The organism is Aquabacterium sp. (genome assembly GCF_016234775.1).
Classification (GTDB): Bacteria; Pseudomonadota; Gammaproteobacteria; order Burkholderiales; family Burkholderiaceae_C; genus Aquabacterium.
Window position 1 is genome coordinate 1 of sequence record NZ_JACRAH010000052.1, and the last position, 43,428, is coordinate 43,428.

At 60.8% G+C, this 43,428-nt stretch carries 38 protein-coding genes, 1 tRNA gene and 1 pseudogene; 28 read left to right on the forward strand and 12 right to left on the reverse strand.

What is annotated here, in order from left to right:
* Positions 1 to 177 precede the first annotated feature (177 nt).
* From HY836_RS16425 to HY836_RS16435, 3 genes are all read right to left on the reverse strand, one after another.
* Positions 178 to 1,938 carry a PhoH family protein gene (locus HY836_RS16425; RefSeq protein WP_290678198.1) on the reverse strand — a complete coding sequence of 587 codons (1,761 nt, stop codon included), beginning with the start codon at positions 1,936 to 1,938 and terminating at the stop codon, positions 178 to 180.
* A 349-nt stretch (positions 1,939 to 2,287) separates the two neighbouring features.
* Positions 2,288 to 2,767: a peroxiredoxin gene (locus HY836_RS16430; protein WP_290678201.1), complete on the reverse strand. Its 480-nt coding sequence runs from the start codon at positions 2,765 to 2,767 to the stop codon at positions 2,288 to 2,290.
* Positions 2,768 to 2,895: 128 nt separating this feature from the next.
* Complete coding sequence (locus HY836_RS16435) at positions 2,896 to 3,270, reverse strand: Mth938-like domain-containing protein (RefSeq protein WP_290678204.1); 375 nt, start codon at positions 3,268 to 3,270, stop codon at positions 2,896 to 2,898.
* A gap of 159 nt (positions 3,271 to 3,429) precedes the next feature.
* On the opposite strand from HY836_RS16435, the gene HY836_RS16440 reads away from it, so the two are divergent.
* The 9 genes from HY836_RS16440 to HY836_RS16480 all read left to right on the forward strand — a co-directional run bounded on the left by HY836_RS16440 (position 3,430) and on the right by HY836_RS16480 (position 14,748).
* Positions 3,430 to 4,653: a pyridoxal phosphate-dependent aminotransferase gene (locus tag HY836_RS16440; RefSeq protein WP_290678207.1), complete on the forward strand. Its 1,224-nt coding sequence runs from the start codon at positions 3,430 to 3,432 to the stop codon at positions 4,651 to 4,653.
* 85 nt (positions 4,654 to 4,738) lie between these two features.
* Positions 4,739 to 6,061, forward strand: coding sequence for a homoserine dehydrogenase (locus HY836_RS16445; RefSeq protein WP_290678297.1), 1,323 nt, complete (start codon positions 4,739 to 4,741; stop codon positions 6,059 to 6,061).
* Positions 6,062 to 6,063: 2 nt separating this feature from the next.
* Entirely contained in the window at positions 6,064 to 7,485 is a 1,422-nt protein-coding gene (gene thrC, locus HY836_RS16450) for a threonine synthase (protein WP_290678210.1), read from the forward strand.
* A gap of 1 nt (position 7,486) precedes the next feature.
* Complete coding sequence (gene glp / locus HY836_RS16455; RefSeq protein ID WP_290678213.1) at positions 7,487 to 8,791, forward strand: gephyrin-like molybdotransferase Glp; 1,305 nt, start codon at positions 7,487 to 7,489, stop codon at positions 8,789 to 8,791.
* Positions 8,792 to 8,813: 22 nt separating this feature from the next.
* Positions 8,814 to 9,074, forward strand: coding sequence for a molybdopterin converting factor subunit 1 (gene moaD, locus HY836_RS16460; protein WP_290678216.1), 261 nt, complete (start codon positions 8,814 to 8,816; stop codon positions 9,072 to 9,074).
* A 1-nt stretch (position 9,075) separates the two neighbouring features.
* Complete coding sequence (locus HY836_RS16465; RefSeq protein ID WP_290678219.1) at positions 9,076 to 9,645, forward strand: molybdenum cofactor biosynthesis protein MoaE; 570 nt, start codon at positions 9,076 to 9,078, stop codon at positions 9,643 to 9,645.
* A gap of 85 nt (positions 9,646 to 9,730) precedes the next feature.
* Positions 9,731 to 10,897, forward strand: a complete 1,167-nt coding sequence (locus HY836_RS16470; protein WP_290678222.1) for a GGDEF domain-containing protein — start codon at positions 9,731 to 9,733, stop codon at positions 10,895 to 10,897.
* 139 nt (positions 10,898 to 11,036) lie between these two features.
* On the forward strand, positions 11,037 to 13,631 hold the full coding sequence (clpB, locus tag HY836_RS16475; protein ID WP_290678225.1) for an ATP-dependent chaperone ClpB: 2,595 nt from the start codon (positions 11,037 to 11,039) through the stop codon (positions 13,629 to 13,631).
* Between the two features lie 178 nt (positions 13,632 to 13,809).
* Positions 13,810 to 14,748: a PEP-CTERM sorting domain-containing protein gene (locus tag HY836_RS16480; protein WP_290678229.1), complete on the forward strand. Its 939-nt coding sequence runs from the start codon at positions 13,810 to 13,812 to the stop codon at positions 14,746 to 14,748.
* A 19-nt stretch (positions 14,749 to 14,767) separates the two neighbouring features.
* Here HY836_RS16480 and HY836_RS16485 read toward each other — a convergent pair whose 3' ends face one another.
* Positions 14,768 to 15,847, reverse strand: coding sequence for an MBL fold metallo-hydrolase (locus HY836_RS16485; RefSeq protein ID WP_290678232.1), 1,080 nt, complete (start codon positions 15,845 to 15,847; stop codon positions 14,768 to 14,770).
* 177 nt (positions 15,848 to 16,024) lie between these two features.
* Here HY836_RS16485 and HY836_RS16490 point away from each other — a divergent pair, with 177 nt between their 5' ends.
* Positions 16,025 to 16,441: a globin domain-containing protein gene (locus HY836_RS16490; RefSeq protein ID WP_290678235.1), complete on the forward strand. Its 417-nt coding sequence runs from the start codon at positions 16,025 to 16,027 to the stop codon at positions 16,439 to 16,441.
* A gap of 111 nt (positions 16,442 to 16,552) precedes the next feature.
* On the opposite strand, the gene HY836_RS16495 is transcribed toward HY836_RS16490, so the two are convergent.
* Together HY836_RS16495 and HY836_RS16500 are read right to left on the reverse strand one after the other, a co-directional pair.
* A complete protein-coding gene (locus HY836_RS16495) occupies positions 16,553 to 18,079 on the reverse strand; it encodes a fumarate hydratase (protein ID WP_290678238.1) in 1,527 nt (508 codons plus the stop codon).
* Between the two features lie 103 nt (positions 18,080 to 18,182).
* Positions 18,183 to 18,785 carry a TIGR00645 family protein gene (locus HY836_RS16500; RefSeq protein WP_290678241.1) on the reverse strand — a complete coding sequence of 201 codons (603 nt, stop codon included), beginning with the start codon at positions 18,783 to 18,785 and terminating at the stop codon, positions 18,183 to 18,185.
* Positions 18,786 to 19,034: 249 nt separating this feature from the next.
* Here HY836_RS16500 and HY836_RS16505 point away from each other — a divergent pair, with 249 nt between their 5' ends.
* From HY836_RS16505 to HY836_RS16515, 3 genes are all read left to right on the forward strand, one after another.
* A complete protein-coding gene (locus tag HY836_RS16505; protein ID WP_290678244.1) occupies positions 19,035 to 20,342 on the forward strand; it encodes an HD domain-containing phosphohydrolase in 1,308 nt (435 codons plus the stop codon).
* Positions 20,343 to 20,574: 232 nt separating this feature from the next.
* Positions 20,575 to 22,557: an acetate--CoA ligase gene (acs, locus tag HY836_RS16510; RefSeq protein WP_290678247.1), complete on the forward strand. Its 1,983-nt coding sequence runs from the start codon at positions 20,575 to 20,577 to the stop codon at positions 22,555 to 22,557.
* Positions 22,558 to 22,773: 216 nt separating this feature from the next.
* The gene (locus tag HY836_RS16515) at positions 22,774 to 24,615 is read left to right on the forward strand and encodes an MFS transporter (protein ID WP_290678250.1); all 1,842 of its coding nucleotides are present in this window, start codon (positions 22,774 to 22,776) and stop codon (positions 24,613 to 24,615) included.
* A 103-nt stretch (positions 24,616 to 24,718) separates the two neighbouring features.
* On the opposite strand, the gene HY836_RS16520 is transcribed toward HY836_RS16515, so the two are convergent.
* The gene (locus tag HY836_RS16520; protein ID WP_290678253.1) at positions 24,719 to 25,030 is read right to left on the reverse strand and encodes a c-type cytochrome; all 312 of its coding nucleotides are present in this window, start codon (positions 25,028 to 25,030) and stop codon (positions 24,719 to 24,721) included.
* Positions 25,031 to 25,152: 122 nt separating this feature from the next.
* Between HY836_RS16520 and HY836_RS16525 the strand changes: the two genes are divergently transcribed.
* Both HY836_RS16525 and ilvD read left to right on the forward strand, forming a co-directional pair.
* Positions 25,153 to 25,413, forward strand: a complete 261-nt coding sequence (locus HY836_RS16525) for a TIGR04438 family Trp-rich protein (RefSeq protein WP_290678256.1) — start codon at positions 25,153 to 25,155, stop codon at positions 25,411 to 25,413.
* 78 nt (positions 25,414 to 25,491) lie between these two features.
* On the forward strand, positions 25,492 to 27,342 hold the full coding sequence (gene ilvD / locus HY836_RS16530; RefSeq protein ID WP_290678259.1) for a dihydroxy-acid dehydratase: 1,851 nt from the start codon (positions 25,492 to 25,494) through the stop codon (positions 27,340 to 27,342).
* Between the two features lie 81 nt (positions 27,343 to 27,423).
* Here ilvD and HY836_RS16535 read toward each other — a convergent pair whose 3' ends face one another.
* The gene (locus HY836_RS16535; protein ID WP_290678262.1) at positions 27,424 to 28,680 is read right to left on the reverse strand and encodes a putative Na+/H+ antiporter; all 1,257 of its coding nucleotides are present in this window, start codon (positions 28,678 to 28,680) and stop codon (positions 27,424 to 27,426) included.
* Positions 28,681 to 28,758: 78 nt separating this feature from the next.
* Here HY836_RS16535 and lgt point away from each other — a divergent pair, with 78 nt between their 5' ends.
* Complete coding sequence (gene lgt, locus HY836_RS16540; protein ID WP_290678300.1) at positions 28,759 to 29,562, forward strand: prolipoprotein diacylglyceryl transferase; 804 nt, start codon at positions 28,759 to 28,761, stop codon at positions 29,560 to 29,562.
* Between the two features lie 172 nt (positions 29,563 to 29,734).
* On the opposite strand, the gene HY836_RS16545 is transcribed toward lgt, so the two are convergent.
* The 4 genes from HY836_RS16545 to HY836_RS16560 all read right to left on the reverse strand — a co-directional run bounded on the left by HY836_RS16545 (position 29,735) and on the right by HY836_RS16560 (position 33,967).
* Positions 29,735 to 30,535 carry an ABC transporter ATP-binding protein gene (locus tag HY836_RS16545; protein ID WP_290678264.1) on the reverse strand — a complete coding sequence of 267 codons (801 nt, stop codon included), beginning with the start codon at positions 30,533 to 30,535 and terminating at the stop codon, positions 29,735 to 29,737.
* 26 nt (positions 30,536 to 30,561) lie between these two features.
* Complete coding sequence (gene ntrB, locus HY836_RS16550) at positions 30,562 to 31,491, reverse strand: nitrate ABC transporter permease (protein ID WP_290678266.1); 930 nt, start codon at positions 31,489 to 31,491, stop codon at positions 30,562 to 30,564.
* A 275-nt stretch (positions 31,492 to 31,766) separates the two neighbouring features.
* Positions 31,767 to 33,011 (reverse strand): CmpA/NrtA family ABC transporter substrate-binding protein, encoded by a 1,245-nt coding sequence (locus HY836_RS16555; protein WP_290678268.1) that lies wholly within the window; start codon positions 33,009 to 33,011, stop codon positions 31,767 to 31,769.
* A gap of 320 nt (positions 33,012 to 33,331) precedes the next feature.
* Positions 33,332 to 33,967: an ANTAR domain-containing response regulator gene (locus tag HY836_RS16560; protein WP_290678271.1), complete on the reverse strand. Its 636-nt coding sequence runs from the start codon at positions 33,965 to 33,967 to the stop codon at positions 33,332 to 33,334.
* A gap of 76 nt (positions 33,968 to 34,043) precedes the next feature.
* Between HY836_RS16560 and tsaD the strand changes: the two genes are divergently transcribed.
* The 12 genes and pseudogenes from tsaD to HY836_RS16620 all read left to right on the forward strand — a co-directional run.
* Positions 34,044 to 35,111 (forward strand): tRNA (adenosine(37)-N6)-threonylcarbamoyltransferase complex transferase subunit TsaD, encoded by a 1,068-nt coding sequence (tsaD, locus tag HY836_RS16565; protein ID WP_290678274.1) that lies wholly within the window; start codon positions 34,044 to 34,046, stop codon positions 35,109 to 35,111.
* Between the two features lie 172 nt (positions 35,112 to 35,283).
* Positions 35,284 to 35,553, forward strand: a complete 270-nt coding sequence (gene rpsO / locus HY836_RS16570; protein ID WP_290678277.1) for a 30S ribosomal protein S15 — start codon at positions 35,284 to 35,286, stop codon at positions 35,551 to 35,553.
* 215 nt (positions 35,554 to 35,768) lie between these two features.
* Positions 35,769 to 38,069 carry a polyribonucleotide nucleotidyltransferase gene (gene pnp / locus HY836_RS16575; protein WP_290678280.1) on the forward strand — a complete coding sequence of 767 codons (2,301 nt, stop codon included), beginning with the start codon at positions 35,769 to 35,771 and terminating at the stop codon, positions 38,067 to 38,069.
* Positions 38,070 to 38,077: 8 nt separating this feature from the next.
* On the forward strand, positions 38,078 to 38,824 hold the full coding sequence (tpiA, locus tag HY836_RS16580) for a triose-phosphate isomerase (protein WP_290678283.1): 747 nt from the start codon (positions 38,078 to 38,080) through the stop codon (positions 38,822 to 38,824).
* Positions 38,825 to 38,862: 38 nt separating this feature from the next.
* Positions 38,863 to 39,222 carry a preprotein translocase subunit SecG gene (gene secG / locus HY836_RS16585; RefSeq protein ID WP_290678286.1) on the forward strand — a complete coding sequence of 120 codons (360 nt, stop codon included), beginning with the start codon at positions 38,863 to 38,865 and terminating at the stop codon, positions 39,220 to 39,222.
* A 98-nt stretch (positions 39,223 to 39,320) separates the two neighbouring features.
* Positions 39,321 to 39,405: transfer RNA gene (locus tag HY836_RS16590), tRNA-Leu, on the forward strand.
* 245 nt (positions 39,406 to 39,650) lie between these two features.
* Positions 39,651 to 40,010, forward strand: a complete 360-nt coding sequence (locus HY836_RS16595; protein WP_290640108.1) for an NADH-quinone oxidoreductase subunit A — start codon at positions 39,651 to 39,653, stop codon at positions 40,008 to 40,010.
* A gap of 54 nt (positions 40,011 to 40,064) precedes the next feature.
* Entirely contained in the window at positions 40,065 to 40,544 is a 480-nt protein-coding gene (locus tag HY836_RS16600) for an NADH-quinone oxidoreductase subunit B family protein (protein ID WP_290640106.1), read from the forward strand.
* Positions 40,545 to 40,559: 15 nt separating this feature from the next.
* On the forward strand, positions 40,560 to 41,171 hold the full coding sequence (locus HY836_RS16605) for an NADH-quinone oxidoreductase subunit C (protein WP_290678289.1): 612 nt from the start codon (positions 40,560 to 40,562) through the stop codon (positions 41,169 to 41,171).
* 14 nt (positions 41,172 to 41,185) lie between these two features.
* A complete protein-coding gene (locus tag HY836_RS16610; RefSeq protein WP_290678291.1) occupies positions 41,186 to 42,439 on the forward strand; it encodes an NADH-quinone oxidoreductase subunit D in 1,254 nt (417 codons plus the stop codon).
* 26 nt (positions 42,440 to 42,465) lie between these two features.
* Positions 42,466 to 42,951, forward strand: coding sequence for an NADH-quinone oxidoreductase subunit NuoE (nuoE, locus tag HY836_RS16615; protein WP_290678294.1), 486 nt, complete (start codon positions 42,466 to 42,468; stop codon positions 42,949 to 42,951).
* A 12-nt stretch (positions 42,952 to 42,963) separates the two neighbouring features.
* Positions 42,964 to 43,428: pseudogene (locus HY836_RS16620) on the forward strand (NADH-quinone oxidoreductase subunit F); the annotation flags it as partial.

A 43,428-nucleotide genomic window follows, 5' to 3' on the forward strand; every position in this document is an offset into this window, starting at 1 on the left:
ACCCCATCAGCTGGCAAGGTCGCCAACGTCTCATTCAGCGCATCTTGAAGCAAGCCCATGAAATAAAAAGGGAACGTGAAACACGTTCCCTTTTTACAGCCTGTCAGATCACGCGAGGCTTAACTGACTGGCATTGCCCCGAAGGGCCCTTGGCGGTGCTGACGCGTTGTGGCGCGGTCAGAGCACTTCAGAGGCAAAGTCGGCCAGGCGTGAACGCTCGCCACGAGCCAGCGTGACGTGTCCGCTGTGCGGCCAGCCCTTGAACTTGTCCACGGCATACGTCAGGCCCGAGCTGCCCTCAGTCAGATACGGGGTGTCGATCTGCGCCAGGTTACCCAGACAGATGATCTTCGTGCCCGGGCCGGCGCGGGTGATCAAGGTCTTCATCTGCTTGGGCGTCAGATTCTGCGCCTCGTCGATGATCAGGAACTTGTTCAGGAAGGTGCGACCCCGCATGAAGTTCATGCTCTTGATCTTGATCTTGCTGCGCACCAGTTCATTGGTGGCCGCGCGACCCCATTCACCCGCGCTGTTGTCGCCCCGTGCGAGCACTTCGAGGTTGTCGTCCAGCGCACCCATCCAGGGCGACATCTTTTCTTCTTCCGTGCCAGGCAGGAAGCCGATGTCTTCGCCCACCGGCACCGTCACGCGGGTGACGATGATTTCGGTGTAGCGGCGCTCGTCAAGCACTTGGCACAAGGCGGCGGCCAGCGTCATCAATGTCTTGCCGGTGCCGGCCGAGCCCGTCAGCGTCACGAAGTCGCATTCAGGGTCCATCAGCAGGTTCAGGGCAAAGTTCTGTTCGCGATTGCGTGCGGCCACACCCCACACCGAGTGTTTCTGGTTGGCGTAGTCCTTCAAGGTCTTGAGCACGGCCGTCTTGCCCGTGATCTCGATGACCTTGCCGTACCAGGGTGTCACGCCCGGGCTTTCCAGGTACACGAACTGGTTGACCAGGAACACCGGCACCATGGGACCAGCCACACGGTAGTAGGTGATGCCGCCTTGCTGCCAGCTCTCCATGCCCTTGGCGTGGCGCTCCCAGAAATCGCCGGGCAGGGGCAGCACGCCGGTGTAGAGCAGGTCGCCGTCTTCCAGGGTCTTGTCGTTGAAGTAGTCTTCAGCGATCAGGCCCAGGGCACGCGCCTTGATGCGCATGTTGATGTCCTTGGACACCAGCACGACATCGCGGCCCGGATGCTGGCTGCGCAAGGCTTGCACCACACCCAGGATCTGGTTGTCAGCCTTGCCTTGCGGCAGGCCTGCTGGCAGATGCACTTCCATGCCCATGGTCTGGAAGTAAAGCTTGCCTTTGGCCTCGACGTGGCCGGTCTTGGTCAGATCGATACCTGACGCGGGGTCGAGTTGCTGGCGGCTGCTCATGTCGGCGGCCAGAGAGTCCAGATCGCGGCTGACCTGACGGGCGTTGCGCGCCACTTCGGTCATGCCCTTCTTGTGCCCGTCCAGCTCTTCGAGCGTGATCATGGGCAGGTAGACGTCGTGTTCCTCGAAACGGAACAAGGACATCGGATCGTGCAGCAGGACGTTGGTGTCCAGCACGAAGAGCTTGGCTGGCCCACCCACATCGCGGCGGCGACGCGTGGTGCTCGAACCAGGTGAGGGCAGGTTGCGCGCCTTGGCGCTGTCGCCGTTGGACGCTTTGGCGGCCACTGGAGCCGAATCGGATTTGTCCGCCACGATGGGGGCGGCAGCGCGCCCCGTTTTGGTGCTGGCGGGCTTGAGTGCAGTCACTTTTTCTACAACGGCGGCCGCGGGCTTGACCAGTTCCAGCACGGGGGGCTGGACCATGGCAGGCGCTGCTTTGGCCGAGGCGGAGCGGGTGGTGCTCTTGGCTTGCTTGACAGGTTTGGGCTGGGACGTGAAGTCGTCAGCTTTCAGCATGTCAGCGCGTTTGGTGGGCGGCTTGGGCAGAGGCATGATGATGTCCGTCAATAGTGAAGGCACAAACAAAAAGGCCGCACAGGACAATGTGCGGCCTCAGGCTGGTCGATCTCGCAGGCATCGGGTCGATGCTCGGCGGATCGGTGGTCAGACAGTGGACTGAGTTCAAAACAGCTCAGATGCATGAAATTCATTATGCACACTCCGTGCCCGCTGCGGCAGCGTGTTGCGGCAGGTCAACAGGCCGAATGCATCACGCTTTCCCTGACGATGTTTCATGGTCAGGGCAAGTCCTCTCGGTAGCGACCCCCAAAAATAAAGGCGCCCGTGAAGGCGCCTTCTCAGATCCTGTTGGATCAGGTGGATGCTGAGCCTGATGGATGGATCAGGCCGCTTCTTGCTTCAGGTCCTTCACGGCCTTGAGCACGTCATCGACGTGGCCTGCGACCTTGATGCCGCGCCATTCTTCGCGCAGCACGCCGTCAGGGCCGATCAGGAAGGTCGAGCGTTCGATGCCCTTGACCTTCTTGCCGTACATGATCTTGTTCTTGACCACACCGAACATGTGGCAAAGCTTTTCTTCCGTATCGGCAATGAGTTCAAAGGGCAACTCGAGGTTTTCCTTGAACTTGTCGTGGGAGGTGAGGTTGTCTCGCGAGACACCAAACACCACGGCACCAGCCTTGATGAATTCCTTGTGTTTGTCACGGAATTGCATGGCTTCGGTGGTGCATCCAGGTGTATGGTCCTTCGGGTAGAAGTACAGCACCACGGTCTGTCCGACAAAACCTTGAGGCGTGAATTTCACGCCTCCGGTTGCGACAGCTTCAAATTCCGGCAAAGGTTTGTTGAGGGCGGGTGTCATGTTGTAGTGATCAGCAGCCTGCTTGACTAGCCTGCGATTATAAAGTGCTTCTGAGGCTCCCCCTCGGCCAAGGGGTACATCCCCCACAAGGAGGGCCCGCTTTTCTATGCTTTACATGTGTTTTCGCATCATGAATGGATGAGCAGGGCCGCCATGACCTGCCGGCCCTCACCCACCAGAATGTTGTAGGTGCGGCACGCGGCAGGGGTGTCCATGGTCTCGAAACCGATGCGTGCAGCCATCAAGGGGCGCAACAGGGCTGGTGGTGGAAAACGCAACTGGCGGCCGCTACCGAAGATCACCAGCTCCGGGCGAGCCTGGAGGATCTGCTCGAAGTGAGCCTCGGTCAGCTCGGACAAGGAAGTCACCGGCCAGGGGATCATGGGCCCCGTGGGCGGCACCAGGATGCTGCTCGTGTAGGCCTCACCGTTCACCGATATCGAGTCCGGGGTGCAGGCATTGATGATGTTCACGCCTTCGGCGCGGTCGGGTTGGAGTTTCATGTGGTGCAAGGCGGGACCAGCCTGTGGGGCGCGCGCTGGTCGTATCAGTGTGGTTAAATTCTAGCTTTCCCTCATGTCGCCCGCGATTGGCCTTCCCGGACAGCCGCCAGGGTTTTGAGGCACTGTCAGTTCCCGCTACGCCCGTCATCGGAGACCGTTTTGAAGCCCATCGCCAAGTCCAGCAAACTCGCCAACGTCTGTTATGACATCCGTGGGCCCGTGCTGGAGAAGGCGCGGCAGATGGAAGAGGACGGGCACAAGATCATCAAGCTGAACATCGGCAACCTGGCTGTGTTTGGCCTGGAGCCGCCTGACGAGATCGTGCAGGACATGATCCGCAATCTGTCGGGCGCCGCCGGCTACACCGACTCCAAGGGCTTGTTCGCGCCGCGCAAGTCGGTGGTGCACTACTGCCAGGAAAAGGGCATCCAGGGCGTGACGGTTGATGACGTCTACCTGGGTAATGGCGCATCCGAGTTGATCGTGATGGCGCTCAATGCCTTGCTCAATGTGGATGACGAAGTCCTGCTGCCGGCGCCTGACTATCCCCTGTACACGGCCGCCGTAGCCCTGTCGGGTGGTCGCCCAGTGCATTACATCTGTGACGAGCAGGCTGACTGGTATCCCGACATCGCCGACATCCGCGCCAAGATCACGCCGCGCACCAAGGCCATCGTCGTCATCAACCCCAACAACCCCACGGGTGCGCTCTACCCCGAGAGCCTGTTGAAGGAAATCATCCAGGTCGCACGCGAGCATCAACTCATCGTGATGGCCGATGAAATCTACGACAAGACCTTGTACGACGGCGCCACGCACACCTCCATGGCCTCGCTGGCCGATGACGTGCTGTTCCTGACCTTCAACGGCCTGAGCAAGAACTACCGCTCCTGCGGCTACCGCGCCGGCTGGATGGTGGTGTCGGGTGAGAAGCGCCATGCCAAGGACTACATTGAAGGCCTCAACATGCTGGCCTCGATGCGGCTGTGCGCCAACACGCCTGGCCAGTTGGCCATTCAAACGGCCTTGGGTGGCTATCAAAGCATCAAGGATCTGGTGGCGCCAACAGGCCGCCTGTGCAAGCAGCGCGATCTGGCTTACGAGATGCTCAACCAGATCCCTGGCGTGAGCGTGGTCAAGCCCAAGGGGGCCTTGTACATGTTCCCCAAGCTGGATCCCAAGATGTACCCGATCGCCGACGATCAGCAGTTTGCCTATGAACTGCTGGCGGAAGAAAAGGTGCTGATCGTGCAAGGCACGGGCTTCAACTGGACTCATCCGGATCACTTCCGTCTGGTGTTCTTGCCCAACAGCGACGACCTGGCCGAGGCCATCAACCGCATCGCGCGCTTCCTGGAAAGCTATCGCAAGCGCCACGCCTGATCACAGACTTCCTTTATCCCTGCGTGGCGCCGATCGGTCGCCCGCCTATGTTTTCAAGAGAGATTCGAGAATGAGCCAACAACAACTGCGACCCGTGAAGGTCGGCCTGCTGGGAATCGGTACCGTCGGTGGCGGCACGTTCACCGTGTTGAAGCGCAACCAGGAAGAGATCCGTCGTCGCGCAGGTCGCGGCATCGAGATCGCCATGGTGGCCGACCTGAACACCGAGCTGGCCAAGAAGGTTGTGGGTGATTCTGCGCAGATCGTGTCAGACGCTCGTGCGGTGATCGCCAATCCCGAGATCGACGTGGTCGTCGAGTTGATCGGTGGCTATGGCATTGCCAAGGCCCTGGTGCTGGAAGCCATCGCGGCCGGCAAGCACGTGGTGACGGCCAACAAGGCTCTGCTGGCCGTGCATGGCACCGAGATCTTCGCTGCAGCCCGTGAAAAGGGTGTGATGGTGGCCTTTGAAGCCGCGGTGGCCGGTGGCATCCCCATCATCAAGGCGCTGCGTGAGGGCCTGACGGCCAACCAGATCCAGTGGGTGGCCGGCATCATCAACGGCACGACGAACTTCATCCTGTCCGAGATGCGTGACAAGGGCCTGGACTTCGACGTGGTGCTGAAAGAAGCGCAGCGCCTGGGTTACGCCGAAGCCGATCCGACGTTCGACATTGAAGGTGTGGATGCCGCCCACAAGGCGACGATCATGAGCGCCATCGCCTTTGGCGTGCCCGTTCAGTTCGACAAGGCACATGTGGAAGGCATCACGCAACTGTCGGCCACGGACATCAAGTACGCCGAACAACTGGGTTATCGCATCAAGCTGTTGGGTATTGCGCGCCGCCAGGCCAATGGCATCGAGCTGCGCACCCACCCGACCCTGGTGCCGATGCGTCGTCTGATCGCCAACGTCGAGGGCGCGATGAATGCCGTGATGGTGCAAGGTGATGCCGTTGGCACGACCATGTACTACGGCAAGGGTGCAGGTGCTGAGCCCACCGCATCCGCTGTCGTGGCCGATCTGGTGGACATCGCCCGCCTGATCGATGCCGCACCGGCCGCACGCGTGCCGTATCTGGCCTTCCAGCCTGATTCGATGTCGTCGCTGCCCATCCTGCCTATCGAGGAGGTCGTCACGTCCTTCTACATTCGCCTGCGTGTGGCCGATCAGACAGGTGTGCTGGCCAAGATCACCGGCATCCTGGCCGAACAGGGCATCTCGATTGACGCCGTCATCCAGCGTGAAGCCGATGAAGTCAGCGGTGAAGGCGGCAACCAGACCGACCTGATCATCCTGACCCACGATACCAAGGAAGGCCGCATGAACACGGCCCTGGCCGCCATGCAGGCTCTACCGACCGTGCTGGCCCCCATCGTGCGTCTGCGCAAGGAAGAGCTCGCCTGATCATGAAATACATCAGCACACGTGGCGACAAGACCGAGCGCGGTTTTTCCGAGATCCTGCTCGAAGGCCTGGCCCCCGATGGTGGCCTGTACCTGCCCACCTCCTACCCCAAGATCGACGACGCGACGCTGACCAAGTGGCGTGGCCTGAGCTACGCCGAACTGGCTGGCGAGATCCTGTCGCTCTACATCGACGACATCCCGCAGGTTGACATCAAGGCGCTGGCCGCCAAGACCTACACCAAGGCGGTGTACGGTTTTGACGAGATCACGCCCCTGAAGCCGCTCGAACCTGGTCTGGCGCTTCAAGCGCTGTCCAACGGCCCTACGCTGGCTTTCAAGGACATGGCCATGCAGCTGTTGGGCAATCTGTTCGAGTACGAACTGGCCCGCCGTGGCGAGTCGCTCAACATCCTGGGTGCCACCTCGGGAGACACCGGCAGCGCGGCTGAATACGCCATGCGCGGCAAGAAGGGGGTGCGTGTGTTCATGCTCTCGCCCAACGGCCGCATGAGCCCCTTCCAGCAGGCTCAGATGTTCAGCCTGCAGGATCCCAACATCCATAACCTCGCGGTGGAAGGCGTGTTCGACGACTGCCAGGACATCGTCAAGGCCGTCTCCAACGACCTGGAATTCAAGCGCAAGTACAAGATCGGCACGGTCAACTCGATCAACTGGGCCCGACTGCTGGCTCAGGTCGTGTACTACTTCGCCGGTTACTTCTACGCCACCAGGTCGAATGCCGAGAAGGTCAGCTTCACCGTGCCTTCGGGCAACTTCGGCAACGTGTGCGCCGGCCATGTGGCCCGCATGATGGGCTTGCCCATCGACACCCTGGTTGTGGCCACCAACGAGAACAACGTGCTCGACGAGTTCTTCCGCACCGGCAGCTACCGCGTGCGCGGCAGTGCCGAAACGTACGAGACCTCATCGCCTTCGATGGACATCTCCAAGGCCTCGAACTTTGAACGCTTCGTGTTTGATCTGTTGGGTCGTGACGGCGCACGTGTGAAGGCCTTGTTCAAGGACGAGATCGAACAGCGTGGCGAGTTCCACCTCACCGCTGAAGAGTTCGCCAAGGTGGCCGGCTACGGCTTCACATCTGGCGCCAGCAAGCATGGCGATCGCCTCAACACGATCAAGGACACCTTCGAGCGCTTCGGCGTCATGATCGACACCCACACGGCCGACGGCCTGAAGGTGGCGCGTGAGCACACCAAGCCAGGCGTGACCATGCTGGTGCTGGAAACCGCCTTGCCTGCCAAGTTCGCCTCCACCATCGTGGAAGCCACAGGCCGACAGCCCGAGCGCCCGCACTGGATCGCCGGTCTGGATGGTTTGGAAGACTTGCCCAAGCGTTTCAAGGTGATGCCCAATCAGACGCAGGCCATCAAGGACTACGTCGTCCTGCATTGCAACGACTGATATGGCCACGGCCTTCAAGCCCCTGATGCCTCTGGATGAGGCCTGGTCCGTGCTGCGTGCGGCCGTCGAGCAGCATGTGGCGGGCCCGCAAGGTCAGCGCCAGACGGAGTCGATCAGCAGCTTCGAGGCTTTGGGTCGGGTGCTGGCTGAAACGGTGGTGTCGCCTGTCGATGTGCCGCCACTGGACAACAGCGCCATGGATGGCTATGCCGTGCGCTCGGCTGACCTGGCTCAGGCCGGGCAGGCGGGGGCTGCGCCTGAAGCCATCACCTTGCCGCAGGCCCAGCGCATTGCGGCCGGGCAGGTGGGGGCGGCCTTGCAGGCGGGGCAATGCGCGCGCATCTTCACGGGGGCGCCCGTACCCGTTGGTGCGGATGCTGTGGTGATGCAGGAGCACACCACTGCCGACCCTGGCACCGGTACCGTGCGTTTCAATGAGCCGGTGAAAGCCGGGCAGAACATCCGTCGCCGCGGTGAAGACATCGCCCAAGGGCTGGCCGTGCTGCAAGCCGGTTTGCGCCTGACCGCCGCCGGGCTCGGCGTGGCAGCCTCCGTGGGCAGGGCTGACCTCACCGTGTTCAAGCAACCCCGCGTCGGCATCCTGACGACGGGCAATGAACTGGTGATGCCCGGGCAGCCTTTGCCGCCCGGTGCGATCTACAACAGCAACCGACATACGCTGCGCGGCCTGGTGCAGGCTGCGGGCGGGCGGGCTCAGGATCTGGGCATCGTGCCTGACCAACTGGATGCCACCCGTGCTGCGCTGCGCGAGGCCGCACAACACAATGACCTGGTGATCAGCAGTGGCGGTGTGTCCGTTGGCGAAGAAGATCATCTGCGCAACGCCGTGGTGGCGGAAGGCGGCCTGGATTTCTGGGCCCTGGCCATCAAACCCGGCAAACCGTTTGTGTTTGGCTGGCTCCAGCGTGCCGATGGCAGCCGAGCCCTGTACATGGGCCTGCCTGGCAACCCGGTGGCCAGCTACGTCACCTTCCTGCTGCTGGTGCGCCCGGTACTGGCCGTGCTGGCCGGCGAGGCCTGGGCCTTGCCCCAGTCACTCCAGTTGCAAGCTGATTTCACCTGGCCCAAGGCCGACAAGCGGCGTGAATTTGCGCGAGCCCGCCTGGGTGCGGACGGCCGCGTCACCTTGTACCCCAATCAGGGCTCGGGCGTGTTGACCTCGGCCGTCTGGGCCGATGGCCTGCTTGATCTGCTCCCTGGTCAGACGGTGCAACCTGGCGATACAGTGTCCTACCTGCCTCTGGCCGAGTTGCTGCAACCTGCCAGTGGCGCCCGTCAGGCCTGACCTGGCTGAACCGCCTCTCATCATGAAGATTCAAGTGCGTTACTTCGCCTCCGTGCGAGAAAAGCTCGGCGCGGGCGAAACCGTGCAACTCGACGGGGCACAGGTGCCGCGTAACGTGGGCGAACTGCAGGATTGGCTGGCCCGGCAGTCGGAGGCGCACGGCCTTGCGCTGGATGAGGCCCGTGGCCTGCGCACGGCCTTGAACCAGACCTTGTGCATGCCTGATGAGCCCTTGAGCGACGGCGACGAAGTCGCCTTTTTCCCGCCCGTGACCGGAGGCTGACATGAGCGACGACCTTCGGGCGCAGCGCTGCCTTTCCCTGGAGACGGCGCTCGGCTTCGTCCGCGTCGGGCCTGAAGATTTCGACCTGTCAGCTGAAGTGGGGGCCTTGCGTGCCGATGATGATGGCGTAGGCGCCATCGTCAGCTTCGTGGGCACGGTGCGCGAATGGCGCCAGCAACAGGATGCCGAGGTGGTGGCGGGCGCGGGTGGCCAACCTTCCATCATGGAACTGGAGCACTACCCCGGCATGACCGAGCGCAGCATCGCCGAGATCATCGTGCAGGCCTGGCAGCGTTTTGATGTGCGTGGCGTGCGTGTCATCCACCGCGTGGGGCCGTTGCATGTTCGTGATCAGATCGTGCTGGTGGCGGTCACCTCTGCCCATCGTGGGCAGGCCTTCCAGTGCGCCGAGTTCCTCATGGATTGGCTCAAGACCCAGGCCCCCTTCTGGAAGAAGGAGTCATCAGGCGGCGAAAGCCGTTGGGTGGATGCCCGTACGGCGGACGATGAAGCCGCTGCACGCTGGGGCGGGCTGGCTGCCAACCGGGTTAACGCCAGAAACGGCGGCTGATTCCTGTTGTTGTTAAACGATCCGGGTGTCAATCTGGCGCCCGGCATGCCGATATCACTGTACTTTCAGAGTATAAAAATCGGGCATGTTGTCGATCGACGTTTACACCTGTTATGCGGTTTCCGGCGCCGGCTCCCTGGTAGGGCTGGGGCTGCTGGCCATGGTCCGCACGGAGCAAGCCCGTGTGAGCTACGCCCTGGGGCTGTTCCGCTGGGCCTTGCTGTGCCTGACTGCGTTGCTGTGCGTGCAACTCAGCCCTTTGAGCATGCGGCCGGAGGTGTTGAAGGGCGCGATCGGGTTCGCCGGGATGGGCGTGGCGCTACTGGCCTGGGCGTTTCGCCAGCTCAATGGACGGCGCACGCATCCGGTTGTCGGCCTGGTGCTGACCTTGCTGGTGGGCCTGGCCCTGTGGGCGGGGGCACTGCTCGGCTCTGATTCTCAATACGTGCACACGATCGGCGTCGTGTTCTGCCTGGTCAGCGTCGGCATGGCGGTGGACCAGGGCATCATCACCTGGCGCAATGGCAAGTTCACGGGTGGCGATCTGGCCTTGCTGGTGGCTGCGTGTGAATTCGCGCTGAACTGGGTGATCCTGCTTTACTGGGTCTGGACCCAGTCGGGGCCTTATCCCTCGCACTGGCTCTACATGCCGGAGTGGCTCACCCCCGTCACAGGCTTGAGCTTTGCCTTGCTGCCACTGGCGGTGTCATCCGTGGTGTTCGCGTCCGTCAATGATCGCCTGATGCAACAGTTGAGGGCGCGCTCCTTGTCCGACGACCTGACCGGCGCCTTGTCTCGCCGGGGCTTGCGTGAACTGGGCGAGCGCATGGTGGCGCTGCAATCCACCCAGGCGACCATGCTGGCCGTTCTGATGATCGATATCGACTTTTTCAAGGACGTTAACGACCGATACGGCCATGCCATGGGTGATGACGTGCTTCGCCACGTCACGAATTCGGTGCGCGATCACCTTCGGGAAGACGCCTTGCTGGCCCGCTATGGCGGCGAGGAGTTCTCGGTGTTGCTGCCCGTTCGCTCCAGGCTGGAGGCGCAATCCGTGGCAGAGCGGGTGCGTGAAATCGTCGAGCTCAGCCCGTTTGAGACGCCCACGGGCGAAATCCGCGTGACGGTCAGCATCGGTCTGGCATTCCACCGGGAAGACACCACCTTGGAAGAGGACCTGGCGCGTGCAGACGCCCACCTCTACCAGGCCAAGCACACGGGCCGCAATCGCGTTGTCGCAGGCGATTGACGGCGTCGGATTCGCTCCTGGCGTTTGATCTGCCGCAAGTCGAAGGGGTTCTAGGGGCTTGAAAAGCGCCGCCAACGCCCTATCTTCATGAGCAATCGGCCCCAAACGTACCGGGGCCCTCCGACTATCAGGAGTGCTCATGCGACTCGACAAACTCACCACCAAATTCCAGGAAGCGCTGACCGAGGCCCAGAGCCTGGCGGTGACGCGCGACAACCCCTATATCGAACCGGCCCACATCCTGCTGGCCATGCTGCGCCAGGACGATGGCCCGCGCGCCTTGCTGGAAAAAGCGGGCGTCAAGGTGCCTGGCCTGGTCACAGAGCTGGAAAAGCAGATCGACAAGCTGCCGCAAGTGCAGGGCGCCGATCAGGTGCAGGCCGGGCGTGATACGGTCAGCCTGCTGCAAGGTGCCGAGAAGGAGGCCCACAAGCAGGGCGACCCGTACATCGCCAGCGAGATGTTCCTGCTGGCCCTGGCCGATCACAAGGGTGACACGGCCATCGCTGCACGCGATTTCGGTCTGAACCGCAAGTCGCTGGAAGCCGCTGTCAAAGCCGTCCGAGGAGACCAGAAGGTGGACAACCCCGAAGCCGAAGGCCAGCGCGAAGCGCTCAAGAAATATACGCTGGACCTGACCGAGCGCGCCCGCGCCGGCAAGCTCGACCCGGTGATCGGCCGTGACGAAGAAATCCGCCGCACCATCCAGATCTTGCAGCGCCGCAGCAAGAACAACCCCGTGTTGATCGGTGAGCCCGGCGTGGGCAAGACCGCCATCGTGGAAGGCCTGGCCCAGCGCATCGTGGCCGGCGAGGTGCCCGACACCTTGAAGAACAAGCGCGTGCTGGTGCTCGACATGGCCTTGTTGCTGGCCGGTGCCAAATACCGTGGCGACTTCGAAGAGCGCCTCAAGAACGTGCTCAAGGAAGTGGCCAAGGACGAAGGCCAGACCATCATGTTCATCGACGAGATCCACACCATGGTCGGTGCGGGCAAGGCCGATGGCGCGATGGACGCCGGCAACATGCTCAAGCCCGCCCTGGCGCGCGGCGAGCTGCACTGCATTGGCGCGACCACGCTGGACGAATACCGCAAGTACATCGAGAAGGACGCCGCGCTGGAACGCCGCTTCCAGAAGATCCTCGTGGGCGAGCCCACCGTCGAGGCCACCATCGCCATCCTGCGCGGCCTGCAGGAGAAGTACGAAGTCCACCATGGCGTCGAGATCACCGACCCGGCCATTGTGGCCGCAGCCGAGCTGTCCAACCGCTACATCACTGATCGCTTCCTGCCGGACAAGGCCATCGATCTGATCGATGAAGCCGCTGCCAAGATCAAGATCGAAATCGACTCCAAGCCCGAGGCCCTGGACCGCCTTGATCGCCGCCTGATCCAGCTGAAGATCGAGCGCGAAGCCGTCAAGCGTGAGAAGGACGAGGCCTCCATCAAGCGCCTGGGTCTGATCGAAGAGGAGATCACCAAGCTGGAGCGCGAATACGCCGATCTGGAAGAAATCTGGAAGGCTGAAAAGGCGCAGGCCCAAGGCTCGGCCACGGTCAAGGAAGACATCGACAAGATCCGCTTCCAGATCGAGGAGTTCAAGCGCAAGGGCGATTTCAACAAGGTGGCCGAGCTGCAATACGGCAAGCTGCCCGAGCTGGAAAAGCGCCTGAAGGATGCGCAGGACAAGGAGAGCGCCAAGACCAAGGCCAGTGGCAAGCCCACCTTGCTGCGCACACAGGTTGGTGCCGAAGAGATCGCCGAAGTGGTGGCCCGTGCCACCGGCATTCCCGTGTCCAAACTGATGCAGGGCGAGCGCGACAAGCTGCTGGCCATGGAAGACAAGCTGCATGAGCGTGTGGTCGGCCAGCAGGAAGCCATTGCGGCCGTGTCTGACGCCATCCGCCGCTCACGTGCGGGCCTGTCTGACCCGAACCGTCCCTACGGCTCCTTCCTGTTCCTGGGGCCCACGGGCGTGGGCAAGACCGAGTTGTGCAAGGCCCTGGCCGGCTTCCTGTTCGACAGCGAAGAACACCTCATCCGCATCGACATGAGCGAGTTCATGGAGAAGCACTCGGTGAGCCGACTGATTGGCGCGCCTCCGGGCTATGTGGGCTACGAAGAGGGCGGCACGCTGACCGAGGCCGTGCGTCGCAAGCCTTACAGCGTGGTGCTGCTCGATGAGGTCGAGAAGGCGCACCCGGACGTGTTCAATGTGCTGCTGCAAGTGCTCGATGATGGCCGCCTGACCGATGGCCAGGGCCGTACCGTGGACTTCAAGAACACTGTGATCGTGATGACCTCCAACCTGGGCTCGCACCACATCATGCAGATGGCGGGGCAGCCTTCAGAGGAGATCAAGGACGCCGTGTGGGTCGAGGTCAAGCAGCACTTCCGCCCCGAGTTCCTCAACCGCATCGACGAAGTGGTGGTGTTCCACGCGCTGGACATGGCCAACATCCAGTCGATCGCCAAGATCCAGCTCAAGGGCCTGGAGGGGCGCCTGGCTCAACTGGACATGAAGCTGGACGTGGCGCCCGAAGCCTTGATCGAGCTGGCCAAGGTGGGCTTCGACCCGGTGTTTGGTGCGCGGCCTTTGAAGCGCGCCATCCAGCAGCGCATCGAGAACCCGCTGTCCAAGTTGATCCTGCAAGGCAAGTTCGGGCCGAAGGACGTGATCCCGGTGAAGGTCAACGAGGCCGGGGAGTTCGAGTTCGATCGGACGGTGCACTGATCTGTAGCTTGATCACATTCAAGGAAGCCCGCATGGTCGAAGTCACCTTGCGGGCTTTTTCTATTTGGGTTGCACCTGGTTGTCGCGATTCCTGAACGCGCACGCGTTGTCATGGCGTCAAGCAGTTTTCCCGATAATATTCAGCGGACGTACATACCTAAGATTTCAGGAGGAATACATGACACGAATGAATTCGCTAGCACTCGCATGCGTGCTCTCCACCGTATCCTGCGCGGCCTTCGCTGCCTCGTCAGCATCTGCATCGGTTACGAACATCAAGTTCCAATTGATCGACCTTGCTCCGGATGACGGTATTGCGCCCAGCTTTACGTTCGGCGACGACAACGTGACCATGGCTTCCGGCTGGGTTGATGACTTTGGGCGCACGACGCCTTTGTATCCACTTTCGCAGTCAACACCTGGCTGGCTTGCAAGCCAATCTGGAAATTTGACATCCGCCTCGTCTGCCGCGATTGTGGATTGGAGCGCCGGCTCCCAGGGGCTAGGCTTGTCGGCCAGCGCACAGGGTTGGGGTGCTCAATACAACGTCTCGCTCGTCACCGGGGATGGCTCCGAGAGTGACTATCTGATGCGCAATTTGCGGCTCTCGGCGAATGCGCTCTTGAACGTGGAGTTGTCGTATTCATTGGACGCTAGTGCCAGTAATGCGCCGACTTGCCTCGCGAACGATGTTTGTTTGCGCTCGTCCAGTTTTACCACCGAGCGAGCGAATGCCAGCCTGGGGTTGAGTCTGGCCTATCACTATCTGGAAGATGGCTTGAACGTAGGCTATAGCAGGCTCGTTGGTGATTCCGTTCATGCCACGGCATCAGCGGGTATTCAGGCTGGCGCCTACATCTTTGATGACTCAACTGGCGACTTGCAGTTGGTCACCGATGAAGTGCCTGGAAGTGATCAGGCGAATCACGCTGACGGCGTTTTGAAGGTGTCGTTTTTCAATGCCAGCCAGAGCGATCAGCTAGCCAAGTTGCGGATTGGCATGACTGTTTGGGGTGCCGGTACAACGCAGGCCGTGCCTGAACCATCGAGCTTCGGCTTGTTTGCGCTCGGCGCTGCAGCCTTGTATGTCAGGTCTTGGCGAAACAGGAAGTGTTGATGGCGCGCGTTTGACAAGGTCAGGTTATGTCGCCCTGGTCTTGGTGACGAGCATGCAATTTCAGGGTCGCTCCAATTCCGACGGCCTGGAAATCTTCGTCGCGTAGACCTTGTGCTTTCATGGCTTGCGATAGCGCCTTCGGCGGCTCATCCAGCGCTTCATCCGTCAGCTGAAACGTGCCCCAGTGCACCGCTAACGCGCGCTTGCAGCCCAGGTCCTTGAAGATCTGCACGGCCTCTTCGGGGTTCACGTGCTGGTCTTTCATGAACCAGCGTGGCTCGTAGGCGCCGATGGGGAGCAGGGCGATGTCGAAACCGCCGCCTGACTCGGGCGTTTGCTCGCGTGCGAATTGCTGGCGGATATCGACGAAGTCCTTCGAGTAGGCCGTGTCGCCTGCAAAGAAAAGGTGGCAGTCTGGCGACAACACGGCAAAGCCTCCCCACAGGCTGCGCAGGGCGTCGGTCGCGGTTCGGGCAGACCAGTGCTGCGCTGGCGTCAAGGTCACGGGGATGCGCGCCGAGCGTTCCGTGGCGGCCAGCACATGGGTGTCCCACCAATCCAGTTCGATCACATGGTGGATGCCTCGCCTGGCAAACCAGTGCTTGTGCCCCAGTGGCGTGATGAACAGCGGGCACCCACCCGCCTGCCTGGACAAGGCCAGCAAGGAGCCCTCATCCATGTGGTCGTAATGGTTGTGCGACAACAGCACCACATCGACGTGAGGCAGTTGATCCATCGTCAAGCCAGGTGGGGTCTGGCGTTGAGGGCCAGCCCATTGGACGGGAAAGCAGCGATCCGAAAAGACCGGGTCCGTGAGAAAGTTCAGTCCACCCATCTGGGCCAGCACGGTGATGTGGCCGACCCATGTGACGGCTGGTTGCATGGCCAGGCCTGCCTGGGCATTGGCATGGATGAAGGTCAGATCTGGCGCCACAACGGGGATGGGCGTGCTGATGGGGCGAGGGTGTCCTGCGCGCCATGCCTGCCAGCGCCAGCGCAAGATCTCATGCCAGCGCTTGCCTCTGAACGACATGTAGTTGTTCTGGAAGCCATCAGGCCGATGGTGCTTCTTCGCCGGGTTGTAGTAGTGGTTCTTCATGTGCGCGTGTCTGGGCAGCGATGATCCGGTGGAGGGGAGGCTTATGGTCGACGGTTGCGTCAAGACTACCCAATAGACAAGCGCGACGTCCGAGAAGACCTGGATTTCTGGCGCATATTGACACCATGGCCCGCGTCATGTCCCGTACGATGGACGCAATTATTCATGGGGCGTGAAATGGACAATTTCCTCACAGAGTCAGAAAAGGAATCCATTCGGGAGACGGTCGCCGCGGCCAAGCAAGGCATCGATAAACTGGTCGATGATTTTTACACCCGGCTCTTTGATCTGGAACCCAGTCTGCGGCCGCTTTTCGCCACTGATCTGAGCGATCAGAAAAAGAAGCTCGTGTCGATGCTCGTGTCGATCGTATCGTTGCTGGATAAGCCAGAACAACTGCTCGTCGCGGCACGTGCGCTAGGAAAGCGGCATACAGCCTACGGCGTTTCCCGCGAAGACTTTGAGCCCGTTGGCAATGCACTCATCGGTGCCTTGGCCTCGGCCGCAGCCGATCAGTGGGATTTCGATAAAGAGCAAGCGTGGGTGCATCTCTACTCTGCACTGACGGCCGAGATGCTGTCGGAATTCTCCTGAGATGCCGCGTGCGCTTTGCCGCGCACTGTAGTTGAGGAAAAAAGGCCCTTGAGTGATCAAGGGCCTTTCTTATTTATTCAACTATTCAAGCGCACATCAAGTGCCGTCACTTCAAGCCACGCTGACGGGGATCTTCCCGATCTTGGCTTGCCAGGTCTTGGGCCCTTCTATGTGGGCGCTGGTGCCACCGCTGTCCACGGCCACGGTCACCGGCATATCGACCACGTCGAACTCATAGATGGCCTCCATGCCCAGGTCGGCAAAGCCCACCACCTTGGCGGCCTTGATGGCCTTGGAGACCAGGTAGGCTGAGCCGCCCACGGCCATCAGGTAGGCCGACTTGTGCTTCTTGATCGCTTCGATGGCCGTAGGGCCACGCTCTGCTTTGCCCACCATCGAGATCAGGCCGGTCTGGGCCAGCATCATCTCGGTGAAGCTGTCCATGCGGGTGGCCGTGGTGGGGCCTGCGGGGCCAACCACTTCGTCACGCACGGGGTCCACGGGGCCTACGTAATAGATGACGCGGTTGGTGAAGTCCACAGGCAGTTGCTCGCCCTTGGCCAACATGTCCTGGATGCGCTTGTGGGCGGCATCGCGGCCGGTCAGCATCTTGCCGTTGAGCAGCAGGGTGTCGCCGGGCTTCCAGCTGGCCACTTCTTCCTTGGTCAGCGTGTTCAGATCGACGCGCTTGGACTTGTTGTAGTCAGGCGCCCAGTGCACGTTGGGCCACAGGTCCAGGCTGGGGGGATCCAGGTAGACCGGGCCGGAGCCGTCCATCACGAAGTGGGCATGGCGGGTGGCCGCGCAGTTCGGGATCATGGCGATCGGCTTGGATGCAGCGTGCGTGGGGTAGGTCTTGATCTTGACGTCCAGCACGGTGGTCAGGCCACCCAGGCCTTGTGCGCCAATGCCCAGCGCGTTGACCTTCTCGTACAGCTCGATGCGCAGTTCTTCCAGCTTGTTCTGGGGGCCGCGCTCCAGCAGTTCGTACATGTCGATGTCGTCCATCAACGATTCCTTGGCCAGCAAGGCAGCCTTCTCGGCCGTGCCACCCACGCCAATGCCCAGCATGCCGGGAGGGCACCAGCCGGCACCCATCGTTGGCACGGTCTTGAGCACCCAGTCCACGATGTTGTCGGACGGGTTGAGCATGTAGACCTTGGATTTGTTCTCGGAGCCGCCACCCTTGGCCGCCACGGTCACGTCCACCTTGTCACCGGGCACCAGTTCCATGAAGACCACGGCAGGCGTGTTGTCCTTGGTGTTCTTGCGCTCGAAGATCGGGTCGGAGAGCACCGAGGCGCGCAGCTTATTGTCGGGGTTGTTGTAACCCTTGCGCACGCCGTCGTCGATGGCTTCCTGGATGCTGCGGGCGCCAAAGCCTTCCCACTTCACGCCCATGCCGATCTTCAGGAACACGTTGACGATGCCGGTGTCCTGGCAGATGGGGCGCTTGCCTTCAGCGCACATGCGGCTGTTGGTCAGGATCTGCGCGATGGCGTCCTTGGCAGCCGGGCTTTGCTCACGCTCGTAAGCGCGGGCCAGATGGGCGATGTAGTCAGCGGGGTGGTAGTAGCTGATGTATTGCAGCGCGGCTGCGACACTTTCAACGAGATCGTCGTAGCGAATGGTCGTCATGGCAATGGCCTTTTTGAGGCGATTTGGGGGCGGGAAAAGGTGAAACGGGAAAACCGACATTGTGCCAAGGACCGGCCCGCTTGGCGCGCCGGTGCCTTGTCGATCAATGTTTGTCGTGCGATTCGCCCGCCGGGTGCAGGATGCGATCCGTCAAGGCGATGGCCAAGGCCGACAGCAGGAACGCGATGTGGATCACCGTTTGTGCGATCAAGGCCTTGTCCGAGTAGCTTTCGGCATTGATGAAGGTCTTGAGCAGGTGGATGGACGAAATCCCGATGATGGCGGTTCCCAGCTTGACTTTGAGCACCGAGGCGTTGACGTGGTCCAGCCACTCGGGCTGATCGGGGTGCTCGTCCAGGTTCATGCGCGACACGAAGGTTTCGTAGCCGCCCACGATCACCATGATCAGCAAGTTGGAGATCATCACCACATCGATGAGCCCCAGTACGACCAGCATGATGGTTGTCTCAGTCAGATGGTTCGGAATCGTGTCGCTGTGCTGACCGGAGGCCTCGAATATCAACTTGAGTGCTTCCTGGTTGCCCAGGGCTGCCTCCATGAGGTGCACCAGTTCGACCCAGAAGTGATAGACATAAACCACCTGGGCCAATATCAGGCCCAGATACAAAGGCAATTGCAGCCAACGGCTCGCAAAGATAAATGACGCCAGGAATCCTGGGTTGGGTGATTTGTGATTCGTGCTCATTGATTTGTGATGCGTAAGAGAGTCCGTTGCATTTTAATGATCGCACGATGGTGCGCCAGCAACACAAGTGCAAAGTCCTGTCAACCGGGTGGGCGATCGGGCGGAGGTCACTTTAACGTGACAATTTTCCGCAAGCCATGGCAGACCGTACTGGCAATGCGTGCAATCTGGCGCCTGAACATTCAGAATGAAAATACAAAATCTTGCTCGGCGCCATATTCGCAATAGTTTTTTCCGGGGAACGCCACCTTGTCCGCAGTACAGCACGCCACCGTCAACGTTCATTATCTGGATCACGTGATGACCGTGGCCGAAGAGCGTCAGGTTGAGGCCACCGAAGATATCTATTCCGAAAATGGCATGAAACTGGTGGCGAAGGGGTACGCCATCAACCGTTCCATGCGTGACAGGCTGATTGAACACAAGTTGATCAAGCCACTGGAAGACTGCATGGCCGTCTCCGATGGCGTGACGGGGCGGCGTTGTGCCGAAACCGCGCAACGCATGTTGGACACCTACCCGGTGCTGCGTGCGATCTGCCTGTCAGACAAACGCGTGAGCCCAGTCAAGCTCATGGAAGAGAGCACCTTTGCCGGGCGCCTGCAGACCCTGTTGACCGTCTATACCGAGCATCAAGCCGGCAAGCTCGATCACGCGGTGTGCGTGGCGCTGCTGGCGCTGAGCCTGGCGCAGCGCATGATGCCTGGAGAGAATGACATCCTGAGCGTGTTGCTTGTGGCGTCGCTCAGCCATGATGTGGGTGAGTTGTACATCGACCCCGCGTACCTTCAAAAAGATGCGCAACTGGGGCCCAAGGAGTGGCGCCATATTGCTGCACATCCCGTGATTGCGCATGGCCTCATGAAAGATCTTGCGGGCTTGGCCAAGCCTGCAAGTGCCCTGATCCTGGACCACCACGAGCGTCTGGACGGCTTTGGCTATCCTCAAGGTCGGCGTTCTGGCGAGGTGCCTGAGAGCGCGCAAATTCTGGCTGTGGCCGAGATGCTGGGTGGCATGCTGGACAAGGGTAGCGGTCTGCTGCAACAGGCCGAAGTGGCGGTCAAGCTGATCCATGGCGAGTTCAGCCGGCCGGTGATCGACGCCGTGAGCAAGACCTTCCGCGAGTGCCGGGATGTGGATGCCGTCGCTGAAGGAGAGGCTTTGCGTGATGCCTTGACTCGATCTCGTGAGCTGGGCGAGCGCCTGGGGCGCATCGTGCACGTACAGAGTGCGTTCAAGCCAGTGTTCGATCGTGCCAGCCCACCGTTCAAGGGGCTGTGGTCGCATGCGCAGGAGCGGTTCGAGAGCATTTGTCGCGCCTGGTCCAGCACTGGTCTGGACGTGCAACCTGATGGTGTGTGGCTGCAGCAGGAGTCTCCGACGATGCAACGCGAGGTTGCCATCATCCTCAGAGAGATCAACTGGCGACTGGGTGAGTTGGAGCGCGAGTTGCACGCCCGCGTCATCCGGCATGCGGCTGGCGATCTGCCTGTGCTGGAGCGCTACCTCAAGGAAGTGCAAGCCGCCGCAGTCAGGCCGGACGTGGCGACAGCCTGATCCTGATTGAGCGCCGTGATCGTTCGTGATGGCGCGAGACATATGTCGCAGGGGGTTGAAAATTCTCGCGGGTATCAGTTTCCAGCCTGCTTTGTGGCTTGGGGATAGTCCTTAGTAACAAGCTGTTGAGATGGGCGCATGGTGGCGAGTTGGCAAGGTTTGTTTGCAACCCAGGCAAACTTGACCAATTGAAACCGCAGCGCCACAAGCGCTGCCAGCTGGAGATCACAACATGACTGGCCCGACTGAAACGACAACTCAGAGCAAGCAATATCCCGTTCCGCAAGCCTTTGCACTCACGGCCCACGTGGGCAGCAGAGCCGCTTACGACAAGCTGTGTGCTGATGCACAAAACGACTACGAAGGCTATTGGGCCTCACTGGCCAGGCAGTTCGTGTCCTGGCACAAGCCGTTTACCAAGTCACTGGACGAATCCAACGCACCGTTTTTCAAGTGGTTTGAAGATGGCGAGCTGAACGCCTCCTACAACTGCCTGGACCGCAACATCGAAGTGGGTCTGGGCGACAAGACCGCCATCATCTTCGAAGCCGACGATGGCCAGGTCACGCACTACTCCTACAAGACCCTGCTGTCGCGGGTGTCCAAGCTGGCCAATGCGCTGAAGGCGCAAGGCGTCAAGAAGGGCGACCGCGTCGTTCTGTACCTGCCCATGTCGGTCGAGGGTGTGGTGGCGATGCAGGCCTGTGCCCGTATTGGTGCCACGCACTCGGTGGTGTTCGGTGGCTTTTCCGCGCAAAGCTTGCGCGATCGCATCGAAGATGCCGGCGCCGTGCTGGTGATCACCGCCGACGAACAACTGCGTGGTGGCAAGGCCTTGCCTTTGAAGGCCATTGTGGACGAGGCCCTCACCCTGGGTGGTTGCGACAGCGTGCGTCAGGTCATCGTGTGGCAGCGTACTGGCGGCAATGTGCCCATGGTGGCCGGTCGCGACGTCTACCTGAGCGATGTGACGGCCTCCCAATCCGATGTGTGTCCACCGGAGTGGGTCTCTGCCGAGCATCCTTTGTTCCTGCTGTACACGTCCGGCTCGACCGGCAAGCCCAAGGGCGTGCAACACAGTACGGGCGGCTATCTGCTGCATGCGGCCGTGACCACCAAGTGGACGTTCGACCTCAAGCCGGACGACGTGTTCTGGTGCACGGCCGACATCGGCTGGGTGACGGGGCATACCTATGTGGCCTATGGCCCGCTGGCCAACGGCGGCACGCAGGTCGTGTTCGAAGGTGTGCCCACGTATCCGGACGCCGCACGCTTCTGGCGCATGATCCAGGCGCACAAGGTGTCGATCTTCTACACGGCGCCGACGGCCATCCGTGCCTTGATCAAGGCCGCTGAATCCAACGACGCTGTGCACCCGCGCAACTTCGACCTGAGCAGCCTGCGTCTGTTGGGCACGGTGGGTGAGCCCATCAACCCGGCAGCCTGGGAGTGGTACCACCGCGAAATCGGTGGTGGTCGTTGCCCGATCGTTGACACCTTCTGGCAGACCGAAACGGGTGGTCACATGATCACGCCGCTGCCTGGTGCCCATGCACTGACACCCGGATCCTGCACCTTGCCATTCCCCGGCATTGACGCGGCCGTGGTCGATGAAACCGGCAAGGAAGTGCCTTGGGGGCAGGGCGGTGTGCTGGTGGTGCGTAAGCCCTGGCCTTCGATGATCCGCAACATCTGGGGTGATTCCGAGCGCTTCAAGAAGAGCTACTACCCTGCAGACTTCCAGGGCAAGTATTACCTCGCGGGTGATGGCGCCATACGCGATGAGCACACGGGTTACTTCACCATCACAGGCCGTATCGACGACGTGCTGAACGTGTCTGGTCACCGCATGGGCACGATGGAGATTGAGTCTGCACTCGTGTCGCACCCCTTGGTGGCCGAGGCCGCCGTGGTGGGGCGCCCTGATGATCTGACCGGCGAAGCCATCTGCGCTTTCGTGGTGCTCAAGCGGCCTCGTCCCACGGGTGAGGAGGCCAGGCAATTGGCCAACGAGTTGCGCAACCACGTGGGCCATGAAATCGGCCCGATTGCCAAGCCCAAGGACATCCGCTTTGGCGACAACCTGCCCAAGACCCGTTCCGGCAAGATCATGCGCCGGCTGTTGCGTGTGGTCGCCAAGGGTGAGACCGTGACGCAGGACACGAGTACGCTGGAAAATCCTGCGATTCTCGATCAGCTCTCGCAGAGCAATTGAAAACTCTGATTTTCAGATAATCACTTGAAACAAAAACCCGATGTCTTATGGCGTCGGGTTTTTTATTGAGCTGGTGAAAACCCCAGGGCTGAATATGTGCAGATATACCGACAACTAAGCATTCACCCTCATTACATTCGTTAACAACCCCCCCTAGATTGAGGGGTGAGCATGCCACAAGCGTGCTTATTTCTGTAATGACGAGGAGCTCACACCATGGCAAGCAGCGTTTCCCATGCGCCCATGACAGCTGAGGAGAAGAAGGTCATCTTCGCTTCCAGCCTAGGCACAGTTTTCGAGTGGTACGACTTTTATCTATACGGGTCCTTGGCGGCCATCATCGCCAAACAATTTTTTGCCGGGCTGGACCCCACTTCGGCTTTCATCTTTGCGCTGCTGGCCTTCGCTGCCGGCTTCATCGTGCGGCCGTTCGGTGCCCTCGTCTTCGGGCGACTGGGCGACATGATTGGCCGCAAATACACCTTCCTGGTCACCATCTTGATCATGGGCCTGTCCACGTTCATCGTGGGTGTGTTGCCCGGCTATGCGCAGATTGGTGCTGCGGCACCTGTGATCCTGATCGTGCTGCGTCTGCTGCAAGGTCTGGCGCTGGGCGGTGAATATGGCGGTGCGGCAACTTACGTTGCAGAGCACGCGCCGCACGGTCGTCGTGGTGCTTACACAGCCTGGATCCAGACCACGGCCACGATGGGCCTGTTCCTGTCGCTGCTGGTGATTCTGGGTGTGCGCACGGCCATCGGTGAAGAAGCCTTTGCCGACTGGGGCTGGCGCATTCCGTTCCTCGTGTCGATCGCCTTGCTGGCCATCAGCGTGTGGATCCGCATGAGCATGAACGAGAGCCCAGCCTTCAAGAAGATGAAGGAAGAGGGCAAGACCTCCAAGGCGCCGCTGTCCGAGTCCTTCGGTCAGTGGGGCAATCTGAAGATCGTGATCCTGGCTTTGTTCGGTCTGGTCGCGGGGCAGGCGGTGGTCTGGTACACCGGTCAGTTCTATGCGTTGTTCTTCCTGACGCAGGCGCTGAAGGTGGATGGCGCAACCGCCAATATCCTCGTGGCCATTGGCCTGTTGATCGGTACACCGTTCTTCGTGGTGTTCGGTACGCTCTCCGACAAGATCGGTCGCAAGCCCATCATCCTGGGTGGTTGCCTGATCGCTGCGGTGACCTACTTCCCGCTGTTCAAGGCGCTGACTGAAGCTGCCAACCCGGATCTGGCTCGCGCTCAGGCGTCTGCGCCCGTGACACTGGTGGCCGATAGCAGCGAATGCTCGTTCCAGTTCAACCCGACAGGTACCGCCAAGTTCACCAGCTCCTGCGATATCGCCAAGCAATTGCTGGCCAGCAGTTCGGTGAACTACGAGAACGTCGCTGGTGCGGCCGGTGCGACCGCCGTGATCAAGGTTGGCGAGACGGTGATCAACAGTTACTCGCCCACCAAGATCACGGAAGCTGACATCCCGGCCGCCAAGGAGGCTGCCACCAAGGCCAAGGAATCTGCCTTGAAAAAGGTGGATGACATGAAGGCGGCTGGCGTCTCTGGCAAGGAAGCTGCAGACAAGCTCAAGGATGCGGAAAAGGCCTTGAAGGAAGCAACGGCCAACCTGGCTGCTTTTGACAAGGACGGCAAGGCTGCCGCCGCCAAGGTCATCGAAGGTCAGTTCAAGAAGGCTGTGGGTGCAGCGCTCAAGTCAGCCGGCTATCCCGCCAAGGCTGATCCTGCCAAGCTCAACAAGCCTTTGATCGTCGCCATCCTGACGCTGCTGGTCATCTACGTGACCATGGTGTATGGCCCGATCGCGGCCATGTTGGTGGAAATGTTCCCGACCCGCATCCGCTATACCTCGATGAGCCTGCCTTATCACATTGGTAACGGCTGGTTCGGCGGCTTGCTGCCCACCACGGCCTTCGCCATCGTGGCGCAGACTGGCAACATCTACAACGGCCTGTGGTATCCAATCATCGTGGCCGGCATCACCTTCGTGATCGGTCTGCTGTTCGTCCGCGAAACCAAGGACGTGGACATCTACGCTGGTGACTGAGTTTGACTCGAGCCCGCGGTCGGTTGGTGCCACAAGCATCAGCCGACCTTGAATGACAAAGCCCCGCATACAGCGGGGCTTTTTTTCTGAGGGCGAGTCTTGCTTATTTCAGCGACAGGATCCAGCTCACCAGTTGCTTGGCCTCGGCTTCATTGACTTGGGGGTTGGCAGGCATGGGCACTTCACCCCATGCACCTTTACCACCCTTCAAAATCTTCTCAACCAGTTTGGCTTCCACGCCTTTTTGGCCCTTGTACTTCTTGGCCACTTCTTTGTAGGCTGGGCCCACAACCTTGTTGTCAACCTGGTGGCATGCCAGGCAGGCCTTCTTCTGAGCCAGTTCCAGGTTGGCCATGGCGGGAGCGCCTGCAGCAGCCAGGGTGGCGGCAACCAGGATAGAGGGCAGGAGTTTCATGGGGATCCTTCCACGATGGGGGTGAATTACAGTTGAGGGTGGTTTTATAAACGTTTCAACCGTGCCTGTGCGTTGACAAGGCCTTCTTTTTTCCTTCGGCGAAGTCCAAAAGGGCAGCAATCATGTGGTTTGTGGCAATCGGCGTCTTGATGCTGATCCTGAATTTGGCGGGTATCGGGCCGGTCGGCGCCTGGACCTGGAAGGAAGACTGGTGGATCATGCTGTCGCCCTTCTTGCTGGCAGTGTTGTGGTGGGCCTGGGCGGATTGGTCAGGCTTCACGCAGCGCAAGGCCATGAAAAAGGTTGACGACAAGCGCGAAGCACGGCGCCAGAAGGCCTTGGACGCACTGGGTCTGCAAAGCCCCAAGAAGCGCAAGCGTTGATCGAGGCGCCTCAGGCGCCAGGCCGGGGGACGGGATAAAATGTCCGTCTTTGGAAAACAAGACCCCCGGAGTCGCTTCATGCCTCAGTATCGTTCCCGTACCTCCACCGCCGGTCGTAACATGGCTGGCGCTCGTGCCTTGTGGCGTGCCACGGGCATGAAGGACGGCGATTTCGAGAAGCCGATCATTGCGATCGCCAACAGCTTCACCCAGTTCGTGCCTGGTCACGTGCACCTGAAGGATCTGGGGCAGTTGGTTGCCCGTGAAATCGAGGCAGCGGGCGGTGTGGCCAAGGAATTCAACACCATTGCGGTGGACGACGGCATCGCCATGGGCCACGGCGGCATGCTGTACTCGCTGCCTTCGCGCGACCTGATCGCCGACAGCGTCGAGTACATGTGCAATGCCCACACCGCTGATGCGCTGGTGTGCATTTCCAACTGCGACAAGATCACCCCGGGCATGCTGATGGCCGCCTTGCGCCTGAACATTCCCGTGATCTTCGTGTCCGGTGGCCCGATGGAAGCCGGCAAGGTCAAACTCGAAGGCAAGGTCATTTCGCTGGACTTGGTTGATGCCATGGTCAAGGCTGCTGACAAGAGTTGCTCTGACGAAGAAGTGGCTCAGGTCGAACGCTCTGCCTGCCCGACCTGTGGTTCGTGCTCCGGCATGTTCACTGCCAACTCCATGAACTGCCTGACCGAGGCTCTGGGCCTGTCCCTGCCGGGCAATGGCACCACTTTGGCTACCCACGCCGATCGTGAAAAGCTGTTCCGCCAGGCCGGTCGCACCATCGTGTCGCTGGCCAAGCGCTATTACGAGCAAGGCGATGAGTCTGCGCTGCCCCGCAACATTGCCAATTTCAAAGCCTTCGAGAACGCCATCAGTCTGGACGTGGCCATGGGGGGCTCGACAAACACGGTGCTGCACCTGCTGGCGGCTGCCAAGGAAGCCGGTGTGGACTTCACCATGCAGGACATCGACCGTATCTCGCGCCGCGTGCCCTGCCTGAGCAAGGTGGCGCCCGCCGTGCCGGATGTCCATATCGAAGACGTGCACCGCGCGGGCGGCATCATGTCCATCCTGGGCGAGTTGGCCCGCGGCGGCCTGCTGCACACCGACCTGCCCACCGTGCACAGCAAGACCATGGCCGATGCCATCGCCCAATGGGACGTGACCGTCTCCAAGGACGAAGCCGTGCACGAGTTCTTCAAGGCCGCACCGGGTGGCGTGCCCACGCAAGTGGCCTTCTCGCAAGACAGTCGCTGGAAGGCGCTGGACCTGGACCGTGCCAAGGGCGTGATCCGCAGCGCTGAACATGCTTTCACCAAAGACGGCGGTCTGGCTGTGCTGTACGGCAACATCGCCGAGAAGGGCTGCATCGTCAAGACGGCGGGTGTCGATGAGTCCATCTGGAAGTTCACCGGCAAGGCCCGCGTGTTCGAGAGCCAGGATGATGCTGTGGAAGGCATCCTGGGTGAAGTGGTCCAGGCGGGTGACGTGGTCATCATCCGTTACGAAGGCCCCAAGGGCGGCCCTGGCATGCAGGAAATGCTGTATCCCACGTCCTACCTGAAGAGTCGTGGTCTGGGCAAGCAGTGCGCCTTGCTGACGGATGGTCGCTTCTCGGGCGGCACGTCGGGCCTGTCGATTGGTCATGCTTCGCCTGAAGCAGCCCAGGGAGGCGCGATCGCCCTGGTCGAAGATGGCGACACCATCGAGATCGACATTCCCAACCGCAAGATCCATCTGGCCGTGAGCCCCGAGACGCTGGCCAAGCGCCGTGAAAACATGGAGGCCCGTGGCTCGCATGCCTGGAAGCCTGCCAAGCGTGAGCGCTATGTGTCGGCTGCCTTGCAGGCTTATGCCTTGCTGACCACGTCGGCCGATACTGGCGCCGTGCGCGACCTTTCGCAGATCAAGCGCTGATGCGCATCTGATCGCGCCGAACGTAATATGGCCCGCAGATGCGGGCCATATTTTCTGGTTCGGTGCGCGAGGTGCGTGGCCTCAGATCAATTTGAAGCACAGCAAGGCCACGATGGTGGGCGGCAGTGCCGCCAGCAGCAAGCCCCCCGCGTGGATGGCCTGGTCCGGGAACTTTCCCTTGAGGATGGCAGCTCCAGCAGGGTTGGGGGCGTTGGCGATGATGGTCAGACCACCTCCGGTCACTGCACCAGCCACCAGTGCGTACTTGAACTCGTCGCTCAGGCCCGGCACCAGCGAGCCCAGATAGGTCAGGGCGGCGTTGTCGGTGATGGCGGTCAAGGCTGTGGCGCCAAAGAACACCGCGTTGGCATCCATTTTCAGGAGCAAGGGTTCGAGCCACCATTGCTGTTGCCCGCCCAGCACCACCAAGCCCGCCAGGAAAAACGCGACCAACAAGCCTTCGCGCAGGATCAGCGGGGATTGGTAACGCTCATAGGCTGCGGTGAAGCCCAGAAAGAGCATGAACAACCCCAGGAAGACAGAGGGGTGGTGGGCAAACACCACGATGCCGGCCAGAAAGAACACATGGATGAGCGTGATGGTCAGAGGCGGTTGCGCCTCGGTGGTTTGCGCCAATGGGGGCAAGGCTTTGAGTTCCCGGCTAAACATCAGGACCAGACCCATCGCGTTGATGAACACGGCCAGAGCGGCCTTGTCGCCAAAGTTCAGGAACATGAAGGCCAGATCCCAGCCCCAGGCTGAGGCCACCATCAGCACGGGTGGGGCGGCATAGGGTGTGAGCGTGCCACCAATCGATACGTTGACGAAGAGCACACCCAGGACCGCATATTTCAGTTTGTTGGAAATGGATTGGCTGTACAACCCGTCGCGCAACAGCAAGGCAGCCAGTGTCATGGCAGCGGGCTCGGTGATGAAAGAACCCATTAGCGGCACCAAGGTCAGCGTGACCAAGGTGAAGGACCGGCCTGGTGCCAGCGGCAAGCTTTGCGCGAGCATGCGTGTCACCCATCCAGCGCCTTGGAGGATGGGTTTGCTGGCCGCTGCCACCATGATGGCGAAAACGAACAGCGGCTCGGTGAAGTTGCGCGTGTCCAGGTAGTGCGTCGCGGCTGTTTTGCCCTCGGTGGCAAACATGGCGACCATCAGCACCGCCGCCCATAGGCCAAACACCACTTCTACTTCACCTAGCAGATGGCACAAACCCGCGTGGGCAGGGCGTGTATGGGCCAACTTCTCAAAGAACTTGGTGGAAAAGGTGTGCAGCACCGCCACGGCAAACAGGCTGGCGCCAATGATCTGGATGTTCGTGGGGTTCATGCATTGATCCTAGCAGCCCAATACATCTTCACAGCCCCCGCAGGCATGTGGATGGCCACATCGGTTATCGTTCGCGCCATGCTGATTCATCCTCAAATTGACCCCGTCGCTGTATCGCTGGGCCCGCTGCAGGTGCACTGGTATGGCCTGACTTATCTCGTGGCATTCTTGGCCGCTTACATGCTGGCGGCTTATCGCGCCCGGCAAGTGCCCTTCGTGAACCGCGGCTGGTCCCGGCAGCACGTGGAAGACCTGTTGTTCTTCTGCATGCTGGGTGTGGTGCTCGGTGGGCGCCTGGGTTATGTGCTGTTTTACAAGCCTTCCTACTATCTCGCCCACCCCGTGGAGATCTTCTATGTGTGGCAAGGCGGTATGGCCTTTCACGGTGGCTTGCTCGGTGTGATCACGGCCATGGCTGTGTTCGCAAGACAACAAGGGCGACATTTCTTTGAGGTGGCTGATCTGGTCGCGCCCTGTGTGCCCATCGGACTGGCGGCAGGGCGCATGGGTAACTTCATCAATGGCGAGTTGTGGGGCAGGGCCGCTGATCCCGGCCTGCCATGGGCCATGGTGTTTCCCGAGTCCGGTAGTGACGTGGCGCGTCATCCGTCTCAGCTCTATCAATTCGGGCTGGAGGGCATGCTCTTGTTCGTCTTGCTGTGGCTGTATGCGCGCAAGCCTCGGCAGCAAGGGGCTGTGGCGGGCATGTTCCTGTTCGGCTACGGCCTCTTCCGCTTCATCGCTGAATACTTCCGCGAGCCAGACAGCTTCCTGGGCTTGCTGGCACTCAATATGAGCATGGGGCAGTGGCTGTGCGTGCCCATGATCCTTTTGGGTGCACTGTTCTGGGGTATGGCAAAAAAAGACGCCTTCCAGGCCTGAGCCTGGAAGGCGTTAAGAGGTCGGTGGAGTTTTCGCGGACCCACTGACCCCCGCTGAGGAAGACCGCCTGGCTCTGGCGATTCAAGCGGTCATTTATTCTCATGCAAGGGGTGTGCCAGCTTTTTCTTATCGACCTCTGTTTGCTCCTCGGTACGTTTTTCGGGGAACGGGCTCAGGCGGCCTTCTTGTCGGCCACGCCGTGGCGTGTGTACAGGAAGTCCAGCACGGCCTTGCGGCAGCGAATGTAGGTGGCGTCTTCGGCCAGTTCCACGCGGTTGCGAGGGCGGGCCAGTGGCACGTCCAGGACCTCGCCAATGGTGGCGGCGGGGCCATTGGTCATCATCACGATGCGATCCGACAGCAACACGGCCTCGTCCACATCGTGGGTCACCATGACCACGGTGGACTTGGTACGCGCCACGATCTTGAGCAGCTCGTCTTGCAGGTGGGCGCGGGTCAGAGCGTCCAGGGCGCCGAAGGGCTCGTCCAGCAGCAGCACCTTGGGTTCCATGGCCAGGGCACGGGCAATGCCCACACGCTGCTTCATGCCGCCGGAGATCTCATTGGGGCGCTTGTGCGTGGCGTGGGCCATGTTGACCAATTCCAGCGCGTCTTGCGTCCGCTTCTTGAGTTGCTCCTTGTTTTCCTTGGCACCGAACACGCGCTCCACGGCCAGGTAGACGTTCTGGAAGCAGGTCAACCAGGGCAGCAGCGAGTGGTTCTGAAACACCATGGCACGCTCCGGGCCGGGGCCGCCGATTTCCTTGTTGTCGCAGATCAGGCCGCCACTGGTGGGCATGAGCAGGCCGGCGATCAGGTTGAGCAAGGTGGACTTGCCGCAACCGGAGTGCCCGATCAGGGCGATGAACTCACCCTTCTCAATGCTCAGGTTGATGTCGCGCAGTGCGTGGAACTGGCCCTTTTTGGTGTTGAACACCATTTCGGCCTGGCTGATGTCGATGAAGTGGGACATGAGTGACTCCTGAGATGGTGAGGGGCTTATTCGAAGCTGAAGCGCTTGGCGACAGCAACCAGGGCGTTTTCCAGCAGCAAACCGACGATGCCGATCACAAAAATGGCGATCAGGATGTGGCTGACATTGAGGTTGTTCCACTCGTCCCAGACCCAGAAGCCGATGCCCACGCCGCCAGTCAGCATTTCTGCGGCGACGATGACCAGCCAGGCTGTGCCCACCGACAGGCGCACACCCGTCAACATGTAGGGCAGCACGGAGGGGAAGAGGATCTTCTTGACGATGGTCCATTCGCTCAGGTTGAGCACCTTGGCCACGTTCAGGTAGTCCTCGGGCACGCGCTGTACGCCCACTGCGGTGTTGATGATCATGGGCCAGATCGAGCAGATGAAGATGGTCCAGATGGCTGCCGGGTCAGCCGACTTGAACACCAGCAGACCGATGGGCAGCCAGGCGAGTGGCGACACGGGGCGCAACAGGCTGATGATGGGGTTGAGCATGGCACTGGCGATCGTCGAGCGGCCGATCAGGAAGCCCATCGGGATGCCGACCAGTGCGGCCAGACCAAAGCCCATGGCCACGCGCTTGAGCGAGAACAGGATGTTCCAGCCCAGGCCCTGGTCATTGGGGCCATTGCTGTAGAAAGGATCGGAAAAGAGCTTGACCGCTTCTTCCCATGTCGCCAGCGGCGTGGGGAAGGTCGTGCTCTTCATGGTCAGCAGGGCCCAGATGGCGATCAGCAGGGCGATGCCGGCCAGGGGCGCCAGGGTCTTGAGCGCCAGGCCGGCCCAGTCGATGGGCGCCTTCGGCGTGGCTGTGGGGGTGGAGGCTTGCCCCGTCGATAAGGTGGCTGCTGCAGTGGAAGTCATGGGGTTCGATGTGGGCTTGCCGGCTGCCTTGTCTGCGCGCAAAGCGTCGCTGGCATCCGAGGGGCTGTGAAAGACGGCGCTGACCATGTGGGACTCCTTCAAGGGGGTCTGAGGGGTGTGAGCGAAGCGCAGGGGCCTGCCCGATTCGATGTGTCTGCAAAAATGTGGCCAGCGGGGTCATCCATTCAAGTGGACGCCCTGGTCTGCGATGGATGAATCCATTTGCAGCCGGTGCCATCAAGGGCACCCCGTCGGGCCGGTCTCAGCGGGACTCAGTTGGTTTCTTTGGCGAAACTCAAAAAATCAGACAAAGAATCGGGCAGGTTGCACAAACCTGGTGCCTGGTCTCTTGTGAAAGAGACTCAAGCCTTGATCTTGAAGCTGTCGGCGTACTTCTTGGGATCCTTGCCGTCCCACACGGTGCCGTCGATCATCTTGCTGGTGCGCATGACATCCTTTGGAACGCTGGCGCCTACTGCGCTGGCGGCTTGTTTGTACAGGTCGATCTTGTTGACCTGCTTGGCGATGCTCAGGTAGTCGGGGTGATCCTTGAGCAAGCCCCAGCGCTTGTGCTGGGTCAGGAACCACATGCCATCAGACAGATAGGGCATGTTGACCTTGCCGTCGTTGTAGAACTTCATGTGGTTGGGGTCGTCCCAGGTCTTGCCCAGGCCATTTTGGTAGCGACCCAGGATGCGCTGGTTGATGGCTTCGACGCCCGTGTTCACATAGGACTTGGCAGCGATGGTTTCGGCCATCTTCAGTTTGTTCTGCAAGCCGGCGTCAATCCACTTGCTGGCTTCGAGCACAGCCATGATCACGGCTCGCGCAGTGTTGGGGTACTTTTTGGTGAATTCGTCCGTGCAGCCCAGCACCTTCTCGGGGTGGTCCTGCCAGATGTCCTGTGTGGTGGCGCCCGTGATGCCGATGCCGTCCACGATGGCGCGGTGGCCCCATGGTTCACCCACGCAGTAGCCGTCCATGTTGCCCACGCGCATGTTGGCGACCATCTGGGGGGGCGGCACGGTGATGACCTTGGCATCCTTCATCGGGTTGATGCCGTAGGAGGCCAGCCAGTAGTACAGCCACATGGCGTGCGTGCCGGTCGGGAAAGTTTGGGCAAAGGTGTACTCGCGCTTGTCCTTGTTCATCAGCGTGGCCAGCGATGCACCGTCTACAGCGCCTGCATCGGCCAGCTTCTTGGACAGCGTGATGGCCTGACCGTTGTGGTTCAGGTTCATCAGCACGGCCATGTCCTTCTTGGGGCCGCCAATACCCAGTTGCACGCCGTAGATCAGGCCGTACAACACGTGCGCCATGTGCAGATCGCCGTTCACCAACTTGTCTCGCACGCCGGCCCAGGATGCTTCCTTGGACGGCACGATCTTGATGCCGTACTTCTTGTCGAAGCCCAGCACCGAGGCCATCACGATGGAGGCGCAGTCGGTCAGAGGAATGAAACCAATCTTGACTTCTTCCAGTTCAGGCTTGTCGGAGCCAGCAGCCCAGACAGCCGATTGGAGACCTGGCACAACCCCGACGGCACTGGCGGCGGCTGCGGTTTTCAAGATGGAGCGGCGGGTCATTTTCAGATCCTGCGAGTTCATGGTCAAAGCTTTCCCGTTTGAAAAAACAAAAAAGGTGTCGTCGCCGCACTCACCCATCACGAGGACAGATGAACGCTTCGATGACACCTTTGTCGGAAGCTCGGGACCCAGCGTTGGGTACCCAAGTTACGCAAAATCGCCGTTGACTTTGCTTGACTCAGGTAATGCAAGTGGTGTGCCAGGTCTGTTCGCCTGCAGTGGGCAGGGTTGTGGCTTGCTTCAAGCGCGGATCAGGTGCAGATCCGATGCCATTCGCGTTCGATGATGGGGCGGCATCAGTCCACCTTGGGGCGCGGGCGCGCTAACTGCACGCTCGTGACTCAACCCAGCAGATCGGCGGCGTCAATCAGACGCTGCGCCACTTCAGACAGCTTGATGCCTTTGTCCATGGCAGCCTTGCGCAGGCGGGCATAGGCCTCCTGCTCGCTCAAGCCTTGACGCGTCATGAGCAGGCCTTTGGCCCGGTCGATGACCTTGCGCTCTTCGAGCTGGTTGCGCGCGTCTGCCAGTTCGCTGCGCAATTTTTCTTCGTGTTCGAAGCGTGCCATGGCCACGTCCAGCACGGGCTTGATGTGCTCGGCAGGGGTGCCTGCAACCACGTAAGCCGACACGCCGGCGGCGATGGCCTTGCGCACATAGCTGGTGTCCTCGTCATCCGAGAACATCACGATAGGGCGGCGTTCGTCGCGCGTGGCCATGACCACGTGTTCCAGGATGTCTCGCCCTTGAGATTCCGCATCCACCACCACCATGTCCGGCTGAATCTGCGTCAGCCGGTCTGGCAGGAAGCGATCGCCTGGCAAGGTGGCGACCACGTTGTAGCCCGCTTCCAGAAGTGCAATCCGCAGGATGCGCGTGCGCTCGACCTCAGCCACCTCGTCGTCATCTGGTTCGACGGACAGGGGGACGGGCAGGACGATGACGACGCGGAGTTGCTGCGCTGACGGAAGACTCATGGGCCGAATCATGCAACAAGTGAGCCCACCCAGGATGTACAAAGCACCGATGTTGGCGGGGATCTACACTTGAGGGATGTCTGAAAGATTGATCCTGGGCATCGAGTCCTCCTGTGATGAAACGGGCTTGGCCCTCGTGGCTTTGCCGCAAACCGGTGCGCCCAGATTGTTGTCCCACGCCTTGCACAGCCAGATCGACATGCATCAGGCCTATGGCGGTGTGGTGCCCGAGCTGGCTTCTCGTGATCACATCCGTCGGGTGGTGCCGCTGGCTCGCCAGGTCTTGAGCGAGTCCGGCAAAACCATGGCGGATGTCGACGTGGTGGCCTACACCCGTGGGCCCGGTCTGGCTGGCGCCTTGCTGGTGGGGGCGGGCGTGGCCTGTGCCCTGGGGGCCGCCTTGGGCAAGCCTCTTCTGGGGGTGCACCATCTGGAGGGGCACCTCCTGTCGCCATTCCTCTCCGCCGATCCGCCTGAATTCCCCTTCGTGGCGCTGTTGGTGTCCGGCGGGCACACGCAGTTGATGCGCGTGGATGGGGTGGGGCGCTACGAGTTGCTGGGTGAAACGGTGGACGATGCCGCCGGAGAGGCCTTCGACAAGTCGGCCAAGTTGATGGGTTTGCCTTACCCGGGTGGTCCGCATTTGTCTCGCTTGGCGGTCTCGGGCAATCCTGAGGCCTTCGATCTGCCTCGCCCGATGCTGCATTCGGGCAATCTGGATTTTTCCTTTGCGGGGCTGAAAACGGCTGTCCGCACACATTTGGTGCGTTTAAGCCTGCTGGATCACGCTGACAAGCTGGCAGATCCCGCCAATCTGCCCGTGCTCGCTGATCTGGCCGCTTCTACCCAGGCGGCCATTGTCGAGGTGCTGGTCAAGAAGTCTCTGTCAGCGTTGAAGTCCACCGGGCTCAAGCGTGTGGTGGTGGCGGGTGGCGTAGGTGCCAACAAGCTTTTGCGTGAGCAACTGGATCGTTCTTGCGCCAGACGCGGCATTCGGGTTCACTATCCGGAATTGCACTTGTGCACGGACAACGGCGCCATGATTGCCCTGGCTGCTGCCATGCGCTTGCAAGCCGGGCAGGCCACTTTGAGCTCGGAACCAACGTTCGACGTCAAGCCGCGCTGGGATCTGTCTGCCATCTGATATTTTTGCTATACTCTTTGGCTTGCCGCTTTCGAATGGGGTGGCAATTTCGCACGACCCGGGTTGGTTTCACCTGGCGTCGCAAGTTCAACGCAGAAACCGAAGGCGCGGGCTTCACCTGATGTGGGCTTGATTGGCGCCAACGGCCTGCATCTGTTTTACAGGAAACACCATGTCCGTCGCAGATATCAATACCGCAGCCATCATCAAGGACCACGCCCGTTCCGCTAACGATACAGGCTCTCCTGAAGTGCAAGTGGCCCTGCTGACCACCCGCATCAACGAACTGACCCCTCACTTCAAGGCCAACAAGAAGGACCACCACGGTCGTCGCGGCCTGCTGCGCATGGTCAGCCGTCGTCGCAAGCTGCTGGACTACCTGAAGGACAAGGACTTCAGCCGCTACGCTGCACTGATCGCCAAGCTGGGCCTGCGTAAGTAAGCACCGCATGACAACAAAAAGCCTGTCTGGTTCCCTCCAGCACAGGCTTTTTGTTTTTTAAAAGCCAGACACTCGACAAGCGAACGCTGTGTCATTCCAACGGGGTTGAGGCCCTGTCAGCTCCGCTGGAATGGCATCGCGACTGAGTGACGGCATAACCGAAGGGCGCCAGGCTGCAAGGCTGGGCGCCGATGCATAAACCGGAGATCACTTCCATGACCATGTTCAACAAAGTCACCAAGACCTTCCAGTGGGGCAACCACACCGTCACGATGGAAACGGGCGAAATCGCTCGTCAAGCCTCTGGCGCCGTGCTGGTTGACATCGAAGGCACCGTGGTGCTGGCCACCGTGGTGTGCGCCAAGACCGCCAAGCCCGGCCAGGACTTCTTCCCCCTGACCGTTGACTACCTCGAAAAGACCTACGCCGCCGGCAAGATCCCCGGCAGCTTCTTCAAGCGTGAAGCCAAGCCTTCCGAGTTCGAGACCCTGACCTCGCGTCTGATCGACCGCCCGATCCGTCCCCTGTTCCCCGAAGGCTTCTACAACGAAGTCCAGTTGGTGATCCATGTGGTGTCCCTGAACCCTGAAGTGGCTTCGGACATCGCCGCCATGATCGCCTCCAGCGCTGCGCTGTCGATCTCCGGCATCCCGTTCAACGGCCCGATCGGTGCCGCACGCGTGGCCTACATCAACGGCGAATACGTGCTGAACCCCAGCCCGTCGCAAATGACCGAGTCCAAGATGGACTTGATCGTCGCTGGTACCGAATCCGCCGTGCTGATGGTGGAATCCGAGGCCGATCAGCTGTCTGAAGACGTGATGCTGGGTGGCGTGGTGTTCGGTCACGAGCAAGGCAACATCGCCATCCAGGCCATCCACGACTTCGTGCGCGATGCCGGCAAGCCTGCCTGGGACTGGCAAGCGCCCGCCAAGGATGAAGACTTCATCGCCAAGGTCAATGGCTTGGCCGAAGAAGGTCTGCGCGCTGCCTACCAGATCCGCTCCAAGCAAGCTCGTACGCAAGCTTGCCGCGAGACCTACGCTGCCGTGAAGGCTGCGCTGACCGCCGAAGGCGTGGCTTTTGACGCCGTCAAGGTGGAAGGCCTGCTGTTCGATATCGAAGCCAAGATCGTGCGCAGCCAGATCCTGGCTGGCGAGCCCCGTATCGACGGTCGCGACACCCGCACCGTGCGCCCCATCGAGATCCGCACCGGCGTGCTGCCTCGCGTGCACGGCTCGGCCCTGTTCACCCGTGGTGAAACTCAGGCGCTGGTCATCTCGACCCTGGGCACCGAACAGGATGCGCAGCGCATTGACGCCCTGACCGGCGACTTCCGCGACACCTTCCTGTTCCACTACAACATGCCTCCGTTCGCCACTGGCGAAACCGGTCGTGTTGGTTCGCCCAAGCGTCGCGAAATCGGCCACGGCCGTCTGGCCAAGCGCGCCCTGGTGCCACTGCTGCCTCCCAAGGAAGAGTTCGCCTACACCCTGCGTGTGGTCTCTGAAATCACCGAATCCAACGGTTCGTCGTCGATGGCCTCCGTGTGCGGCGGCTGCCTGGCGCTGATGGACGCCGGCGTGCCCATGAAGGCGCACGTGGCTGGTATCGCCATGGGTCTGATCAAGGAAGGCAACAAGTTTGCCGTGCTGACCGACATCCTGGGCGACGAAGATCACCTGGGTGACATGGACTTCAAGGTGGCCGGTACCACGTCTGGTATCACGGCACTGCAGATGGACATCAAGATCCAGGGCATCACCAAGGAAATCATGCAGGTCGCGCTGGCTCAGGCCAAGGAAGCCCGTCTGCACATCCTGGGCAAGATGGTGGAAGCCATGGGCTCGGCCAACACGGAAGTCTCCGAGTTCGCGCCTCGCCTGTACACCCTGAAGATCAACCCCGAGAAGATCCGTGATGTGATCGGCAAGGGCGGCGCCACCATCCGTGGCCTGTGTGAAGAAACCGGTTGCCAGATCAACATCGCTGAAGACGGTGTCATCACCGTGGCTTCGACCGATGCCGAGAAGGCCAACTTCGCCATCAAGCGCATCAACGAGATCACGGCTGAAGTGGAAATCGGCGCCACCTACGAAGGTGCCGTTACCAAGCTGTTCGACTTTGGCGCCCTGGTGAACCTGCTGCCTGGCAAGGATGGTCTGCTGCACATCAGCCAGATCGCGCACGAGCGCGTCGAAAACGTGGCTGACTACCTGAAGGAAGGTCAGATCGTCAAGGTCAAGGTCCTCGAGACCGACGAAAAGGGCCGCGTCAAGCTGTCCATGAAGGCCTTGCTGGAGCGTCCTGAGGGTATGCCTGAGCGCGAAGAGCGTGGCGACCGCGGTGACCGTGGCTCGCGTGGCGACCGTGGTGGCCGTGACCGTGGCGATCGTGGTGGTCGCGATCGTGGTGACCGCGGCGATCGTGGTGACCGTGCACCTCGTGCCGAGCAGGAAGCTGGCGCTCAAGGCGGTGACGCCGAAGGCCAGGCCCAGCAACAACAGCAACAGTGATCTGAGCCATGAAGAAGCTGGTTGTTGGTAACTGGAAGATGCACGGGTCGCGTGCATCCAATGCCGAGCTGATCAAGGGTCTGCTGGCGGCCGATCTGGCTGCCACAGCGCCCAAGGCTGACGTGGCCGTGTGCCCGCCTGTGGTGTTTCTGGCCGATGTGGCCGAGCTGCTCAAGGGCTCGGCCATCGCCTTCGGTCCTCAGGATCTGTCTGTGCAGGCGCAAGGCGCTTACACGGGTGAGGTTTCGGGGCCGATGGTGCGCGAGTTCGGCGCGAAGTACGCCATCGTGGGGCACTCGGAGCGCCGCAGCTATCACGCTGAGAGCGACCAACTGGTCGCTGACAAGGCCAAGGCGGCCCTGTCGCACGGTCTGATCCCTATCGTGTGCGTCGGCGAAACGCTGGCCGAGCGGGAGGCAGGGCAGACCGAGGCGGTGGTGGCGCGTCAGATGAAGGCCGTGATCGACACGCTGGGCCCGCAACTCGCCCAGATCGTGGTCGCTTACGAGCCTGTCTGGGCCATTGGTACTGGCAAGACGGCTTCGCCCGAGCAGGCTCAGGCTGTGCACGCGTTCCTGCGTGTGCAGTTGACGGCGGCTCAACCTGAAGCTGCCAAGGTGCCGCTGCTGTATGGCGGCAGCGTCAAGCCTGACAACGCGGCCGAGCTGTTCTCGCAAGCGGATATCGATGGCGGCCTCATTGGTGGCGCATCGCTCAAGGCTTCTGACTTCGCCGCCATCGCGCGCGCAGCCTGATGGCCCTGACTGAACAAGAGATCTAGGAGTTTTCTTTCATGCAACAAGCTTTGATGACGGCGGTGCTTTTGCTCCAGGTCGTATCGGCCCTGGCCATGATTGGTCTGGTGCTGGTGCAGCATGGCAAGGGTGCTGACATGGGCGCGTCTTTTGGTAGTGGTGCGTCGGGCAGCCTTTTTGGTGCAACCGGCAGTGCCAATTTTCTGTCGCGCTCGACGGCTGTGGCGGCTGCGGTGTTCTTCTCGAGCACCCTGGCGCTGGCCTATTTCGGCAACCATCGCGCGGGTGCGGCTGAGCAATCCAGCGTGCTGGAGCAGGCTGCTAGCGCTGCGGCGGCATCTGCAGCCTCTGCGGCGGCTGTTCCTGCTTCGGGTGCAGCATTGATTCCGAACAAGTGACGAAATCGCGACAGAAATTCGGTTTAGAATAAGAGGCTTCGGTGAGCCATCCTCAAGCAATCCGAAGCAAACAAATGAGCGGACTTAACCGTCCACTTGCCGACGTGGTGAAATTGGTAGACACGCTATCTTGAGGGGGTAGTGGCGAAAGCTGTGCGAGTTCGAGTCTCGCCGTCGGCACCATAAGATTTCAAACGAGTCTTTGTGCCAATCCCATGATCAGCATCGGTTGTTTCTCCCAGGCTGATCGTGAAGGATGTGAAAGCTGCCTTCCGTTGGGTGGGTTCAGCAGTACGAAGTCCTCCGGTGGGCGCGCTGTGGATGCTGTCAGTTCGGTTTCAAACCCGATTGATCGTCATCCTGGCGCGCTTTTTGTTTTGTCTGTGTGGTTCAATCACGCGTCTTGTTCGTTCTGAAAGCCCTTGGCCATGAACATTGAGCAATATTTGCCCGTCATCCTTTTCATCCTGGTTGGCGTAGGTGTTGGCGTTGCGCCACAAGCACTTGGTTTCTTGTTGGGCCCTCGTCGCCCTGATGAAGCCAAGAACTCCCCTTACGAGTGCGGTTTCGAGGCCTTCGAAGACGCACGCATGAAGTTCGATGTGCGCTACTACCTGGTTGCCATCCTCTTCATCCTGTTCGACCTGGAAATCGCATTCCTGTTTCCCTGGGCTGTGGCGCTCAAGGAAGTGGGCATGACGGGCTTCCTGGCCATCATGCTGTTCCTGGGCATCCTGGTGGTGGGCTTTGCCTACGAGTGGAAGAAGGGTGCGCTGGACTGGGAGTAATTCCTTTTCTCCAGCACACCTTTTTTGCACGGGAATCTTCAAGAGGTAATTGATATGGGTATCGAAGGCGTCTTCAAAGAGGGCTTCATCACCACCTCGGCCGACACGCTGATCAACTGGTCCAAGACCGGTTCGCTGTGGCCGATGACATTCGGTCTGGCCTGCTGTGCCGTCGAGATGATGCACGCCGGTGCGGCGCGCTACGACATCGACCGTTTCGGCATGCTGTTCCGCCCCAGCCCGCGTCAGTCCGATCTGATGATCGTGGCCGGCACGCTGTGCAACAAGATGGCGCCGGCCTTGCGCAAGGTGTACGACCAGATGGCCGAACCCCGCTGGGTGCTGTCCATGGGTTCGTGTGCCAACGGTGGCGGCTACTACCACTACAGCTACTCGGTGGTGCGCGGTTGCGACCGCATCGTGCCGGTGGACGTGTACGTGCCGGGCTGCCCCCCGACGGCTGAAGCTCTGCTCTACGGCATCCTGCAGTTGCAGGCCAAGATCCGCCGTGAAAACACCATTGCACGCAGCTGATCAGGAGCCAAGCGAATGACCCAAAAACTCGCCAACCTCGAAGTCGCGCTGCAAAACGTGCTGGGCGACAAGATCAAGCGTCTGGACAAGGATCGGGGTGAACTGACCCTGACCGTGTCTGCCGCCGACTACCTCGAAGTGGCCCGCACCTTGCGTGATCACGCCGATCTGAAGTTTGAGCAACTGATGGATCTGTGCGGCATGGACTACTCGACCTACAAGGATGGTGCGCCCAGCATCTATTCGGACGGTCCGCGTTTCTGTGCCGTGAGCCATCTGCTGTCGATCACCAAGAACTGGCGCCTGCGCCTGAAGGTGTTTGCGCCTGATGACGACTTCCCCATCGTGGCCTCAGTCAATGGCATCTGGAACGCGGCCAACTGGTTCGAGCGCGAGGCCTTCGACCTGTATGGCATCGTGTTCGACGGTCACGAAGACCTGCGTCGCATCCTGACCGACTACGGCTTCATCGGCCATCCTTTCCGCAAGGACTTCCCGACCACGGGCCACGTCGAAATGCGTTACGACGAGCAGCAAAAGCGCGTGATCTATCAGCCCGTCACCATCGAGACGCGCGAGATCACGCCAAGAATCATCCGCGAGGATAACTATGGTGGCATCCACTGACGCGGAGTTGAATCATGGCTGAAATCAAGAACTACACCCTGAACTTCGGTCCGCAACACCCGGCCGCGCACGGCGTGCTGCGCCTGGTGCTGGAGCTGGACGGCGAAGTCATCCAGCGCGCTGACCCCCACATCGGCCTGCTGCACCGCGCCACTGAAAAGCTGGCCGAGTCCAAGACCTACATCCAGTCGCTGCCCTATATGGACCGACTGGATTACGTGTCCATGATGTGCAACGAGCACGCCTACTGCCTGGCCATCGAGAAGATGCTGGGCGTCGAGGTGCCGGAGCGTGCGCAGTACATCCGCGTGATGTTCTCTGAAATCACCCGGGTGCTGAACCACCTGCTGTGGTTGGGCTGTCACGGTTTCGACTGTGGCGCCATGAACATCCTGATCTACTGCTTCCGCGAGCGTGAAGACCTGTTCGATATGTACGAAGCCGTGTCCGGCGCGCGCATGCACGCGGCTTACTTCCGACCGGGCGGCGTCTACCGTGATCTGCCTGACACGATGCCGCAGTACAAGGTCAGCAAGATCAAGAACGCCAAGACGATCGCTCGCATGAACGAGAACCGTCAAGGCTCGCTGCTGGACTTCATCGACGACTTCACCCAGCGCTTCCCCAAGCTGGTGGACGAGTACGAAACCCTGCTGACCGACAACCGCATCTGGAAACAGCGTACGGTGGGCATCGGTGTGGTGTCGCCCGAGCGCGCCATGCAGATGGGCCTGACCGGCGCCATGCTGCGCGGTTCCGGCATCGTGTGGGACCTGCGCAAGCACCAGCCCTATGACGTCTACGACAAGCTGGACTTTGACATCCCCGTGGGCACCAACGGCGACTGCTACGACCGCTATGTGGTCCGCGTGGAAGAGCTGCGTCAGTCCAACCGCATCATCAAGCAGTGCGTGGACTGGCTGCGCGCCAACCCGGGCCCCGTCATCACCGACAACCACAAGGTGGCCCCACCTTCGCGCGTCGAGATGAAGTCGTCCATGGAACAGCTGATCCACCACTTCAAGCTGTTCACCGAAGGCTTCCACGTGCCTGAATCCGAGGCCTATGCCGCTGTCGAACACCCCAAGGGCGAGTTCGGTATCTACCTGGCTTCCGACGGCGCCAACAAGCCTTACCGCCTGAAGATCCGTGCCCCTGGCTTCCCGCACCTGGCTGCGCTGGACGAAATGTCCCGCGGCCACATGCTGGCTGACGCCGTGGCCATCATCGGCACGATGGACATCGTGTTCGGTGAGATTGACCGTTGAAAAGCGACCGCTGAGTGACCCACATCATGTTGAGCGAACAAACCAAAGCGCGCTTCGACCGCGAACTCGCCAAGTACCCGGCTGACCAGCGCATCTCCGCTGTGATGGCCTGTCTGTCCATCATCCAGCAGGAGCGTGGCTGGGTGTCGCCCGAGAGCGAGCAGGAAGTGGCCGACTACATCGGCGTGGCCCCCATGGCCGTGCACGAAGTCACCACCTTCTACAACATGTACAACCAGCAGCCTGTGGGCAAGTTCAAGCTGGCTGTATGCACCAACCTGCCTTGCCAGTTGCGTGACGGCCAGAAAGCACTGGAGCATGTCTGCCAGCGCCTGGGTGTCGAGATGGGTGGCACTACGCCGGATGGCGTGTTCACCGTGCAGCAATCGGAGTGCCTGGGCGCTTGCGCCGATGCACCCGTGGCCCTGGTCAACGACCGTCAGATGGTCAGCTACCTGAGCAACGAGCGCCTGGACGATCTGCTGTCCACGCTCAAGGCTCAAGCGAAGTGAGGCAAAGACAAGATGCTTGATCTTTCCAAATTCCAGGCGACCGGCAAGGAAACCGTTTTCCACGGCCGCCACATCGAACCTCAGATCTATGCCGGCATCGACGGCAACAACTGGGGTCTGAAGGACTACGAAGCCCGTGGTGGCTACGCAGCCCTGCGCAAGATCCTGGGCAAGGACGGTGGCCCTGGCATGACCCAGGATCAGGTCATCGCCGAAGTGAAGGCCTCGGCCTTGCGCGGTCGTGGCGGCGCCGGCTTCCCCACCGGCCTGAAGTGGAGCTTCATGCCCCGCGCTTTCCCCGGTCAGAAGTACCTGGTCTGCAATTCCGACGAGGGCGAGCCGGGCACGTGCAAGGACCGCGAGATCCTGCGCTTCAACCCGCACACCGTGATCGAAGGCATGGCCATTGCGGCCTACGCCATGGGCATCACCGTGGGCTACAACTACATCCACGGCGAAATCTTCGAGGTGTACGAA

Bases quoted from the DNA above. Each gene is read 5' to 3' on its own strand.
- HY836_RS16425 (WP_290678198.1), bottom strand. From the start codon at position 1,938: ATGCCTCTGCCCAAGCCGCCCACCAAACGCGCTGACATGCTGAAAGCT.
- HY836_RS16430 (WP_290678201.1), bottom strand. From the start codon at position 2,767: ATGACACCCGCCCTCAACAAACCTTTGCCGGAATTTGAAGCTGTCGCA.
- HY836_RS16435 (WP_290678204.1), bottom strand. From the start codon at position 3,270: ATGAAACTCCAACCCGACCGCGCCGAAGGCGTGAACATCATCAATGCC.
- thrC (WP_290678210.1), top strand. From the start codon at position 6,064: ATGAAATACATCAGCACACGTGGCGACAAGACCGAGCGCGGTTTTTCC.
- glp (WP_290678213.1), top strand. From the start codon at position 7,487: ATGGCCACGGCCTTCAAGCCCCTGATGCCTCTGGATGAGGCCTGGTCC.
- moaD (WP_290678216.1), top strand. From the start codon at position 8,814: ATGAAGATTCAAGTGCGTTACTTCGCCTCCGTGCGAGAAAAGCTCGGC.
- HY836_RS16465 (WP_290678219.1), top strand. From the start codon at position 9,076: ATGAGCGACGACCTTCGGGCGCAGCGCTGCCTTTCCCTGGAGACGGCG.
- HY836_RS16470 (WP_290678222.1), top strand. From the start codon at position 9,731: ATGTTGTCGATCGACGTTTACACCTGTTATGCGGTTTCCGGCGCCGGC.
- clpB (WP_290678225.1), top strand. From the start codon at position 11,037: ATGCGACTCGACAAACTCACCACCAAATTCCAGGAAGCGCTGACCGAG.
- HY836_RS16480 (WP_290678229.1), top strand. From the start codon at position 13,810: ATGACACGAATGAATTCGCTAGCACTCGCATGCGTGCTCTCCACCGTA.
- HY836_RS16485 (WP_290678232.1), bottom strand. From the start codon at position 15,847: ATGAAGAACCACTACTACAACCCGGCGAAGAAGCACCATCGGCCTGAT.
- HY836_RS16490 (WP_290678235.1), top strand. From the start codon at position 16,025: ATGGACAATTTCCTCACAGAGTCAGAAAAGGAATCCATTCGGGAGACG.
- HY836_RS16495 (WP_290678238.1), bottom strand. From the start codon at position 18,079: ATGACGACCATTCGCTACGACGATCTCGTTGAAAGTGTCGCAGCCGCG.
- HY836_RS16500 (WP_290678241.1), bottom strand. From the start codon at position 18,785: ATGAGCACGAATCACAAATCACCCAACCCAGGATTCCTGGCGTCATTT.
- acs (WP_290678247.1), top strand. From the start codon at position 20,575: ATGACTGGCCCGACTGAAACGACAACTCAGAGCAAGCAATATCCCGTT.
- HY836_RS16515 (WP_290678250.1), top strand. From the start codon at position 22,774: ATGGCAAGCAGCGTTTCCCATGCGCCCATGACAGCTGAGGAGAAGAAG.
- HY836_RS16520 (WP_290678253.1), bottom strand. From the start codon at position 25,030: ATGAAACTCCTGCCCTCTATCCTGGTTGCCGCCACCCTGGCTGCTGCA.
- HY836_RS16525 (WP_290678256.1), top strand. From the start codon at position 25,153: ATGTGGTTTGTGGCAATCGGCGTCTTGATGCTGATCCTGAATTTGGCG.
- ilvD (WP_290678259.1), top strand. From the start codon at position 25,492: ATGCCTCAGTATCGTTCCCGTACCTCCACCGCCGGTCGTAACATGGCT.
- HY836_RS16535 (WP_290678262.1), bottom strand. From the start codon at position 28,680: ATGAACCCCACGAACATCCAGATCATTGGCGCCAGCCTGTTTGCCGTG.
- lgt (WP_290678300.1), top strand. From the start codon at position 28,759: ATGCTGATTCATCCTCAAATTGACCCCGTCGCTGTATCGCTGGGCCCG.
- HY836_RS16545 (WP_290678264.1), bottom strand. From the start codon at position 30,535: ATGTCCCACTTCATCGACATCAGCCAGGCCGAAATGGTGTTCAACACC.
- ntrB (WP_290678266.1), bottom strand. From the start codon at position 31,491: ATGGTCAGCGCCGTCTTTCACAGCCCCTCGGATGCCAGCGACGCTTTG.
- HY836_RS16555 (WP_290678268.1), bottom strand. From the start codon at position 33,011: ATGAACTCGCAGGATCTGAAAATGACCCGCCGCTCCATCTTGAAAACC.
- HY836_RS16560 (WP_290678271.1), bottom strand. From the start codon at position 33,967: ATGAGTCTTCCGTCAGCGCAGCAACTCCGCGTCGTCATCGTCCTGCCC.
- tsaD (WP_290678274.1), top strand. From the start codon at position 34,044: ATGTCTGAAAGATTGATCCTGGGCATCGAGTCCTCCTGTGATGAAACG.
- rpsO (WP_290678277.1), top strand. From the start codon at position 35,284: ATGTCCGTCGCAGATATCAATACCGCAGCCATCATCAAGGACCACGCC.
- pnp (WP_290678280.1), top strand. From the start codon at position 35,769: ATGACCATGTTCAACAAAGTCACCAAGACCTTCCAGTGGGGCAACCAC.
- tpiA (WP_290678283.1), top strand. From the start codon at position 38,078: ATGAAGAAGCTGGTTGTTGGTAACTGGAAGATGCACGGGTCGCGTGCA.
- secG (WP_290678286.1), top strand. From the start codon at position 38,863: ATGCAACAAGCTTTGATGACGGCGGTGCTTTTGCTCCAGGTCGTATCG.
- HY836_RS16595 (WP_290640108.1), top strand. From the start codon at position 39,651: ATGAACATTGAGCAATATTTGCCCGTCATCCTTTTCATCCTGGTTGGC.
- HY836_RS16600 (WP_290640106.1), top strand. From the start codon at position 40,065: ATGGGTATCGAAGGCGTCTTCAAAGAGGGCTTCATCACCACCTCGGCC.
- HY836_RS16605 (WP_290678289.1), top strand. From the start codon at position 40,560: ATGACCCAAAAACTCGCCAACCTCGAAGTCGCGCTGCAAAACGTGCTG.
- HY836_RS16610 (WP_290678291.1), top strand. From the start codon at position 41,186: ATGGCTGAAATCAAGAACTACACCCTGAACTTCGGTCCGCAACACCCG.
- nuoE (WP_290678294.1), top strand. From the start codon at position 42,466: ATGTTGAGCGAACAAACCAAAGCGCGCTTCGACCGCGAACTCGCCAAG.